Raw genomic sequence first — 56320 nt, forward strand, 5'->3', positions numbered from 1 at the left:
CAGTCGGCAACCCCCACTCTCGCGACGACCCCAGCTTACGCCCGGAGGATCATGAAGACCGCCTGCCCCTTCCCGAGTATCTGACCGCCCCGCAGCGGGCACCTACCCAGGAAGAAATAGCGCAATACGGCCAGAGGACAGCCGAGTTGCTGGCCCCGCGTACGGTCGAACCCACCGAACAGGCCCAGAGAATCGAAGCCGAGCATAGCCAGCGGCGAAACCGGCGCCGGGGTGGCGTATTTGAAACGCGCATCGCCAGCGGGAATTTCTCCCGCTCGGAGGCCAAGAGCAGAGCCAGGGAAATGTTCCTGCGCGTAGCCATCCTGCACGGACTGGACGACAAGGACATGATGACACCCGAAGGACAGACCGACCGCGCCAAACACGAACTCGGACAGGAAGGACTCTAAACCCGAAGGCGACCTCTCGACCCCTACGTTCACCCGCCCCGACGAAACAATGTGGTATGACGCGCCGCCAGGGTAATCACGGCCGGCCAGAGGATCGTATTCCAGATATCGTGCCAGTTCGCCGCAAGATCGAACTTCCGATGGAGGACATAGACGTCGCGCATGTCCCATAGTTCGCCGGCCAGGGCGGCCACCGCAACGACGGTCAGCGGAATCCAGTCGCCCACTCTCCGCCTGAGCAGTTGCGCCGCGACGAGCAGGATCAGCAACCCGATATAGACGTGGAGCGCATCCTTCGAGAGACCGGTATGAGTGGTCAGCCAGAGCTTGCCGGTCTGAAAGACGCTGAGATGATCAAACACGCGCTTTGAACGGCGTGAAATCGGTGCCGTCGTCGAACACGTCGACGCCTTCGCGGCGTTTCAGGAAATTGACGACGAGATAGGTGAGCGGCGTCAGCAGCACCTCCCACGACACCTTCAGCACCCATTGGGTAACCAGCACTTTCAGCACCAGATCGTTGGTCCAGCCGACCGCGCCGATAAAGGCGAGCGGGTAGAAGATGAGGCTGTCCACCCCTTCCCCCGCAATCGTCGAGCCGATCGTCCGCGTCCAGAGATGCCTGCCCTGAGTCCAGATCTTCATGCGCGCCAGGACATAGGAATTGACGAACTCGCCCGCCCAGAAGGCGATCATCGACGCTAGCACGATGCGCGGCACCTGGCCGAAGATCGTCTCGTACGCAGTCTGGTTCTTCCAGTCGGGCGATGGCGGCAGCGCGACGACGACCCAGGACATGAACGCCATGAACGCGACCGCGACGAAGCCCGCCCAGATCACGCGACGGGCACGGGCATAGCCATAGACCTCGGTCAGCACATCGCCGATCACATAGCTGATCGGGAAGAACAGGATGCCGGCGCCGAACGGCCACAGGCCGATGCCGGGCAGGTTCACCACCGCGACCTTGCCCGCACCAAGTACATTGGACAGCAGGATGATCGCGACGAACGCGGCCATCACGAAATCATAATAGCGGAACTGCCCGCCGGCGACATCAGCCGCGCTGACGGCCCTCACCCCGTTTCCTTCCGCCATGCCGGTCCCCCAAGGTTCGTACGAGTATTTTATGAAGCCGGTTTCGTCCCCGCGCAATCCGCGCTAATCCCCGCGCCATCGCGCGCCCGTAGCTCAGTTGGATAGAGCACGAGACTTCTAATCTTGAGGCCGCAGGTTCGACTCCTGCCGGGCGCGCCATTTCGGTTCAAAGGCACGAACGCCTAGCACCGCCGCCTCTACGCCAGAGGCGGCGGTCAGGGTCCGCAGCAACTCACTGCGCAGCCCGCGAATGCGGACCTCATTCCGGCTTACGACTTCCACCCGCTGCGCGACCGCGCGCACATGGTCGCGGGCGAACGTGCCACCACCGTGGCGGAGCTTCTTGCGGGCCGCCAGCGCGAAGGCGCGCAGGCTTTCGGCTGTGATCGCCGGACCGACCTTCTCAATATGCGACACTGCGCGGTCGGCATCGCCCTTGGCCTGGTCGCGAGTCGCGGTCAGCTCCGCTATACGGTCCTTGAGCGACGGGTCGCTCACGTCGATGACGCCGTTCTCGATTGCCTCGTAAAGCCGCTTGAGCTTTGCTTCAGCTTCGGTCGCCCGTCGCCCGAGGTCGGCGACATGCTGGCGGCGCTGGTTCACCCACTCGTCGCGGCGTTCGAGGATCTGATCCATCAGAGCTTCGAGCCGCGACGGGTCAAGCAGCCGGGCCTCGATATGATCGACCACGGCCTCATTCAGCCGATCCATCGGCACGGTGATGCCGGGGCAGCCCTTGGCGCCCTGCCGGGCCTTGGTCGAGCAGGTGTAATAGCGATACTCGCGGCCCATGCTGCTCGTGCCGGTGCGCAAGGTCATCGCCCCGCCGCAGCACGCGCAGAAGCAGATGCCGGTAAGTAGCGTCGGGCCGCCCACCGCCATCGGCGGCATCATCTTCGGGTTGCGCGCCTTGAGCGAGCGCTGCACCGCTTCGAACTCGACCTCCGAGACGATCACCGGCACCTCCATGATGGCGTGCTCGCCCTCGGGCTTAGGCGTTCTGGTCTTGTGGTCGCGCGTGTTGAAGCGGTGCTGGCCGATATACGTCGTGCGGGTGAGCACCTGATGCACTGCCCCCAACCCCCAGCGCCCGCCGTCGCGGGTGCGGATGTTGTTCTCGTTGAGCCAGCACGCGATGGACTTGAGGCCCATCGGCCCGCGACCCTCGACGCCGTTCAGCGCCATCCGATAGATGCGGCGCACCGTCTCGGCCTGGATCGGGTCGATCTCCAGCTTCTTCTTGATCTTCGCACCCCGCTGCCCGGCTTCGACCACGCGATAGCCGATCGGTGCCCGCGCGCCGTTCCAGAAGCCCTGACGGGCATTCTTGCGCATGGCGCGCAGCGTGTGCTTGCCGTTTTCCTTCGACTGATACTCGTCGAACAGCGTCATGATCTGGCGCATCATCACGCTCATCGGATCATCGCCCAGGTCTTGCGTGATCGAGATCAACCGGACGCCGTTCTTCGCGAGCTTGCGGACATAGAATTCGAACTGGAACTGGTCGCGGAAGAACCGCGAGAAGCTGTGGACGAGGATGACGGTGAACGTCGGCGGCTTGACCATCGCGGCGTCGATCATCGCCTGGAAAGCAGGTTGACGGTCATCGGTCGCGGTGTTGCCCGGCTCGACGAACTCGGCCGCCACCTCCCAGGCGCGCGACAGGCAATAGCCTTCGATCTGGCGGCGCTGGTCGGGGATGGACAGGTCGCTATCGGCCTGGCGGCCGTCGAGACGCGCAGGTAGAGCGCGGCGCGGGCTGTCGCCACGACCGGCGCCTCCTCCAGCTTGGCAGCGGCACTGGTCATGGCGTTTCACTCCTTAATTCACGGCATGGGACCGAACAGCTTGTCCAATTCCTTTCGCATATGACCTTCGATGGCGCGCAGTTCGGCATCGCCGATCGGGACATGCTCGGGCCAATCGTCCGTGACGCGCATCGGGCCGTCTTCCGCGCGCGGTGACGCCTGGCGCTGCGGCGAGGGATCGGCATAGTCGTGCAGATTGTCCGGGCACTCGGCCCAGCGGCGAGGTGTGCGAAGTCGGAGCTTGCGAGGCTGGGCCATGCCGCCACGCTGCCGTCATAGGGCTCCCGGCGCAAAGGTCGCAGCGCAGCGTAGCGTAGCGTAGCGTAGCGCAGCGTAGCGCAGATAGGGGTGGACTGCGGCAGGGTTCATGATGGGGCCGGCGTCAGCCATGTCCATACGTGGCATCGCCCTACTCCTCCGACTTGAAGCTGCGGTTCTCGCGAGCGTGCCAGAGACGCAGGATGAAGATCGTGGCGTCGGCTATCTCATACCGCAGCTCGTAATTGCCCACGATGATCCGCCGGACCTCGCGCGGCTCATAGGCTTCCAGCTTCTCGCCGATCCGCGGATAGTCGAGGAGCCGGTCGGGCGCGCGCGCAAGCTGCTGGACGACCCGTGCCGCCGCATCGGGCGCGACCGGCTGCAGATGCTCGTGCAGGCGCACAAGGTCCGACGACGCCTTGCTGGTCCACTTGATCCTCATGCGGTTGGCGGCGGAAGCGGCTTGTCGGTTCCGAGGCTGTCCGCCCATGCTTGGACGGCGTGATGGTCGATCACCCGCCCGGCATCCACATCGTCCAGCGCTTCGAGCGTCATCTGGTGACGCTCCTCCTCTTGATCGACCCAGGCGGCCAGCGCTTGCTTCATCACCCAGCCGCGCGAGCGTTCGAGCCGCGCCGCCATCGCTTCGACCTTTTCAGCAAGTCCGAGTGGCACATGGGCGGTCAGCACTTTGGTATCAGTGGCCATGTCTATCACCTGTTATCGTTCTGATTAAAATATAATCGAAAATGTAGAAGATAGCAAGGTTGGCGCCTCCCTGTGGGATCGCCGCTCTATCTCCGCTGCGCTTCGACCGAGCCCCTCAAAGGGTCTCGGCCCTTCCGGTTGACGATCAGCATGGCGGGTGGCGCTGGCGCGCCGAGCAGCACGCGGGGTCCAGCGGAGCGCACTCTGACGCCTTCTGGCGAAGCCGACAGGTGCGCGCGTCTCAATGCCCGCGTTGCTCTCTTGCTCTGCCCGGAGGGCGCGGCGATGGCTGGCCCTCAGGCCCGCGCGCACGCCGCCGCGCCGGTCGGTCGCCGCAAGGGTGCTTCGTTGGTGGCACCGCCAAGGCGGCGCGTCGATTTAGGGCTTCGCCCTGGCGGCGGACCCGTGCGGGTCCGGCATTTTTCCCCGCTGCGGAGATCGGGCCAGGGCTGCGCCGGCTCGATCGCATTATTGGTCGTTGCACTCCCGCGATGGGGTGGGCGTCGCTTCCCTTTAGGCCCGCCGCGCCGGGCCGCAACGCGCGTGCCGCGCTTACCTCCTCTGCGTTCCGGCCCTGCGGGTGCTGCCCGGCTCCGTCGGCGGGCCTGCCGGTCGCTCTTTCGCCGCCCACCCCATTCCGGGGTGTGTGTGGTTTTGAAGGAGAAGTGTGATGAACGCTGTTACCGAAACCGTAGCCGCCGAGCCTGTGTCGGGCGTCGAAATGTTCGTGCCGCTGGCCAAGCTCAAGAAGTCCCCGCGAAATGCCCGCAATGTGCCGCATGGGGAAGCCGCTATCGAGGCGCTGGCCGCTTCGATCCAGCACAAGGGGCTGATCCAGAACCTTGTCGTGGAGCCGGAGATCACGGAGGACGGGACGCCGACCGGCTATTATCTCGTCACCGCTGGCGAGGGCCGCAGGCTAGCGATGCTGCTGTGTGCCAAGCGCAAGCAGATCAAGAAGTCCGAGCCGGTGCGCTGCTGGCTCGCTGGAGCGCCAGAACCACTTGGAGAAGACGAGCCATAGCGCGATCAGGAGCGTTGAGGCAGACCGGTCGGGTGACTTCTTGGCGACCCTCGCCAGCGGTGCTGTAGTCCGCGGCAGTCGGCGTTGTCGGACCGCCCTGCAGCCATGGCTGTTACCGATAGAACGTGACGCGTAAGCCGTGTGGCTGGCGAGGTACTGCGGTGAAATGTGGACGACAGCGCTATTCGTCGAAACTCATTCCCGCGGAACGGAGCTGCGCGAGGACGTTAGCCTAGGTAAGTCGGGCCTAGGCTTCGAAACCTCGCGGCGAACTGCCGTCAGCGTCCATGGGCGTCTGGCCGCTGATAAATAGCAGCCGCGTCGCGCCCTCAATCAGCCAGGACTGGGCGTAGCTCGTCGCGCTGGGCTCGATCGGGCGACCGCGCTTGAGGGGGGTCGTCGCCCCTGCCAGTGTCATCATTGCGGCTGTCGCCGCACCACGCCGTGTCATCTCAACGACGGTCGCCCGTCGCTCCGCAAGCAATCGGCCATTTTGCCGACACGCTGTCTTTCAGTTGAAAATGAAAGATTTCCCCCGATCGCGCCCCGTCGGCCTGCGCGAAGAGAACCGCGCTAGCGTCCGGAGCGAGCAACGGCCCAACTTGGAACACGTTGGCGAATGCCGGAACCTTTCCGACCTCTCTCCAGCCGGACTCGGTGGCCTCGAAGCGGTACAGATGCGAACGATCCCCGCGGTCTGCGACCAAGATCATCGTCTTGCCGTCGTGCGATATCTCCGCCTCATATTCATTCGCTGGGGTGCTGACCGGAGCGCCGACATTACGTACTTTCCAGCCGCCGTCGCGCCGCCGCTCGGCCAGATAAATATCACTCTCGCCGTGACCGCCCGGCCGGCTCGAACCGAAGTAGAGGCGGCCCGACGCGTCCGCGCGCGGCAGCAGTTCGGATTGAGCCGAGTTGACCGGCGCTGGCAAACGCTCGGGTTCACCCCATCCTCCGTCCGCGCTTCGCGCAACGTACCAAATGTCGAAATCCTCGTTGGCCGGGTCGTCGCGCGCCGACACGAAGTAGAGGCCGTTGCCATCGGGCGTGTAACCTGGATCGGCTTCTATGACCGGGGCAGGCGCGGCGAAGCTTGGGGGAACGGGCCTGGTCCACTTCTCGCCGTCACAGCGCGAGCTTAGAAGCCGCCACTTCGTGAAATTCTTGTCGGCCGACATGTATACCAGCTCACGCCCGTCCGGTGAGAGGGTCGGGCTCGATTCATACCCCTCTGTAGATAGCTGATCCGGTGTCCAGAGTTTCGCGACTGGTTCCTCGGTCCCATGTGCCAGACTGGCGACGGTTGCCGCGACGCCCGCGACGAGCGTCGTCAATAGTAGCGTCCTCATTTTGGATTCCGAAGGTTGGCAAACCCGCGGCCGAGGCACGCGACGATGCCGCGTGCGTGGTGGCCGCTCGGATCGAGCTCGGGATCGAAGATCGCAATGTCAGCCCCGATCACCCGCCGGGACGCGAGAAGCGCGCTGATCAGGTCCGAGAGCAGCGCGAAGGTCAAACCGGGCGAGCCCGGCGAGTCCACCGCCGGCATCACGCGTTCGTCGAGAACGTCGAGGTCGATGTGCAGCCACATCTTGCGGCGCTCGCTGTTTACGGGTTCGAGTGCCTCGCGGACGATCTCGGCGAGGCCGAGCTTCAACAACCGCCGGACCGTTAATCGTCGGATCTGCGTCTGGATTACATCGCCATACCCCACGCCCGCTCGGAGCTTTTCACTCTCGCCGATCTGAACCACGAACGGATCGTCGACGAGCGCCTTGCCGTTCCAGCGCGCGAGCAGCGGCTCGCCGCGGCCCGTAGCCAAGGCCAAGTCCATGCCCGCGGCGCTACCCAACCGCTTCGCGCTGTCGTAGTTGCCGGGATGATAGAAATCGCTGTGGGCGTCGACGTGGAGCAGGCCGATCTCGCCGGCGGCGCGGCCGCCGAGCAGACAACCGAGCAGCACGCTGCAATCGCCGCCGATCACCAGTGGAAAGCCGCCCGACCGCAGGGCGGTGGCTACCTGAACTCCCAGCGCCTCACTAAATTTCCGGATCGCGTTGCCGTTGCGGATGCGAGTGCCGGCCTCGGCGTCGAAGCGATACGGCGGCCGATCAAGCTCGACCAGATGGTCCGCGCCGACGGCTGCCGCCAGTCCAGCGTACCGTAGTGCCTGCGGCGCCCGCCACGCGCCGGGCTGATGGTTCGCCTTGAGCGGTCGCAGCCCAAGATTGCTTGGCGCGGATATGAGGTGGAGCGGCATAGCCGGCGGAGATGACACCGATCCAAGCGCTGATGCCGTAACGCTGAGCGCGGGAACGGCCGCGAGCATCGTGCGCCGCGTTAAGATGAGGGATCGAGCATTCATCGCCTACGGACTTAGTCGTGAGGGACGGTCCATCATAACGATCATGTTGTCGTCAATTTCAATCTGCGCTTAAGATGCCGAATGAAGCTTCGACCTTCCTCGCTGGAGACGCTGCGTATTTTCGAGGCTTGCGCGCGCAACGAAAGCTTCACGCGCGCAGCCGTCGAAATCGGGATCAGCCCAGCGGCAGTCAGCCAGCGGATGCGTAGCCTTCGAACCGAACTCGGAACGTTGGTGTTCGAGCGCAACGGGCCGCGTATCACTCTGACGGACGCGGGACGACGTCTGGCGGATAAGGTCGGCGATGCGATGGCGCAGCTTGCCGGCGCCGTAGAGGAGTGCGCCAATGCCGACATCATGCGTGTGAGCGCCGCGCCCTCGTTCGCATCTCGCTGGCTGGCCCCGCGCCTGGCGAGCTTCACCGACCGTCATAATATTGCCGTCACTCTCGATCCAGCAATCGATATCCGTGCCCCTGGCCGCTTCGACGTCTCGGTCCGCAGCGGGCGAGGAAACTGGAAGGGTTACGAAGCAACCGCTCTTTTTCCCGTTGAACGGACGCCGCTTTACAATCCGCAATGTTACCGACCGGCGCGGATCGCACGCCCGGCCGATCTTTTGGCCTGCCGCCTGATCGACAGCGACGATTGGCCGAATTGGTTCGCCCTGGCTGGGCTATCCCCTCCACCCGGTCGGCTATCGTCTTCTGCGGCGCGTTATCCGACGCAGGATTTGGCCGGGGCAGCGGTGATCGAAGGCGGGGGTGTTGCTTTACTGTCGCCACGGCTATTTGACAGCGCCATCGCCGAAGGGCGCCTCGTTCAGCCGTTCGATGTCGTCTTGAGCGGGCCTGAGGCTTATTGGGCGCTGATCAGCGACCGCGAGAGTAGGGTGTCGGTTGTAGCGTTCCGCGATTGGCTGGTCGCTATATGTCGAAATCCAAATGGAAGCTGACCAGATCAGACGGCTGACACGTTTGTCCGGGCATCATAGGAACGTTGATGATCCTCAATCGCATCACCGGCGGCGATGAGAAGGCGCAGCAAGAGATGGTCAAGTAGGAGCCGATCGGCCGCTTGGGCAAGCCCAAGGAGATCGCCGCTGCGGTGCTCTACATGTGCTTCGATGCCGCTCAGTTCATGGGTTGGCCAAGCTCGTAATCGACGGTCAGACCGCCGGCTCAACGACCGAGGCACCTGCGACCGAAGCCGGCACCTTGCACGCCACACCAGCGCCCTTAGGTGTGCATCTCCGGCCAGGCGGTCACCTCATCCTCAACGGCTGCCGCGCGTCATAGTGGCGGCGGCGTGATCCGGCCTCGGTCGGCACGGCCCGGCGTCGGCAGTCGGCGCTATAGTAGTAGTAGTAGTAGTAGTAGTAGTAGTAGTACAAAGGGCGAAACATATTCGTTATGTTTATCCGGTGCGGGGCGCCAGATACCCCCCTTTCCCTGCCGCTTTTCGTCCCGGCGGCAAAGCGGCCGACCTCCATATCCTGGAACTCCGGTTTCCTCCTGCTGGATCAGGGATGACTCGCAGGGGCATGGAGATCGACCGAAAGGCTTAGCGAATACGCCTGAAGTGAAAGTTGCGCACGAAAGGCGCGCCCATATTGTCGACGTTGGCGGCGGATTCGGTCATTTCCTTGCCATCGGCCGAAATGGCGTAGACTCGCACCGCCCCCAGGGTCTTGTTCTTGGACAGGCCCATGACGAGCACATTGGGGGCCGGCGAGTTCATCGCGGCGCTGTCAGCTTCACTCGTATCGCCTTCGCCCGGCGCCATCTTGCCGTCGCGTCGATACTGCACCGCCATATGCCTGACGCTGTCGTCCGGCGCGGTGATGTCGATCTTCGTCCGCCATTGGCCCGAGCCGACATCGTCGAATGTATAGATCACTCGCTTCGGGGGCGGGCCATAGCTGTCGGGCATCCGCGTCAGGTCCAGTTCCCATTCACCAAGGAAGGGCGACCGCTCGGCCGCCGAAGGAGCCGACTGCGCACTGGCAGGCCCGCCGACGAACAAGGCGGCCGTGGCAGCGTGGAGGAACCATGGTCCGAAGCGTGGATATGAGTACGGCATGTGACGTCTCCATTGTTTCGAGGCGTGGCCCCGGCGTTGACTTTCCCGCGATAAGACGCGTCGCGTCGCGGCACCGCTTGCAAGCACACGGCCCCGATCTCCGGAGCGGTGCTCCCGAAGTTCCGGCAAACAAAAGCAGCTTGAATATCTACCCGGGCTGTTCGGTACCGGCCGTGGGAAATAGCTGGGCGTGCCACCGCGCCACCATCGTGACGGTTGCAAGCTCGATCGTCAGCACGGCCCCCTGCAGCAGCGCCTGGGTACCGTTCAGGAAGAGCACGCTCATGAACAGGATGAGGGTCGCCGCAGCGGCCGCCATGAACATTGCCAGGCGCGTGACGCCGCTCCAGTCGCGTTCAAGCATCAGCCACGCGATGCGAAGGTGCCCGAGGCCAATCAACAACTGAAGAAACGCAAGCGAGGGGATGGCGGCCTGATAGACCCCACGCAGAAGGGCTTCATGCGCGCCGCCTTCAAGCAGCGCGCCGGAAAGCCCGCGCTGCCCCGGATAGAGATAGGGCAGCCCGAGCAGCGCGCATCCGATCTGAAGCGCGGCCATCGGGATCATCAGGCCGAGTACCAGCGCGTAGCTCGTCAGGACAAAGCGGCCTTGTTCCCGCGTCAGCAACTCGCGCCAGGCCGCCACCAGGCAGCCGCTCGCGAACAGCAGCGGTTTTCCTTCCACGATCGCTGTCTCGAACTCGATGCGCATCGCCGCCGACCATTCGCGCCGGCTCTCGTCAAGGCAACAGGCGGCCAGGGCCATCACCGCGCGCGCTACTGCGGTCTTCATGCGAGCGCCCCTCCCGATGGAAGAGTCTCGCGGTCATCGGGCATCTCCAGCGCGAGCGCCAAGCCCACGGCGGTCAATCGATAGGCGTGCCGGGCAGGCCGGCCAGGCTGCGCCGGCTCGCGCCATTCGGCCTCGACGAGCCCCTGATCGGTCATCCGCATCAACAAGGGATAGAGCGTTCCGGACAAGAGGCCGGTCTCCTTCATGAGATCATATCCATGCCGCCATTGCTCTCGCTGCACTGACAGCGAATCGAGGAGAATGCGCATCTGCTTCGACGGTTGTCGCTTTCGGGCCATGGCTCAATACAACATATGTAGATTTAAGAGTCAAACCGGGTTGCGCCATGAGACCCGAACGACCCTGGCCACGCCAACAGCTATGGCGCGCAACACGTCCTTTCCGCATTCTTCGCCGAGAGCGTGGAGCGTGGCAGCGGCACCCTGTCCGCGCCGCGGCCCGAAAGCCGGTAGTCAATAAAGCAGCTTGCGGATGCTCGTATCGGTACCGAACTGACGATAGACCAGTTCGTCGAACATATATTTGAACGGCGGGCACTGCTTGCCGTGAAAATTGCGGTTGAGGTCGCGCACTTTAGGACAGCTGCCCATGCAGGTCGGCAGCAACGCGCAGGCACGACACTCGCTGTCGTCGAGCGGATCGCGCTCGCTGAGCGGGCTTTTCGAGAGCCTCGGCCAGCCCGCCGGATCGTCGAGCCGGCCGATGCAACGCCCGTCATTCTCGAGCTCGGCCCAGCATTTGTAGAGCTCGCCTTTCGCTGACACCACGAACGCATTGATCGAATCCACCTGGCATACGCCGGTGAGGCTCGGCGTCGGGGCCGCGTGCGCGATCGGCCAGCCGTTTCGCGCGCAGACCGCGATGGCATGGGACTTGAACTGCGCGAACTCGCGCGCGGTGAGCACCGTCGCGGCTGTCGGCTGCCGGGAGAAATTCTCGACATGGGCAAGATCGACCTGGATACGGTCGAGCAGCCCCTCGGCATCCAGTTCGCGATACAGGTCCTCGAACTGGTCCTGATTCGAACGATCGACATTCATTCGCACCAGCACCGCCATCGACGCGGGAATATGGCGGATGTTGGCAACGATCTTGGCGAAGGTGCCGCCCCGGCTCCGTTTGAGGAAACGACGCGAATCGTGCACCTCGGCAGGCCCGTCGAGCGTGATCTGCACGTGCGAGACACCGCAATGATCGAGCATGGAGCAGGTCTTGACGCTCAGCCCATAGCCGTTCGTGATGATGTTGGCCTTGTAGGCGCCGATCGCGCCACTGCGCTCGCGTTCCTGGAACATCGCGCTCAATCGCTCGATCACCGCGAGCCCCATCAGCGGCTCGCCGCCAAACCAGGTCACGCTGAGCGCCGGGGACGGCCCGACCGACTCGCAAAGACCATCAGCGAACGCGACCAGGCGATCCTGGACAGCGACGCTCATCATCCCTTTGACGTGCGTTTCGAAACAATAGTCGCAACCGAAATTGCAATCCATCGTCGGGGTGATGGTCAGGTGCGGCGCGTATTTGTTTTGCCGGGCGGTGTTGAAGGCGATGCCGACGGATTCGACCTCGTCGATCTGGCGGTCGACAGCGAAACCTGCCTGGTGGAGAATGTCGCCATCCTCCGCCAGCACATCGCCTGAGCGGATAGCGCCGTAGAGAGCGCGCAACCGATCGTCGAGGACCAGGTAATTTCCCGTCGCCGTATTATAAATGGCCTCGAACGCGTCGCCATCCCGCTTCACCGCAACGTTGAACACAGACGCGGCGAGCGTAGCGGAGGTCATTCAATTGGACTGTTTTTCAAGCGGCGAGCATCCCGGAGAGCTGAAATCCATGCATTGCGACACGGGATCGCAGCTCAGCATCTTCGGCTTGCAAGTGATCGTGTAGGCGTCGCACTCATCACTCGAAGCGACCACGTTCTCGATCAGGCGACGCGCATGCTCGTTATTGTACGAATCCGCATTTTCCGCATCACTCATTGTTTATCTCCAGGCGAGTCGAGTACCGAGTGAAGATGCATCGACTCTCATACGACCGCAATTCAATTGTTTTGCAGTCGCTGCACGATCCTTTCCCGAATACGTAAATGACGAAGGGGATTCTCATCGGAAGAACGCCCCGGCTACGTCTCGATGAACAGGGGCGCTATGGTTTTTGATCCGATTCTGAGCTTTCGATAGGCACGTAATTCCAACCCCGGCTCCCGGAACAAGAACGCGGTCCATCATCGCAACCTGATTGGGATCAGCATTTCTCCGCTGAGTTGATCAAGTCGGTGAGCCCGACGCCGCCAATTCGGCCCAGTCCCGCCTTGCTCCCGCATCAGCCAAAGCGCTCGCTCCTGCACGCGACGACTCGCGCCCGGGAAATACCGCCCATGTCCAATCTCTTTGAATAATGAGATTTTTGATGAGTCTGTTCGGCGGCCGGAAGCGCCACAGCTCACAGCGGGTCGTGTCGAGCGAGCAAGCCCTCAGGCATCCGCTGGAAAGTACCGCGCGCGCGGCGATCAAGCGCGGTCGATATCGAATCTACGGTTCGGATGAGAACCGCGCGACACTTCTTGTCGTGGGGACGCCAAGCCTCATCGTGACGGTATTTCGTTATCCCGCCGATGATGGCCCGCAAGAGACGCTATCAATCCAAACCATTGAAACGACTTACCTGACGGGGTTCGACCTTCACGAACAACTCGATCCACTTTGGGGGTGACCGTCCGGCGCGATCCCGGCGATCTCGGTGACCACATGTGACCTTCATTCGCCCTTCCGGCGCCGAGCGGGGCGACCGGTCGACATGTTGAGCGCCACCGCCGCGCGAACGAGCGTCTTCAGCGCCTCTTCGTCGACCTTGTCGCCCTCGTGGAAATCGATCGCGCGCCTGACATTGCCGTCGAGGCTCGAATTTAACAGGCCCGACGGGTCCTCCAGCGCGGCCCCCTTGGCGAAGGTCAGCTTCACGACATTTTTGTACGTCTCGCCAGTGCAGATCATGCCTTCGCGCTCCCACACCGGAACGCCGCGCCACTTCCACTCCTCGACCATATCGGGTTCGGCCTGCCTGATCAGGCCGCGGAGCCGGCCAAGCAACTCGCCCCGCCAGTCGCCCAGTTCCCTGATCCGCGCATCGATCAGTTGGGAGACGGAGTCCCCGCCTTCTTCCTTCGAACTGGTCATCCTCTTCTCCATGATCGTTGTCGCCCGAGAGCCCCCGGGTTGCTCACATCCGTTCGAGTGCAAAGGTTGCTCACATCCGTTCGCGGGCAAAAGTTGCTCACATCCGTTCGCGGGCAAAAGTTGCTCACATCCGTTCGCCGGGCAATTGACTGGCCTGCCTCACCCAGTCGGCGAGTTGCTGCTCATCAAGGTCGTCACCCTCGTGGATATTAAAATAGCGCGTGTCGTTGCTTCTGGATTCGCTGGGCGGCACCGGGTCCAGCGACGTGCCGCGGAAGAAAGCCAGCTTCACATATCGCTTGAAGCAATGGATTCCGAGGAACCAGCCCTCACCTTCACCCCCGTATAACGGCGAGTTCCATTTAACCGCCTTGCGCACGCCGGGAACAGTTCGCTCGATCAGCACGTCGAGGCGGCGCCCGACCTCGCTTTTCCAGTCAGGCATGGCCGCGATATAGGCTTGCACCGGAGCATCCCCCTCGCCCTTCGCGATCTGGGGGTTGCCCCCGGCGAGGAGAGACGGCGCGGCGGCGGCCCCCTTCGATTTGTCGGCCATTCCGCCACTACCCGACGGCGCGCCGCCAGCCGCGCCATCTGGCGGCGTAGGGCAGCACGAACATGTACAGGCCGCTGAACAGCAGCAGGAAGAGCGGGAGCAGCGGCGAATAGACGATCCAGGGCGGCGGTGTCCCCAGCGCCATGGCGACGAAATTGGCGATGACGGTCGCCGTGAAGACGATGGACAGCCAGCGATGGCCTTGCCGAATCCATGCGTTCAACATGTACGGAATCTCCGTCGAAGGATGGCGCCGAAACGCCGGGGCATCAGTCCATCCGCGCCAGGAGCTGTTCGAGATTGCCCAGGAACCGGGGCCACCCCGCCTTCGCACCGAAATAAGCCTGTTGCTGATCCGACTTGAAGCCCGACTGCTCCATGCGCAGGCGCGTCCCCGTGTCGGTCGGGCTGAGAGTCCAGGTGACGACGCTCTCAAGGCCAAGACCACCCCAGCTATAGGACAGAATCCTGTTCGGCTCGACCTCAAGGACTTGGCAATCGACGCCGCCCCAGTCGGCGCTGAAATGGAAACGATGGTCCACGACAGGCTTGATGTCGCCCTTCATCAGCCATTCCCCGATCAGGTGCGGCTGCGTAAGCGCGCGCCAGATCTTTTCCGGCGGCCACGCTATCTCGCGTTCGACGGTGACGGTGCGCGTTTCGGTCGCGGTATCGTTCATTGATCCATCCTTCTGAGCAAATCCTCGAGATCGTCGAACCGGCTCTGCCAGAAGCCGGCCATCTGGCTCGTCCAGTCGATCAGAGGGGCCAGGGCGCCGAGCTGCGCGCTGTAATGCGTCTGGCGACCGTCCGGCCGGTCGCGCACCAGCCCAGCCTGTTTCAGGACCCCGAGATGCTTGGAGACGGCAGGCTGCGAAACGCCGGCACGCGCCGTCAACGCTCCGACCGTCTGCTCGCCGTCACGGCACAGCCGCTCGAAAATGGCCCGTCGCGTCGGATCGGCAAGCGTCCGGAAGAGTATGTCCTGAGTGTCGGGCATCCGGTATCGATAACTTCCTGGCTATTGATAAATCCATAACCATCGAGATATGAATGAGTCAAGTGGCAACAATTATCACTGCCACGGAAAGCGAACGCTTGCGCACCACGGACGGCCAGTTACATAACCAGTAGTGAATAGGTCTAGGGCGCCCTCGGGCTCCTGCTATTTGGCCGTACGCCCCAGCGACCAGCGGGAAGCCTTGCCGGGACTGACATCGGCCCTGGCCAGGGTATCCTGACGCGCACGGCTGCCGTCATGCAACTCGCGTTCGCCCGCCAGATAGTCGCTCCGCTGCCCCTGCAGGCTCGACGCCGTCATCTGCAACGCACCCCGGACCATCTTGATCGTGGCGAAATGGCGGTCGGCGTAATCGTCGTCGAACCTCGACCAGTCGACATCGCCCCACAGGCGGTCATGGTCGAGGAATTCGGTGAGCTCCTGCTCCGGCAGCCGCCCGAAAGCGTCATGATATTCCTGGAAGGATTCGATCAGGGCCAGGGCCTGAACGCCGACGTTCCGCGCCTTGCCGGCGCCGCGCGACACAAGAATGAGGTTCGCCGTCAGTTCTCGAACCGCGGAGGCGACTGCCATCGCTGCCGCCTCCTGCGCGATGACTGTTTCGGAGCGTTCACTGACCAGCTTCATGTAGCGCCCTTCACCCGGCCGGGCTGTCCCGCCGCGATTTCAGGATGATGATAGCGCAGGCGTCCTGGCCACTCCAAGGGCGGGCATGGGCCGTCGGCATCCCAAAGCGGCACGATCCTGTCCACAATGGTGCAAGCGAACATTGTCGCACGGCTCTCACGCGAGGGCCACGGCGCGTCCCGCGAAGTCGTCGGCCAGGACCTGCTCGATCGGCCTGGCGATGCCACGCGTGAGCGCTTCGGGCACGGTCACGCTGAAGCCGCGGTCGACAAGGCCGTCGATCGCCCAGCGCACGCAATAGTCCGCCGCCACGCCGATCACGATCGCGTCCCCGACACCCGATGCCTTCAGGTCACGGAAAAAGGCGTCGCGATCGACCTGCGCGCCACCACCGATCGGCTCCACCATCAGCCCGTCCTCCTCCCACATCGCGAACACGCCCTTTTCCAGCCGCCAGGCCGGGATGGCCGGATCGACCCGGCCAGCGTCGAGGACATTGCGCCACCCCGCAGTCTCCCGGATGCAGTGGATCGGGAATTCGGCCGCCTCCGGCGACGACGGGTAGGTGTCGGCGAAATGCGTATCGAAGGTGAACAGCACCGCGGCGGTCTCGTCGGGACTCAACGCCCCGAGCCAGGCGTTCATCGGCGCGACCAGCGCATCGGCTCCGCCGACCGCCAGCGCGCCATCGGGATTCATGAAGTCCGCCTGGGTGTCGACGACGATCACGATCTTCTTCATCTCAAGCTCCGGCGGCATTTGTGGGGGTAGACGCTCGCGGCATTTGCCGGGAGAAGGTTGCCATGGTTCTGACCGACATCGCGACACGCTCCTATAATCACGGCTGGCGCCTCGACCCGATCGTGCGCAGCCTGCTCGACACCGACTTCTACAAGCTGCTCATGCTGCAGATGATCCGGCATCTCCATCCGGATGTCGAGGTGACCTTCTCGGTTCTCAATCGCACCAGGACGGTCAGGCTCGCTGAGTTCATTGACGAGGCGGAATTGCGCGCCCAGCTCGATCATGCGCGCACGGTACGGTTCGGCAAGAAGGAGCTGATCTGGCTCGCCGGCAACAGCTTCTACGGCAAGGAGCGGATGTTCGCGCCCGACTTCATCGCCTGGCTCGCCGATTTTCAGCTGCCGCCCTATGAGCTGAGGACTGTCGACGGCCAATATGAGCTGCGCTTCGCCGGCCCCTGGACCCACACAATGATGTGGGAGATTCCGGCCCTCTGCATCATCAACGAGCTACGCTCGCGTACTGCCCTGCGCAATCACGACCGCTTCGAGCTCGACGTCACCTATGCTCGCGCCAAGGCACGCCTGTGGGACAAGGTCGAACGGCTGAAGCAGTTGCCCGATCTTGTCCTCTCCGATTTCGGGACGCGGCGGCGCCACGGCCATTTGTGGCAACGCTGGTGCGTCGAGGCGCTCAAGGAAGGGCTCGGCGACCGCTTCATCGGCACATCCAACGTGCTGCTGGCAATGGACGCCGATCTCGAGGCGATCGGCACGAACGCGCATGAATTGCCGATGGTGGCGGCCGCCCTCTCTCGCGACGATGCCGAACTCGCCACCGCGCCGTACCGCGTGCTGGAGGAATGGCGCCAGCATTATGCCGGCAACCTGCTGATCGTGCTGCCAGACGCTTTCGGTACGACCGCCTTCCTGGCCGGCGCGCCCGACTGGGTCGCCGACTGGACCGGTTTCCGCCCGGACAGCGCGCCGCCGATCGAGGGCGGCGAGCAGATCATCGCCTGGTGGGAACAGCATGGTGTCGATCCCCGCACCAAGCTGCTGATCTTCTCCGACGGCATGGATGTCGACTCGATCGAGCGCACCTATCGGCATTTCAACGGCCGCGTGCGCATGAGCTTCGGCTGGGGGACCAATCTCACCAACGATTTCCGCGGCTGCGATCCGCACGGCGGCGCCGGGCTCGAGCCGATCTCGCTCGTGTGCAAAGTGACGAGCGCCAACGGGCACCCGGCGGTCAAGCTCTCCGACAACCCGGCCAAGGCAACCGGCGATCCAGCCGAGATCCAGCGCTATCTGCGGGTCTTTGGCGAAGCTGGCCGCGTTGCGAGCGAGGTGGTTGTTTAGGACCGGATCGACTTTCACAACCGGCGGCCCAGGATGATGATTCGCGCAGAGGCGCGAAGGACGCTGAGAAGCTCCGGCCTGCGGCTCGGGCGGTTTGCGATTACAAGCACGTGATGATCGAGTTCGCATCAGCTCCGCGTCCTCCGCGCGCCCCCTTCTCTTTGCTGCAACTGTGCCATCGTGAACGTCGATCCGACTTAGATATCGCAATGATCCACGACATTTCCGTCGCCGCAGAACCGCGTTCCCGCCACTTTACGGGCCTTTAATCCCCCATCGGCTACTCGCTCCCCGAACGAGCGAGCGGCATGGATCGAAATGCGCTCGGCTATACGCAGTCGATCCGGTGGGGAAATATCGTGCCACAACCACTATCGATCCGCCTGTTCGCGCTGCTGTTCGGCTTCTCCGTCATCCTCTCCGTCACGCTCGCGCTGTACACTGCGCGATCGATGGCCTTCGGCTTTCCGATCACACCCGAAGCAAGCGCGATTCTGGCGGGCAGGATCCTGGCGATCAGGATGGTCGGTGCCGCCTTCGCCTTGTCGCTGATGCTACTCGTCTTCTTCTTCAAATCGCGCTCGGCGCGCGGCACGCTGGTCGCGCGCTGGGTGCTGGGCGTGGTGACGAGCGTCGCCTTCCTGCGCGGCATCGGGATCGTCGATCCCGTCAATGATGGCGGCATGGCGACGCTGGCAATTTCGCTCATCCAGTTGACCATGGAAGCGTTTGCCATCCTCCTGCTCTACGGCGAGGACGCGGCCGACTGGTTCGATATGCGGGTCTGGCGCTAGCCCTCGATCAGATCAAGATACGCCACCACATCATTGTCCGTCGCCAGGAACAGTCCCGCCTGAACCTCTTCCGGCTGCGCCGCGGCGATGGCCATGGCCTCGCCAAGCGGGCCGTAGAACAGGGTCGAGGCCCCTCCCCCGTCATCGCCATCGGACAAATGATAGAGGCGCACGGACACGCTGTCGGCGGTGGTTCGCATCGCTGCTAGATGCGACGCGCGCCGATCGGCTGCAACCCCGTCAGCAGGGAATGCAGAGTGGAATATTATCGCCGGCGGTATCCAGCGGACATTCATCGGTACCGGGGATCGCACCGCCGACCGGCGGACAGGGATAATATTGAGTCGTGAGCTGTACCTGCTTGGCCACCTCGGTTCCCTTCAGCAGTTCGATCAGCCGCAACGACTCGTCGAGGCCGGAGGAGATGCCGCCCCCCGTCAGCCGGTCGCGGTCGAGGTGGTAGCGCGGATAGCCCTCGACCACCTTCACCCCCTGGTAGTGCTTGAGGCACGGGATGAAGGCCCAGTGAGTCGTCGCCTCATAGCCGTCGAGCAGACCCGCCGCGGCCAGCAGCATCGCCCCTTCGCACACGGAAGCGACCAGAGGCGTGACCGCCGCCTTGTCGCGCAGGAAGCCAAGATAGGTGTCGTCCTTCATCAGCACGTTAAGCGCCGCCGGGTCGCCGCCCGGCACCCACAGAGCCGCATAGTCCGGGCTCGCTTCAGCGAAGGTCTTGAGCACCTCGAAACGGAAACCTTCGCGAAAGCAGTGCATGCGGCTCTCCGCCGCAACCAGTTCGACCTCGAACCCCGCCCAGGTGAACATCTCATACGGACCCGTGACGTCCAGCATGTCGACTGAATCATACACCGGCATGCCGATGATCGGCTTGCTGCTGTCTTTCCCTTCCCCATGTCCTTCCATCGCCGCGTCCTCCACCCTGCCCGGATTCAGCATAGCGCGTGGCCCCGCGGAACCGATGCTGTGATGACGCCATATCGGGGCTTTTTGCCGTCGCCGAAGGCCGCAAAGCGCTCCATGATGCCGCCGACAGCCGCTGACTGGCTGCGGATCGCTGCCGCTTGAGGAAAGGGCGTTGCGTGCCGGGGGAAGAGAGCCATTGCGACGAGGATGTAGCCGGCCCGCGCCGCCGCCTGTCCGGCGAGCGGCCGGGCCTGCTGCTGGTCGGGCCAGCCCTGTTCGTCCTGTCGGCATCGCCGGTCCAGGCTGCTGGCCCCGGCCAGCATCTCGTCGAACTCTGCACGGCCGAGGGTATCTCCTGGATCGCTCTTCCCGACACCGGCCGGTTTCCGCCGGAAGACCCCGCCAAGGCGAACGGCCACGCCGCCTGCGCCCATGTCCTCCGCCCCCGCGCCGTGCTGCGCCCTCACCGGAACCGCGCCGAAACTTGATTCATGCCTGCACGCTGGCGAATCGATTCAACATTCGAGAGAAGTGGCGCAGCGTGGAGTCGACTGAACGCTACCGTCCACGCTCTTTCTCATGGTGATTGAAATCGAATTTCCCTGTTCCGTCAGGAAATTTTCCCTGTTCCTGTTTCGAAATTCCCTGTTCTTCGATAACAGGGAATTTCGACATAAGTTGTTATTACAGAATGGAAATAATGAGATAGAGCAAACCAGAAAGGCCAAAGAAAAACAAAATTCCCTGTTGATTGACGATAACAGGGAATTTGCCCTTCGAGCCTTGGTCGCCCAACTTCGGGAAGGGTCATTATGAAGCAATGTCCTGCCCCACGGCGAAAGCCGGGGTAGGCGGCGGGACCGGCCGGCTAGCTCTCGGTATCGTAAAGGTGCGGAATTGGTGTAGGCCCGTTGAGAACTGAGGAATCTGCATGGCAGCTTGGATCGCCTACAATGTCCTGGCGGGTGTGGTCGCCTATATATGCGGCTCGATTCCTACAGGCTATTGGCTGGGTAAGCTGCTTCGCGGCATCGATATTCGAGAGCATGGTTCCAGATCGACTGGTGCCACGAATGTCTTGCGAACTCTGGGCAAAGCGCCGGCCCTGGCCGCATTGTTGATTGATCTGCTCAAGGGCTTCGCGGCCGTGGCCTTTGCGTACTGGCTCTATTCGTTACCGGCAGTCATTTTCGTCAGGCCGCCCTCTATCGAGATGAGCATCTGGCTACCTTGGGCGATCATGGTCGTGGCACTGCTGGCCATTCTGGGACACAGCCGATCAATCTTTATCCGGTTCACTGGCGGAAAATCGGCGGCAACTGGCCTGGGCGTACTGCTGGCGATATCATGGCAAGTCGGGCTTGGCGCGGCGATCGTCTTCGCTGCCGTACTCGCAATATCACGCGTCGTCTCGCTGAGCTCGATCTCAGCAGCCTTTGCCGCACTCGTCTTCATGTGGCTGTTTCGTCAGCCGACGCCCTTCCTTCTGCTGACGGCGATCGGCGCTGTCTATGTCATCTTCCGTCACCGGGCGAATATCGGTCGGCTTTTGGCGGGCACGGAGGCGCGATTGGGCAGCCGGGAACCGGCCTGAAAAGGCGACGCGGTTATCGGCTGCTAGCGCCGATGTCCGAAGCTGCTGCTTTCCAACGACACGGTGGCCCAAGCATTTTCGCCAAGCGAAATATCCGGAGCACCATACGCCCTCGGTTCCGATCACAATGCCGATCTCGCCATGGATACCCGGCTTCGCGATTCCCGAATCCGCCAGTCCGCCGCGCGGCGGCAGCGCTTTTCCATGGTATTGTTGTTCAGAATATAGCCCCTGCCACAGCATGAACGAACGGGCGTCCACTGGCGGTCAATCGTGGTTCACGACCATCCGCACGCATTATCGCCGCCGGCGTAGCACCACCTCGGCCACATGCCGGCGCCCACCCGCGCGGGCGAGCTGGACGAACACATCGACCGTGCTGCGGACATAGTGGAGCACATCGTCCCGGTTCAGCCGCGTGCCGGTCTGCAACACCAGCAACGCGATCTGCTCGACCGCCCGTTCGGCGCTGTCGGCATGGACGGTGGTCATCGATCCGGGATGGCCGGTATTGACCGCGCGCAGGAACGCATACGCCTCCTCGCCGCGCAGTTCGCCCAGGATGATCCGGTCGGGCCGCATGCGCAGCGACGCACCGAGCAGATCGTCAGCGCTCACCCGCGCCTCGCCCAGCGCGCTCCGCGCGGCAAGCAGACCAACGGCATTGTCATGGCGCAGATGAAGCTCGGGGGTATCCTCGATCAGGATCAGCCGCTCCTCAGCCGGGATCTCGCGGATCAGCGCGTTGAGGAAGGTGGTCTTGCCCGTTGAGGTACCGCCGGAGACGAGGATATTCTTGCGCGCCTTGACCGCCATGGCCAGCATGCCGGCGATATCGCCTGCGTCGAGCATCGACGTCAGCGCACGATCCACGTCGGTCGTGTCTTCTTCGCCGTGCCGCGTTTCAGCAAAGGCCCCGCTCGCGACATAGTCGCTTAGTGCGAGGTCGGGAGAGACATGCTTGCGGATCGCAAGGGCGAGCGGCCCGCGCGTCGCGGGCGGCCCGACCACCTGCACGCGCGCGCCGTCGGGCAAGGTAGCGGAGAGCAACGGATGCTCGCGACTGATGCCCTGGTGCGAGAGCGCCGCGATCTGGCGCGCGAGTCGCGAGAGCGTCGCCTCGTCGAGCCCGGGCGTTTCGTGCCGCTCGATCGTGCCACTAGTCGTCTCGACCCAGACCTCGCCGGGACGATTGACATAGATGTCGGTCACGTCCGTCCGTTCGAGCACGCCCGCGAGCGGCGAGAGATAGCTGCGCAGATAGACCGGGCGGTCGTCCCGCGCCGCCGCGCTCACCGTTTGGTCTCGACGCTGGTGAAATCCAGGTCGCGCGCCACGAACACGCTGATCGCGGTGCCCTGCTTCACTTTCAGGGTCGGCTGGATCTGCTGGGCCTGGGTCAATCCCCCGGTCGCGTTCTGCAAGGTGTTCGGCAGCGCGACGATCACCGGCGAGTTCGAATTGCCGATGCGCGAAGCGAGATTGACCCCGACATCGAGCGCCGATTGCAGGATCGCCGAGCTGAAACGCTCGAAGAAATGGGTATTGACCTTGCCCTTGATCCCGACGCGTCCGAGCGGGTCGGCGGCGGGCGATCCCAGCGCGATGGTCACGCCGTCCGGGCGGACGAGGCGGGTCCACATCACTGTCGCGCGATTCTGGCCGGGCTGGAGATCGGCGCGATACTCGCCGATCAGCCGGCTGCCGCGCTGGATCAATACCCTGCTGCCATCAAAGCCGCGCACGTCGCGCTGGATAAGCGCCCGGGCGAGACCGGGCCTGGTCGAATCAAGCGCCGTCTCCAGCACGGCGGGGATCAGCGTGCCCTGCGGCACGGTGGTCGGGCGATGCCGCATCACGCTCGCACGGGCACGCGTGGCAAGTGCGGTGCCGCCGCCGTCTCCGGCAGCAGCCGGCGCGCCATCGCCGGCAGCGACAGCCCCGGCATCGCCGGTCGTCGTATCAAGGACCAGCGCCGGATCTGCGGTGGCACGCGCCCGTGCCGGTGGCTCCATATTGACCGGTGGCTGCGCCATGGGTTGCGGCACGTAGACGATCTGCGGCGGCTGCATGCGCGGCGGTGGTGGAGGCGGCGGCGGGGGCGGTGCCGGCGTCTCGACCACAACCGGTGCGGGCGGCGCGAGTGGTATGTAGAGCGGCGCTGGCTGCGGGGCGGCGCCGCCGAGATTGTCGTCGAAGCGCGGCTTGATGATCGGCGCCGTCAGCGACCGCCGCCGCATGTCGAGAGCGCTGAACAGGATAACCGCGACAAGGCCGAGACCGATCGCGAATATCCACCAGGGCATGCCCGACGATGGCAGCGCGACCACCGGTCGGACGCTGGATTCCCCATCGGGGCCGATCCGGGGATCGCCGCCATTGGCGGAGGGCGAGATTCCCATCAGCGCTTCGCCCTTGGGATCACGCGCACCGCGCTCGCCAGATCCTTGTCGAGACGGAACAACAGCTTCGGCTTGATGCTGTCGATCACATACTGGCCGTCGCGCATCGCGCCGTCGACCAGCATCTCCCGCCCCTTCTCGTCGATCGCGAAGATCGCCGGCAGCGGCCTGTCCGGCGGCCAGACGATATAGGTCTTCTCGCCATCGTCGTCGATTTCGGTCGGACGGATCGCGCGCGACCCGCCAAGCTTGTAGCGGCCAGGCTGCTTAGCCGGCACCGCCGTCGCGATACTCGCCACGGCGGGCGCTGGATAGGTAAAGCGTACCGTATAAGCCATGTCCGGCAACGGTCCGTACAAGGGCAGCAGATCGAACACATAGGTGCGGGCGTCGGTCACCACGGTCAGGTTGGTGGTGACGCCTGATTGCACCGCCTTGATGAACAGGTGATCGCCGCGCTTGTTGGGCGTGACCTGCCACGCGCCGCTGTCGCCGATCGCGACATTCTCGACCCGCTCGTCCGGCGCGAATTCCACACTGAGCTGATAGCCCGTCGCGACCTGCAATTGCACGACCTGATTGGTGTCGTAGAGCACCGACTGGACTCGCGGATCGCCCGGCCCCGGTGTAGGCCGTATCTGGGCCGTGGCCGCCACCGGCAGGAGCAGGGCAAGCAGGAACGCCACAAACCTCAAAGCTCGACCTCCGGCCGCGCTGGACGGTTCGGCGCGCGCTGGGGAACCGGAAAGGCGGGCGGAGCCGCCGCCGGGACACCGTTCTGCACCGGCGCCTGCGTGGTGGTCGTCGTCGTTGTCGTCGTGGACGAATCGGTCGCTGCGGCCGGCGCCGGCTCCGGCGGCGACACATCCTCGGCATCGCGGCGATAGCCGGTGACCTGGAAGCCAAGCGGGTTCACGAAACGATCCTCGCGCGTCATCGGCTCGCCCGAGAAGCGGTAACGGACCACCGCTACCCATGACTGGACCGGCTGGGGATGGCCGCCGGCATCCTGGCGCTGCGTGTCGAACCGGACGAGGGTCGAATTGCCGCCCAGCGGCGACACGCTCTTCACCCGGGTGCTCACGACGGTCGTCCGCGGATAACGGGCGAGCGGGCTGGCCGGGTTGGACACCTGGACGCTCGATACATAGTCGGCCTTGGCGGGATCGGCCGACCACAGGGTGGTCTTGCGGTAATTGGCCTGAAGCTCCGCGATGTCGAAGCTTTCGCGCGCAATGACATATTGCACCAGGAAGGACTGGGTCAGCGCCTTGTCCGGCGTGATCCGATTGGCATCGAGCGGTTTCAGTGCTTCGACGAAGCCGGTGTGGCGATCGACCAGCAACGTATAGGGCTCGACCGTCTTGAGCGGCATCAGCACGATCAGCGCGATCGCCTCGCACACCGCGATCGTGCCGACGGCAGCGGCGACGATCCACGCGGTACGACGCGAGGCACGCAGCAGATCCTGCCGGTCGCTCGCCCAGCTTTCCGCCTCACGATAATAGGCGTCGAGCGATTCTCGTGAAGTCTTCTTCATGCGTTCCTGTCCCGCCGGGACGCGCCGGCCGATACGCGTCCGCGCGTGCGGCGCCGATAGCTTTGGCCCAGCGGCACCGGTGCCGCCACCGGAATATCACGCGACACGGCCTGGGTCGTCCCCTGATGAGAAAGCTGCGCGGGCGGCGGCGGCGCCACGCCGGCCTCGCGCCGCTGGCTGGCGGCGACCGCATCGGCCACCGAATGTGCGCGGGTGCGCGGGTCGGCGATCTCGTGCTGCTGGGTGCCGGCATGCGCAGGCCGTGGAGCCTGATCGCGCACTATCTCGGCCCGGCGCGACACCGTGCCGCGCCACGCCACGGGCATGCGGAACCCCTGCGCAACGCGCGCGGTTGCGATCAGCGCCGCGAGCAGGGTCAGCGCGAACACCAGGGTCAGCGCGAGCAGTTCGGTCGGCACCGATGGCGTCGGGATGTTCTGGCGGCGCAGTTCCAGGATCTGGAGGAGCCATGGCTCCATCAGCGCCAGTTCGACGCCCAGCACGATCGCCGTCGACAATGCGCCCAGCGCCGCCCCGGCGATTCCGCGCACCCAGCCCTCGAACAGGCCCCGTGTCGCATCGAACAGCAGGAACAAAGCAAACAGTGGCCCGAGCGCGAGCAGCAGCCCGGCGACCACCCGCACCGACGCGAACGACGCGATCGCGCCGGTCAGGTACAGGGTCCGAGCCTGGCTGAGCATGGTCGCGTCGCGGGTCGGGTCCCAGCGCGGCTTTTGCTGCAATTGCTGCAGCCGCTGATATTGCTGCTGCTGTTGCTGCGGCGTCAGCGGCTGGGTCGGCCCGACGATCTCCTCGGCGTCGGCCGGCTTGCCGGTGCCGATCCGCTGAAGCTCCGACAGGCCATTGTCGATCCCCTGGAGTCGCCCGACCAGACCGCCGCCCGAGCCGGGCAGCCCGGCTGAACCGCCAATGCTCGCCGCCAGTTCGGCCGGCCCGTGCATCGCGACATTATAGGCAAGCGTGCGGAAAGCGGGCCAGCTCGTCGCCAGCGCCAGCACCACGCCGATCTTGACCAGCGCCAGCACGCCGTCGCGCGCACCGGGCACCTGCCCCAGGATCATGCGATAGCCGAACAGCGCGACGAAGATGGTCAGCAGCGCGGTCAGCAGCACCGCGACGGTAGAGCCCGGCGCGGTCAGCGCCTGATAGCCATTCTCCCCGATCGCCTGGGCCTGGCAATCGACATAGTTCAGCACGCCGGCAAGGAAGGCGCCGCCGGGAGAGATCGACGGGCATGCCATCAGACACGCTCCAGCAGGCGCGGGATCCAGCTCTGCGGATCGTCCCCGCTCTCGGCGCGGATTTCATCGAGCAGCCGTACGGTACGCTCGCGGCCCGACAGGATCGTCAGGATATCGCGCTCGCCGGACAGGTTGAGCCGCGCCACGACACTATCGGTGCCATGCTTGATCAGGAAACAGTGCGCGTCGTCGGGCAAAGTCCGCACGATCTCATACTCGTGCGGCGTCAGGCCGAAGCCGTCGACATAGTCGGCCGCCCGCGCCTTCGGATTGGTCATGAAGATCTGGGTCGCGGCCTGCTCGATGATCGCGCTGGCGATCTTGCTTTCCAGCGCGTCCTGCGCGCTCTGGGTCGCGAAGCCGACGATGCCGTTCCGTTTCCGGATCGTCTTCTCCCAATCCTTGATGCGGCGGACGAAAACCTCGTCGTCGAGCGCTTTCCATCCCTCGTCGACCACGATGATCGCCGCCGTCCCGTCGAGCCGTTCCTCGACGCGATGGAACAGGTACATCATCGCCGGGGTGCGCACCGCCGGATCGTCGAGAATCGCGGTCATGTCGAACCCGACTGCCTCGGCGGAGAGATCGGTCAGATCCTCGTCATTGTCGAACAGCCAGGCCCGCTCACCCTCGCCCCACCATGGCCGCAGCCGCGCCCACAGGTCGGCCGAATGCGGGCGGTGCCCCCCGCGAAACAGCTCGGCGAAATGGCGCAGCCGGCGATGCTCGCGCGGCTGGGCGAAGTTCGCGTCGACAGCATCCCTGATCTTCGCCATGTCGTCGATGTCGGCGCCGCCGGCGAGCTGCGCGACCCAGTCGATCAGAAACTGGCGGTTGCCTGGATTGTCCTCGATCTGAAGCGGATTGAGGCCGGACGCCTCGCCCGGTCGCAACAGATCATACCGTCCGCCGATCGCGCGGATGAACAGTTCCGCGCCGCGATCCTTGTCGAAGAAGATCACTCGCGGGTGGAACTTCCGCGCCTGGGCAAGCAGGAAGTTGAGCACGACCGTCTTGCCCGAGCCCGACGGCCCGATCACGGTAAAATTGCCCAGATCGCCCTGGTGAAAGTTGAAATAATAGGGTCCGGCCGCCGTCGTCTCGAGCAGCGTCACCGCATCGCCCCAGTGATTGCCCTCCGCACGCCCGAGCGGGAAATTATGGCTGCTGGCGAATCCCGCGAAATTGCCGGTCGAGATCAGCCCGCGCCGCGCGATATATTTGAAGTTGCCCGGAAACTGGGCCCAGAAGGCCGGCTCCAGCGCAATTTCCTCGCGCACGGCGATGATGCCGAGATCCGCCAGCGATGCCTGTACCTCGGCCACGCCGGCATCGACCGCCGCGGGCGTGTCGCCGCGCACCGCGATCGTCATGTGATGTTCGCCGAACCCGGCACGGCCGGCGGCGACCTCATCCTTCGCGCTCGACAGTTCGCCACGCAGGCTCACCGCCTCGTCCTCGGCGGAACGCATGCGCCGGAGCGCAAGGTTCATCTTGCCAAGCGCCGCCTGCCGGTCGACGAAACCGAACGACTGCGACACGGTCAGTTCGAAGGGCAACCGCAGCAATTCGTCGAGCATGCCCGGCGCGGTCTGCGCCGGATAATCCTTGATCGAGACCAGCCCGACAAAGCCGCGCGCGGTGTTGCCCGCCGGACCAAGCTCAACCGTCTCCTCGCCGAAACTGACTCGGCGATAGGGGATATAGCTGCCGGCATCCTGCATCGGCATCAGCACCGGCCGCATCTCGCCATTGTAGAGCGCTGACAGGAATTCGAGCGGCTCCGAACACATGCCCTGCCTGGTCTCATAGGCACCAAGCAGTCGCGGCGCGTAGCTGCCGAGCTGCGCCAGCAACGCATCGCGCGCACCGTCGAGCTGGCGCAGCTCATTGGCCGACGCCGCCTCCGACGTGGTGGTCGCGCGTCCGAATACGCCGCGCACCCGATCGGCAATGCCCACACGCCCCTGCAACGGCCGCCGGATCAGCGTCACGAACAGGTCGTTGACGTAAAGCTGCTTGCTCGCCAGCCGTGCCCGCCACGCGGCATCGAGCTGCCCGGAGAATTCATCCGGGAATTTTGCCGGCAGCTCCACCTCCGCCTGGCGACGGATGACATGGTGATACAGCGCGAAGCGCGACGATCCGATCGCCTGCAGCATCGCGTCCCGGAGCACCTTGCGATAGTTGATCTCGTCGGTGTCGGCCGTCTCGAACAGCAGGCCGCGCAGATGGATGAACTGCATGAGCAGTCCGTCGCGCGTCTCGATCGTATGATCGTCGACGTGCCGCGCGTATGGAAGATGGGATCCCGCGAATTTTTCGCGGGCGACCGCCCGCCGGTCGGATGTCAGGGGCGGTAGGAGTTGCATCGCCAGATCTTATGGTTGCGCACGCGCGGGCAGCGACCAAGGCGCGTCAGCCACAAGTCGAAGATGCGCGGCTCCCGCACACACAGCACCACGCCGACGAGATGGACGATCAGCGCGACGCCCAGCACCCAGAAGGCGTGGAAGATCAGGAACAGTTCGGTCGCGATGACCGCGTTGAACACGAAATAGCTGTAGGTGACGCCGGCGAACATCTGCGGCCGGGTGAGCGCGACGAACAGCGGGTCCCGCTCCAGCCCGTTCATGCGTCAGTATCCGGCGCTGGCGGTGGACTGGATGCCGGCCACGATGCTTGCCGCCCCGAACAGGATGAAGCACCCAAGGATCACCGTCGCGCCGTAGCGCCAGTTGATCCGGCCGGTCAGCATCAGGAAGCCGACCGAGGCAACCGCGATCACTGCGACGACCGTCGCGACCGTACCGAGCAAGGTGCCCTGAAGCCACCGCACGGCAGAGACGATCGCACCCGAACCTTGCGGATCGGCAAGTGTATCCTGCGCGAGGGCAGCACTGGACTGGATCGTCGCCCATGCAGCAGCCAACCAGCCACCGCCGCGTATTTTCTTGCCGTTCAACCCGTACATCCCCGCGTAACAGTCTGATTCGCCCGATCTCGACTTTGCGCGCTGGCTCGGCACTTGCCAACAGCTTTCGGCGACGGGTTTCCAGCAGCGGGACGAAGCGCGCGATTGCCAATCGCCCTTTTTCCAGCGGGATGCTACGCTGTACCGGCCCCCATTCCACGATCAGGCAGCAGCACCATTCGCCTCAAAGCATCCCCTGAATTCGCGCTCGTCTGCGCCAGTATCGCCCGACCGCATTCGGACGAGCGCACCGCGCGGATCGTCGCCCTGGCCGCCGCCGGCATGGATTGGGGATGCGTCGAACGGATCGCCGCCCGGCACCGCGTGGCGGGGCTTGTCCGCGAGGGATTGACCCGCGCCGGGCTCCCGGTGCCACGCGGCATCGCCAACCGCGCTCATCACACCACCCTATCCGCGCTCAAGAATGCGGGAGAGGCGCTTCGCCTTCAAAACCTGCTGGAGGAAACAGGGATCGAGCCGCTTTTCCTGAAGGGCTCGGCGCTTGCCATCCGGGCTTATGGGTCGATCGCGGTGCGCGATTCGATCGATATCGATATGGTCGTGGCACCCGCCGACGTCGCCCGGGCATGGACGGTGCTCAATCAGGCCGGCTACAGCATGACCGCACCGTCGCGACCTCTCCCACCTGGCGCGCTCAGAACCTATCAAACGATCTCCAAGGACAGCGTGCACGTCCATTCCGAACGCCGGGTAAGGGTGGAATTGCACTGGCGGCTTTCCGATGCCGCGGGCGAAGCGGGCATGCCGCCTGTGAGCGACCATCGGATGGTTGAGGTTCCCGGTTCCGGCGCGCTTCGGACCCTCGCCGATCCGGCACTGTTCACCTATCTGTGCGTGCACGGTTCAGGCCATGCCTGGGCCCGACTGAAATGGCTGGCCGACATCGCCGCCCTGCTGGGCACCAGCGAGGATGGCGGTGCCGGCCTCTGGGCAGCGGCGCAGGCCGGCGGCGCGGCGCGGCCCGCCGCATCGGCGATCATGCTCGCCAATGCGGCGTTCGGAACCCCCTTCCCTCCCGGCTTCGTCCCGCCGCGATCACTCCGGCTAGCACTACTCAACCGGCTGGCGCTACGGGTGATGGCTGCCGGCGGTGGCGCCCGGGAATTGGCTGACACGCCGTGGAATTCGGTGGTCGAACCAAGCGCGACGCTGCTGACCCTGTCGCGCTGGCGCGATGCCTGGTCGCACGTCCGGCGGGTGGCGATCCCGGCTGAAGACGTGGTGCTGCTTCGCCTGCCCGCCGGATTGAGCGGACTCTACCCTCTGCTGCGCCTGCCGCTCTGGATCTGGAAGCGATCGCCCTGGTCGCCGCGAAAACGGACTGCCTGAGCCAAGCCAGCGAGAGATCGTCCCGTTCGCATCGACAAGCTCGGCCTTGCTCGACACGAACGGTGATTTTCAGTTCGATGGACAAGCGCGCTCGACTTCACTTCACGCGGGCGAGCCTCGGCGACAACAGGTGCACCACGCCGACGGCGACCAGATAGACGCTGCCGGCCACCGCGAAGATCAGCGTATAACTGCCCGTGGTCTGCAGGATATACCCGGTGAACCAGGCCATCCCCATGCCCCCGACAGCGCCGACCGTGCCGCCGATCCCGACGACCGACCCTACCGCCCCGCGCGGGAACATGTCCGAGGGGATGGTGTAGAGGTTCGCCGAAAAAGCCTGATGCGCTGCGGTGGCAAGCCCGACGATGCCGACCGCAAGCCACAGATTGTCGACATATTGAGCAAAGAAGATCGGCATCACCAGGAAGGCGCAGGCAAGCATGGTCAGCTTGCGCGCGACGTTCGCGGAAACGCCGCGCTTCATCATCGTCGAGGATGACCAGCCGCCGGCGACGCTGCCGAGGTCGGAGATGAGATAGATCACGATCAACGGCGGACCGAAGCTCTTGAGATCGAGATGATAGGTCTTGGCAAGGAAATCCGGCGTCCAGAACAGGAAGAGCCACCAGATCGGGTCGATCAGGAATTTGCCCAGCGCATAGGCCCAGGTCTCGCGGTAGCGTATCAGGCGCAGCCAGCCGATCTTCTCGACCGGATCAGCCGGGTCGCTCTCGATATGGGCAAGTTCCGCCGCCGACACGCGCGGCTGCTCGCGCGGGCGGCGATAGATCGCGATCCACGCGACCAGCCAGACCAGGCTTGCCGCGCCAGTGATGATGAAGGCCATCCGCCAGCCGAGCCCGAGCGTTACCACGATGAACGGCACGACCACCGGCGTCACGATCGCACCGATGTTTGCACCGGCATTGAAGATGCCGGTGGCAAGCGCCCGCTCCCTGGCGGGAAACCATTCCGACACTGCCTTGATTCCGGCGGGAAAATTCCCCGATTCGCCGACACCGAGGACGAAGCGCGCCGCGGAGAAATGCGCGGCGGTACCGGCGAAGCCGCAAAGAGTATGGCCGAGCGTCCAGATGATGAAGGCGACCGAATAGCCGATGCGCGCGCCGATCCTGTCGATGAACCAACCGAATGTGACATATCCGAGCGCATACGCTGCCTGGAACCAGATGATCACGGTAGCGAAATCTGTCTCGTCCCACCCGAGATCGTGGGAAATCGGCGCTTTGAGCACACCGATCATCTGACGGTCGACATAGTTGATCGCGGTGGCGGCAAAGAGCAGTCCGCAGATCACCCAGCGATACCGGCCCACCCGGCTCGCCGCCGCGTCGGCGATCTCCGGCATCGTCGATTCAGCCATCATTCCCTCCCGAAGAGCCCCTTTATGAGGCCTTTATCATGCACTCCACGATCAGGGCCGCGCCGAAGCGCGCCTCGATCCGTTCCCCGATCCTGACAGCGTGTACCCCGGTTACCGCGCCACTGGAAATCCATTGTCCGGGCCTGAGCGCGATGCCCCGCTCCGCCATCAGCTCGAACAGGAAGCGCGCCGCCCCGATCGGTCCGTCGAGCATGTCCGCGGCCTTGCCGCTGCCGATGACCGCGCCGTCGATCGCGACCGAGAGCGGCCAGGCATCGATGTCCGCCCTCCGCCAGTCAGGAATGGCGGCCCCGATGACGAGGCCGTTATTGTTGCCGAAATCGGAAATCGTCACCGCCGCACCGAGATCGTTGATCGCCGCCAGCGGCGAACTCGCGATCTCGATCCCGACATGCACCGCGTCGATCAGCGCCGCGGCTTCCGCATGGGTGAATTGGATCTTCCCGGCCGGGGGCGTGGCACCGACACGCAACAGGAATTCGGCCTCCGCGGCGGCGAAGCCGCCGAGGAACACAGACATTGCAACAGGCTCCGCGCTAGCTGCGATGATCTGGCGCGTGAAGATCGGCCCGGCGAGCCGGTCGACGCCGTCGATCGGCGGGTTGATCCGGCCGACCTTCCAGCCGCCGATCTCCGCCTCGTTCAGCGCAATCGCAGCATCCTGCACCGCATAAGCATCGGCAAGCGCGACCGGCACGGTTCCCGGATAGTCCGGCAAGGACCGCCCGGCGCGGCGCGCATCGACGAAAGATTGCGCAATGTGCCCCACTTCATGGGCGAAATCAGTGGAATCCACCCTGGTAACCCTCCCGCACGCTCTACTGGCGCTGCGTTGTTGGACCCTAAGGTAAACCGGTGTCAATGAGAAAGCCCGACTGACAGCGTTCGGGAAGTCGGTGAAAGCCGGCACGCGTTTGGCGATTTGACGCGATACGCGCTATGCCGTCTGATGATGCGTAAAACGGGCCTTCCCACGATCAACGATGTCGCGCGTATCGCTGGCGTTTCCAAAAAGACGGTTAGCCGCGTCATCAACCGCTCGTCGCTGCTCAGCGACGACACGCGCAAGCATGTCGAGGGAGTGATAAGCAATCTCGGCTATGTCCCCAACCCGCAGGCGCGCGCGCTTGCGCTGCGGCGCAACTTCCTGATCGGGCTGATCCACGACAATCCGAATGCGCAGATGGTGATGAACGTCCAGCAGGGCATTCTGGAATCGCTGCACGGTACCGAATTCGAACTGGTCGTCAGGCCGATCGACCGCGGCTCAGCCACGATGCTCGACGATGTGCGCAATTTCCTCGAGCGGCAGCGGCTGTTCGGCGTCGTCCTGCTGCCCCCCGTCAGCGAGAACAACCAGCTAGCCCAGCTCTGCGACGATATCGGGTGCCGCTATGTCCGCATGGGCTCGGCCGAGCTTGACGATTCTGCGCATATGGTCGCCTCCAACGACTGCGAGGCGGTGGCGGCGGCGGTCGATTATCTGATCGACCAGGGGCACAAACGCATCGGGCTCGTGCTCGGCCCGCACGGCTTCCGTTCTGCGCGCGAACGTCGACAGGGCTTCGAACAGGCATTGAACAGTGCCGGGATCACCCTGCCCCGCTCGATGATCGCCGAGGGCAACTACACCTTCGAATCCGGGGTGATGGCGGCCGATCGCCTACTCGACCTGATGCCGCGCCCGACCGCGATCTTCGCCTGCAACGACGAGATGGCCGCCGGCGTGCTCCATGCCGCGCGCCAACGCGGGATCGACGTGCCCCGCGACCTGTCGATCGTCGGCTTCGATGATACGCCGATCGCCGCGCATATCTGGCCTCCGCTCACGACGGTGCGCTGGCCGATCATTTCCATGGCCCGGTCCGCCGCGTTGAAACTCACCGCGGATGGGGACGAGATAGTCGAGGAGCCATCGATGTTTCGCTCGACGCTCATTCGACGTGGCTCCGTCGCGCCTCCTCGCGATTGATCGCTGGGGATATTGCGAAAGCGCGTGACACCGGTTACCCAGCGTCGCGAAGAATCATGCGCGACAAGGGCGCAGCAGGAGGGACCCTGATGTTCGACCGGACCTATTACGCGACGCATCCTGACATGATGGATTGCGTGTCGAACGACGAGTTGCGGGACCGGTATCTGATCGAGGGATTGTTCCGGGCAGGGGAATGCGTGCTGAACTACACCCATGCCGACCGGTTCGTGATCGGCGGGGTCGAGGTGGCCGATGCGCCTGTGAGGCTGCCCGACCAGACCGAGCCGGCTTCCGCCATGGGACATCCGTTCCTTGAGCGGCGCGAGCTGGCGATCGTCAATGTCGGCAGGGCGGACGGCGTGGTGGTGGTCGACGGTGAGAGCTTCGCGCTCGGCAACAAGGACTGCCTCTATGTCACCATGGGGGCGAAGGACGTTACCTTCTCCGGCACGGGTGCGCGCTTCTACCTCGCCTCCTGCCCGGCGCATAAGGGCTTCACCACACGCAAGCTCTCGATCGCCGATGCCAATGCGCTTGAACGCGGCAGCCTCGAGGAATCCAACGAGCGCACCATCTTCCAGCTCGTTATCCCCGGCGTGTGCGACTCGGCCCAGCTCGTCATGGGCCTCACCGTGCTCAAGCCGGGCAGCGTGTGGAACACCATGCCGCCCCATGTCCACGAACGCCGCAGCGAGATCTATTTCTACTTCGACCTCGACGGCCCCAATGACCGCGTCATGCACTTCATGGGCGAAGGCGACGCCATGCGCCACATCGTCGTCGCCAACGAACAATCGGTGATCAGCCCGCCATGGTCGATCCATATGGGATCAGGCACCAAAGCCTATGCCTTCATCTGGGCCATGGCCGGCGAAAACCAGGATTATACCGACATGAACATCCTCGATATCTGCCAGCTGGCCTGACGCTGGAGGGAACGCCTTCTCCGTTCGTGTCGAGCGAAGTCGAGACACCGTGACGGCGCGCCAGAACATGTTTCTCGACTTCGCTCGAAACGAACGGATTTAGAATGCCAGTCAACCCCTTCGACCTCACCGGCAAGGTCGCCATGGTCACCGGCGCCAATACCGGCATCGGCCAGGCGATCGCGCTGGCCCTTGCCGCGGCCGGTGCCGATATCGCGGCGGTGGGTCGCACCCCGGCCGAGGACACCGTCGCGAAAGTGCGTGGGCTCGGCCGCCGCGCGGAAATCGTCTCGGCCGATCTTTCCACCATCGAGCCGGTCCAGCGAGTCGTCGACGAAACGCTCGAGAAGCTCGGCGGGCTCGACATCCTGGTCAACAATGCCGGCATCATCCGCCGCGCCGATGCGGTCGACTTCACCGAGGAGGACTGGGATGCGGTGGTCGACACCAACCTGAAATCCGTGTTTTTCCTGTGCCAGGCAGCCGGTCGCCACATGATCGCGAAAGGCAATGGCAAGATCATCAACATCGCCTCGATGCTGACCTTCCAGGGCGGCATCCGCGTGCCGAGCTACACCGCCTCCAAGGCCGGCATCGGCGGACTAACGAAGCTGCTCGCCAACGAATGGGCGGCCAGGGGCGTCAACGTCAACGCCATCGCCCCGGGATATATCGCCACCAACAATACCGCCGCGCTCCAGGCCGACGAGACGCGCAACCGATCGATCCTCGAACGCATTCCCACAGGTCGCTGGGGCGACGCATCCGACCTCGGCGGCGCCGCCGTCTTCCTTGCCTCCGCCGCCGCCGACTATGTCCAGGGCCATATCCTCGCCGTCGATGGCGGATGGCTCGCTCGATGAATCTCCCGATTTCCTTTCCGGCTGACCTTGTCGAAGCCCGGTTCTTTCCTTCACAGGAAGCACCGACCTTCGATCACGCGAAGGCGAGCGGAGAAGCGGGAATCCCATGAGCAAATTTGTCGCCTTCGGTGAAATCATGCTGCGCCTCTCGCCTCCGGGGCGGGAATTGCTGCTTCAGACGCCAAAGCTCGACGTATGGATCGCCGGTGCCGAAGCCAATGTGGCGAGCGGCCTTGCTCGCCTGGGCCATGATGTCGGCATGGTCACCGTAGTGCCCGACAATGATCTCGGCCGCGCCGCCATCTCCGGCATGCGTGCCAATGGTGTCGACTGCTCGGGCATCAGCTTCAGCGGCAATCGCATGGGGTTGTATTTCGTCACCAGCGGTGCCGGCATGCGCGCAACCGATGTGGTCTATGATCGTGCCGGCTCCTCCTTCGCCGAAGCGCCGGCCAGCGCGTGGGACTGGGACCGGCTGCTGGCGGGGGCCGACCGTCTCCATCTTTCAGGCATCACCCCTGCCCTCGGCCCCGTTCCTGCCGAAGCCGCCATCGCCGCCGCCGAGGCAGCGAGCGCCCGCGGCATAGCCGTCTCGTTCGACGGCAATTATCGCGCGCGGCTCTGGGAAAGCTGGGACAGCGATCCGCGAAGCGTGCTGACCAGGCTCGTCCAGCATGCCGACATCATGTTCGGCAACCACCGCGACGTCGCTCTGCTCCTCGGCAAGGATTTCGGCGGCGACGGCGAGGATCGTCGCCTTGCTTCATCCGAGGCCGCCTTCGCCGCCTTTCCCAAGCTGAAGCTGATCGCGTCCACCGCGCGGCATGTCGAAGATGCCGACAGGCACCGCCTATCGGCGCGGATCGACGGCCGCGGCGAGCATGCCCAGACCGAGGAGGTGCTGCTCGCGGGAATCGTCGACCGGATCGGCGCAGGCGATGCCTTTGCGGTCGGTGTGCTCCACGCGCTCCGCTCGGGCGGCGATATCGCCGAGGCAGCGCGCACCGGCCTCGCCCTCACCGCGTTGAAACACTCGCTCCCGGGCGATGCCAGCCTGTTCCGCCAAGCCGATATCGACGCCTATCTCGCGGGCGGACTCGATGTCCGCCGGTGACGGCATCTCGCGACGTAACCTGATCGGCGCCGGCGCGGCGCTGATCCTCGCCGGTTCAGCACAGGCAGCGCGATCCGACAGCGTTCGGACATCGTCAGGCGTCTTCGCCGGATCGAACGAAGGGGGCGTCCTCGCCTTTCGCGGCATTCGCTACGGTACCGCCGAGCGGTTCCAGCCGCCCCGGCCAGTATCCCGCGCCGGCGAGACAATCAGCGTCCGCGCGTTCGGACCGGTCGCGCCACAGAAGGACGATCGCTACGGCGCGCAGAGCGAAGATTGCCTGTTCATCAATATCTGGACCGCTGAAGCCAATCCGGCCGCGAAGAAGCCGGTCATGCTCTACATCCATGGCGGCGCCTATTCGAACGGCAGCAGCACTGACGCGCTCAATGATGGACAGGCGCTGGCGGCACGGGGCGATGTGGTGGTCGTCACCGTCAACCATCGGCTCAATGCGTTCGGCTATCTCTACCTGGCGCGGCTCGATCCGCGGTTCCCCGACAGTGGCAACAACGGCCAGCTCGATCTGATCCTCGCCCTCAAATGGGTGCGCGACAATATCGGCGCATTCGGCGGCGATCCGTCGCGCGTGATGGTATTCGGCCAGTCGGGCGGCGGTGCCAAGATCGCGACGATGATGGGCATGCCCGCCGCCAAGGGCCTGTTCCACCGTGCCGCGACGATGAGTGGCCAGCAGGTTACCGCCTCGGGCCCGCTCAACGCCACCCGCCGCGCGCGGGCCTATCTGGCCACGCTCGGCGCCAGCGAAAAGGACCTGTCGGCCCTGCTGACCATGCCGGCCGAAAAGCTGGTCGCCGCGCTCGACACGACCGATCCGATCCTTGGCGGCGGCGTGTATTTCGGACCGGTGCTCGACATGAAATGGCTGGTCCGCCACCCCTTCTGGCCGGACGCCAACCCGCAATCCAACGCGATCCCGATGATCCTCGGCAATACGCATGACGAGACCCGCGCTTTCGTATCGCCGGATTCGCCGCGGGTGCAGGACCTCAACTGGGACAATCTCGCCGGGCGCATCGCGCCGGAACTGCGCATCGACGCGCTGCCGGAATGGGTGGTCGCCGAATATCGAGGCCGGTTTCCCGAATGGTCGCCAGCCGATATCTTCTACCAGGCGACCACCGCCGGCCGAAGCTGGCGCGGCCAGGTGATCGAGGCGGAGGCAAGGGCCCAGGCCAAGACCAATGCATGGGTCTATCAGCTCGATTTCACCTCGCGCACCGATCCCCGGCGCGGGGCCTATCATTCGCTCGATATCCCGCTGGTTTTTGGCACGCTCGGCGCGAAGGGATCGCAGACCGGCATCGCCGCCGATGCGCGAGCAGCCTCGGCCGCGATGCAGGAAAGCTTCATCGCCTTCGCCGGAACCGGCGATCCGAACCATGTCGGGCTACCCGAATGGCCGGTTTACGACCTGATCCACCGCCCGACGATGATCTTCGACGCGCGCAGCCATATCGAGAACGATCCGCGCAAGTGGCAGCGAGAATTGTTCGCCCGGATTCCCTACATCCAGCCCGGAAGCTGAGCGCCCACCACGCGATTGCGCGCGATCCATCGACAGCGCCGCCTTCAAAAAGACCGGCAAGGATCATTGTCCATAAGCATTGACACCGGTTACCAAAGACGACAAGTTGCAGCTGAGGAAGATCAGCCGAGATTGGTCACCAAAGGAGAGGGCGAATCGCTGGCCGCGTCGTGGCCCCCTCTTCAAATGTATCGACGGCCCTGATGGGCGGCCTTGGCCGCCCTGTTCGGCCACCGGTGTCAGCAACGTCGCAAAGCGGCGCAGGAAGGGGTGTGGGGAAATGGGGAATTCAGCTCGAGCGTCGCGGGGCGCAATCTCTCGGAAAGCCGCGAGCGCCTCCATCGGGGCGCTGGCGATCGGCCTGTTGATGCCGGCGACCGCGACGGCGGCCGAGGTCAAGCCAGCGGAGACGCCGACCGCCCCAGCCCCTGTCCAACCGTCCGTTGACGTGCAGGAAAGCAGGGCTCCCGGCGCGCCGGTGGAGGAACAGGTCCCGGCCGATGAGCAGGATATCGTCGTCACCGGTTTCCGGCGCTCGCTCGAACAGGCTTTGACCATGAAGCGCGATTCCGTTTCAGCCGTCGATGCCATCGTCGCGGAGGATATCGCGAAGTTCCCCGACCAGAATCTTGCCGAATCGCTGCAGCGTATCCCGGGCATCACCATCCAGCGCGACGGCGGCGAAGGCCGCGCGATCACCGTTCGCGGCCTCGGCGCTCAGTTCACCCGTGTCCGGGTCAACGGCATGGAAACGGTCGCGACCTCGACCGACGGCGCCAGCGCCAACCGCGACCGCGCCTTCGATTTCAATGTCTTCGCCTCCGAGTTGTTCAGTTCGATCGTCGTCCACAAGACGGCCGAGGCATCGCTCGACGAAGGCTCGCTCGGCGCGGTGGTCGATTTGAACACGGGGAATCCGCTTGGCGGCAAGGCCGGTTTCACCGGTGCGCTCTCGGCCCAGGCATCGTACAACGATCTCAGCAAGAAAGTCGGCCCGCGTGTCGCGGGACTGCTGTCGTGGCGGAACGACGCCGGGACTTTCGGCGCGTCGGTTTCAGCCGCCTATTCAAAGATCAACACGCTAGAACTCGGCAATAATTCGGTCCGCTGGGCGCAGGCGCGCTTCGACTCCGTCGACGGAACGCCCTGCTTCTACAATACGGCCACAGGTGCCCCGAACGTCCCGACGACACCCCGCGCCAACACGGGTGGCACCTATTTCCAGAATGCCGCCTGCGACAAGGCGGCGCTGGCCTTCCATCCGCGTATACCACGCTATGGCGTGATCGATCATCGGCGCGAACGGCTCGGCATCACCGCCAGCATCCAGTTCGCGCCGACGGATTCCACCAAGGTTTCGATCGACGGCCTCTATTCGCGTTTCAAGGAAGAGCGTGAGGAGAAATGGGCCGAGGTCCTGCTGCGCAGCAACGAGCGCTCGATCGATGTGCTGAACCCAGTCTACGACAGCAACAACAACCTGATCGCAGCAACCTTGAACGATGCCTGGGTCCGCACCGAGCATTATCTGCGCAAGTCGCAGACCGAATTCTACCAGCTCGGCGGCACCTGGGATCAGGACGTAACCGACAGCTTCCGGTTCACCCTGCTCGGCGGATTCTCCAAATCCAGCGCTGATATCCCCGTGGAGACGACCTTCGTCTATGACGACCGCGACGCCGCCGGCTACAAATACGACTATCGCAACGCGGCCAGCCCGGTGCTGACCTTCGGCACGAGCGTGACTGACCCGGCGAACTTCCAGCTCGCCGAAATTCGCGATCGTCCGTCAAACACCACCAACAAGTTCCGCACTGCCCAACTCCGCACCGAATGGGATGTCGTCGACGGCTTCAAGCTCAAGGCCGGCGCGGTATATCGCCGCTTCAGCTTCAATACGGTCGGCTTCCTGCGCGACACCGCTGTATGCGGCAATGGTGGCAAGGATCTCGTGCTGGGCACGATCGACTGCTCGACGAACACCGTGTTCGGCCCCTCGGCCATCTACGGCTTTCAGGCAACGTCGGCCATGTCCGACACGATCAATCTGGGCAATGCCGGCCAGCCGACCGGCACGACCACTCAGTGGCTTGTCCCGAACATCGATGCTGCGGCGGCGCTTACCAAGCTCTACAGCCGCACTCCGCTGGTCGATGCCGGCAATACCCGCAGCGTGACCGAGACGGTCAAGGGCGGCTATTTCCAGGTCGATGTAAAGGGCGATCTCTTCGGCCTTCGTTACGCGGCCAATGCCGGCGTTCGCTACGCCCATACGGACCAGTCATCGACCGGCCTGAACAGCGGCACGGCGGTGTCAGTCACGCGCGACTATGACGATTGGCTTCCGTCGCTGAACGTCGCCCTGTTCCCGATAGAGGGTGTCGTGGTGCGCGGCGCGATTTCGCGGGTCATCACGCGGCCGACCCTGGGCAATCTCACGCCTGGCGGATCGGTGGACGGCTTCAACTATCGCATCACTTTCGGCAACCCGCTCCTCAATCCGTTCCGGGCCACCGCATACGACCTTGCGCTCGAATGGTATTTCGCGCCGCAGTCGATCGCCTCGGTCGCGGTGTTCAAGAAGAACGTGGAAAGCTTCCCGGTCGCCCAGACCTATAGCGGCACCTTCGCCTCAACCGGCCTGCCGAAGTCAGTGCTCCCGACCAGCTCGCCGGCCTATATCAACTTCGATCCCAACCAGATCTACACGATCACCGGCAACGTGAACGGCACGGGCGCAAGCCTGAAGGGCATAGAGCTCTCGATCCAGGCCCCCTTCAAGTTCCTGCCCGGCTTCCTGTCGAACTTGGGCGGCATCGCCAACGCAACCTTCATCGATTCAAGCGCATCCTATACGTTGGCCGGCCCGACGACAGTGGTGAAAACCTCGACCGGCGCGTTCGGGCCGAACGTCGCGACTACACGCACGTCGACCCTGTACGGCCTTTCGAAGACGGCGATCAACGGCACGCTCTATTATGAAGACAAGAAGTTCAGCGCCCGAGGCTCGATCAGCTATCGCGGTCCCTATGTCGACCAGGGCAGCGCCAATGGCAACCTGTTCGAAGGCTATGGCTCGACGATCAACATTGATGCCTCGGTGCGCTATCGCTTCACCGAATGGCTCGAAATGTCAGTCGAGGGCGTGAACCTGACCGACGAATATCGCTATCGTTACAACGACATCGACGCAAACCGGAGTTACGAGAACAATCATTTCGGGCGCACGATCCTGGTTGGCGCACGCGTGAAGATGTAAGTCCGTCCCCCCTTGGACTATCCTGACGGACGCGCGCTCACCTGGCGGCGTCCGTTTCTTTTTTCCGGAGGTTCCATGTTCGTTCGCCGCGACCTGATCCTTGGAACTCTGGCGGCAAGCGTTGCGACGAGCGCATGGCCGCAGACTCCACCTCCGGCCAAAGCCGGCGAAGCGCCAGTGCCCGACCTTCCCGATCCGGTGGAGACAATCGATCTCTGGCCTGAAGGCGCGCCGGGCATGCCGGACGCCCCGCCAGTCGAGACGGTCGATCAACGCGGCACCGACCCCGACCTGCCCGATCGAGCGGTGCGGGGCATCACCCGCCCGCGCCTCGTCGTATTCCGGCCCCGTATCCCCAATGGCGCCGCCGTTCTCGCGATGCCCGGTGGCGGTTATCTCCGCATCGTCATCGACAAGGAGGGCTATGAGATCGCCCGGTGGCTCAGCGCCCGCGGCTACACGGTGTTCGTGTTGTTCTACCGCCTGCCGGGCGACGGCTGGCGGGCCGGACCGGATGTCGCCCTGTCGGACGCGCAGCGCGCGATGCGGCTGATCCGCTACCGCGCGCGAGATTTCGCGATCGACCCCGACCGCGTGGCGGCAATGGGTTTTTCCGCCGGTGGTCATCTCTGCGGCGATCTCGCCACCCGGTTCGCGGCGAAAACCTATGATTCGGTCGATGCCGCCGACAAGCTCAGCGCACGCCCGTTCGTCGCTGCGCCAATCTATGCGGTGCAGTCGATGACCTTGCCGGTGGCGCATGCCGGCTCGCGCGAGCAACTGATCGGCAAGGATGCGAGCCCGACACTGGAACGGGCGCACACCCCCGCGAGCAACGTCACGAAGCAGACCCCGCCCTGCTTCCTCCTCCATGCCGAGGACGACGCGACCGTGCCGGTCGAGAACAGCCTGCTGTTCCGCGCGGCGCTGAAGGCGCAGGGCATCACGGTCGAGACTCACTTGTTCGCCAATGGCGGCCACGGCTTCGGCCTGCGCAGGACGATCGGCAAACCGGTCGGGGCATGGCCCGACCTGTTCGTCGAATGGGCGAAGACCCAGAGCCTTGCCTGATCGAGGCTATAGCGCCCGATAGGTGAAATTGGAGAACCGCGCTTCTCCGGCGCCGGCCGAATACAGCCCCGGCCGCAACATCAGGAAACCGCCACGGACATTATGGTGGTATCCGGAAACCTCCATCCCGCGATCGAAGCGCCCCCAGGTCAGTCCGCCATCCCCGCTGGTATGTATTGCGACGATATGGCGCTTGTTGGCAATCCGCATCCGCATCTTTCGTCCATGTGGATTGGCGGGCCTGCCGCGCTCGATGCCATATTGGTGCGTGACGAAGCGATCCTGGTCGAAGCCAAGCCCGCAATAGAGCTTCTCGTCATAGAACAGCACGAGCCCTGCCGTACCGCCCGGCGCGATCTCGATATCGCATTCGACCTGATAGCCAAGATCGCCGGCGATCAGCAGCAGCGGCGATGAATCGACCGGCGCGGCACCACTTGCGGTGAGGATCAGAGCGCCTTTCTCGACGCGTGCTCGCGCGCCTTCCCGCGGGCCCGGCTTGAAGAAATTCCATTTGCGGCCGAGCGCCAACGTCTTGAAATCATCGGACAGTGGCTGGCCATGGGACAGCGCCTGACCGCCTTTGGGTTTCGCAATCGGCACCGAGAGATCCCCGCCCTTCATACGGAACCAGCCATCGGCGGTCCATTCGACCGGATCGAGCAGCGCCTGACGGCCGAGCGTCCAGAACCCGTTCTCGAACCCGTGATAGACCGACCACCAGCTACCGTCCGGCGCCTCCACCAGCGAAGCGTGGCCTCGCGACCACCATTTCTCATGATTGTCGACGGTGCGGACCAAGGGATTGTGCGGGCAATTTTCCCACGGACCGTGAAGGGACCGGGACCGCGCCGCGATCACCATATGACCGGTGGGCGGCCCCGCGGTACCGCCCACGGCAGTGATCATGTAGAACCAGCCGCCGCGCCGGACCAACTTCGGCCCCTCGGGGGAAAATCCCTCCACATCCCAATCGTCGGGATAGTGCCAGGGATCATAGACGTGCTCGACCTCGCCGACCGTGGACAATCCGTCCTCGCTCAGCCGGATGCGGTCGCCGCCCGACAGGAACAGCCAGCGCGATCCGTCTTCCCCCACGGCATGGCACGGATCGATATGACGGTGCAGGCCCAGGTCGACCGGCTCGCTCCAGGGGCCGTCGATATGATCGGCCCAGATAACCCAGATCGAATTGGGCGACGCCTTGGTTGGGATATAAATGAAATAGCGCCCGCCATGCTTCTCCAGCGAGACAGCCCAGACCGACCCTATGTTCCTGGTCAGCGCAGCGCCACGCGGCTGCCAGTTCACGAGATCGCGGGAATGCCAGATCGGAATCCCCGGATAGGAATCGAAGTTGGAGAAGGTCATGTAATAGTCGCTGCCGTCCTTCAGGATCGCGGGATCCGGATGGTCGCCCGCCAGCAGCGGATTGAGGAAGTGCCCATCGCCCAGATCGGCGATACGCTGATTGTCGTGACCGCGGCGCCAATCGGGTATGGCAGGCGCTCGCGCGGCCGCCGCATGCACCTCGCCGGAACCGACCAGCGCCGCCGCGGTGCCGAAAAGCGCCGTACCGAACATATCGCGGCGATTGATCATGCCGTTACCGTTATCCACCATCAGCCGGCTCCTGCCTTGAAATCAGCGCCCGCGGCGCGGTTAGGTCTCCGCGCCACGCCCTGCTATTCCCACCGATATTGGGGGCAGTGCGGGATCGGCATATCGTGGAACTGGCGTGGCTGAAGGATTTCGTAGCGCTTGCCGAGAGCGGCAGCTTTTCCCGCGCCGCCGAAGCGCGCCGGATCGCGCAGCCCGCCTTCGGTCGCCGAATCCGGGCGCTGGAGAGTTGGGTCGGCGCCGCCCTATTCATCCGGTCGTCCAGTGGTGCGACGCTGACGCCGGCCGGCGTTCAATTCAACCATGGCGCGGCCGGGCTTATCGAGACGATCGAGCTTTTGCGCCGCGATACGCGGGAAGCGGCGGAAACGAGCGACAGCGACGCGATCACGCTCCGTTTCGCCGCGACACACGCGCTTGCCTTCACCTTCTTTCCCGGCTGGATCCGCCAAGTAGAACAACACGGCCCGATCGGCCCCACGCGGCTGTTCTCCGATACCATGGCCGGGTGCGAGGATTTGATGTTGCAGGGCCAAGCGCAATTCCTGCTCTGTCATCGCCACGCGCTGGCGGCGAGCAGGTTCGAACCGAGCCGGTTCAGATCGATCGCCGTGGGAATGGACTCGCTCGTACCACTCACCGCGCCGGACGCCGACGGAGGCCCGCGGTGGTCGCTCAACCAGACCGGCGCCTCCCTGCCCCTGCTCTCCTACACCGAAGAATCCGGCCTCGGCCGAATCTTTGCCGCGCATGATATCGCGGACCGGATACCGGCACTTGAAAGCGTGTTCTCCGCACAGCTCGCGGCCACGCTGCTCGGCAAGGTGCGCGAGGGCCATGGCATCGCCTGGCTGCCGGCGGGGCTTGCCGCGAAGGACATGGCGGCCGGCACACTGGTTCGCGCGGGAGGAGCCGAGTGGGACGTCCCGATCGAGATCGGCCTGTTCCGCCCGCTTGAGCCGCAAAGTGCCGCGGCGGAACGCTTCTGGGCCAGCCTCACCTCCCTCCCCGCACGGCCAGCGTGACGGGTCCAGCGATCCGGGAAAACAACGGACCTGCAAAGCCAACCGCCTTACGCCGGGACTAGCTGGCAGGAAGCGCAACGACATTGTTCAGCAAGGTCGTCTCAGGCGCATTGCCTATCAGCGCGACCCGAACCCGCACCGCGCCTGCCGGCACGGTCAGCGTCACCTTCGCCGTCTTCGGCTGAAGATCGAGCGGCGCCCCCAACGGAGGCACCGGTGCTGTAGCGAGCACCCTGCCGGCAGCATCCTCAAGCGACAGCGTTCCGCCGGACGCATCGATTGCGCCCAGGCTGTGTACCGTTACCGTCATCGCCCGCTTCGTCATCGCGATATCGTCGATGCCAATCCCAAGGTCCGCCCGCTGATCCGTCGGCACGCCAGGCGCGACCAGCGCGAATTCGAACACATTCTCCCCCGGCGCGAAAACCAGCGGGATCGACGCGCTACGTTCAAGCGTGATCTCGCTAGTGCCGGAAGACCCCGTCATCTTCCACCGCCCCGCGGTCACGTTCCATGCCGTCATGTCCGCCCTTTGCGGCCTGCCGCTGGTGTTCCAGGCGATCACCTTGAACGTGCCCATGGTCGCGCCGGGCACCAGAATGGCCACCTGCTCCGCCGCGCCCGCCTCGGCGAACCGCCAGCTTACGCTGTTGCCTGGCCAGGTCTGGTTCCGGCGCAGGGCGATTCCGCCCAGCCGTTCGCGCTGCAGAATCTCGTTGGGCTGATCGACCCGGTCGGACCACCAATGCCCTTCGGTGTACATATATCGATGCTGCGCCTTGTCGGCGATCGCATCGGCGTGCAGCGCGTCGAGCCATTTGGTGTCGCCGGTCGCGTTCCATGCCGCATAGCGTTCGAATGCGCCGCCGCCCGTCGCCTTCGCGATCAGGGCCGCCCCCCAATCCTTCCGACGATCGAGTGCATCGACCGCATTCTCGTTGATATCGGCGAGGGACGCGGGCCCGCTCTTCGCCGTGCGCCCCAGCACCGGGCGGAGATATTTCTCTTCGCCGGTAAAGCGCCACGCCGCCCAGGCCGATTGAAGCGGCGTCGACACGCCTCCGCCATCGCCCGCGCGCTCCGCGTCGGTACGCCAGTTGATTTCGTTCGGGTATGTCCAGTTCCCGTCCTTGTCCTGGCGGCCATGTGCCATCCAGCCGTCCATCGTGCCGGTCACAAGTCCGCGAGCAGCGGGGTTCCCGTTATAGAGACCAATCAGGATCGGCGCGTGCATCACCGTAAAGCTGTAGGGCTTCTCCCATTCCCACGGTCCCTCGCGGTACATCTTCGTGCCGCCGTACCAGTTGCTGGCGAAGTGCATGTGACCGGCTGGATTCTTCTGGACCACGCCGGACAGCGCTCGAGCGGTCGCCATCAGTCGTTCTACCGCCCTTGGCTCGCCCCAGTTGAGGTAGAGCCGTTCGGCGTCGCTGTTGAGCCCTTCCTCATAGGCGTGCAGTTCATCGGTGGTGATCGTGCCGAGCCCATTGGTGATCATGCGGTTGGCATATGCAGCGTCGGACAGCGCGCGGACCGATGCATTGATCTTGTCCGGTTCCACTCCCATCAGCGCAAGGCCCGGCCATTGCTGCACCAGATCGGTATCATCCGAGATGCCGCCGCCGAAATCGCCATAGGGCACCTGCCGGTTGTCGATCCACCAGGTTACGAACTGGCGGACGAGCTTCAGGTCTTCAAGCTGCCGGAACGCCCAGAGCGGTACGCCAGCCGGCGCCTGGGGCTGGGTAAAGGCCGGAAAATTATGCTCGCCATAGCTGATGTCGGCCCAATAGCGCCGAGCCTCGGCGTTGTCGGGGTCGACCCGCAACAGGTCGGAGACATCGGTATAGAGGCGAAGATAGAGCCCGGCGCGCTTTGACGAGGTATGTTCCTCGACCAGGAAACCCCAATTGTCCTTCACCTGGTTGAACCGGTCGGCGATATGCTCCGGCAGCGCGGCCGCGCGATCCTTGAACACCAGCCGCACTTTCATCCCATCAAGCGACTGCGCCCCAAAATCGGGCGCGGCGGAGGCCATGGTCAGAAACAGGCTGTCGTCAGTCAGAATACGATCGCGCAGGTCAAGCCAGACGGTCCGTTTCTCCCCCGGCCGCACCGAGACCGACACGTCGATCATGTCGCGGCCTGGCCAGATCGGGTCCTTCACCCGGATATTGAGCGGGATCAGCCCATCCGCACCGGGGGTCGCCTTTAGCCCGGGGATATCGAGCGCGATGCCGTCGAGCCCGTCATGCACATTCTCCCAGCCATAGTTCCATGAGCGTGCGGAGGGGCGCCCGGGAAACGCATCGCCAAAGCCCGACGGGACCAGGATATGGACGATCGGCGCGCTACCCTCGACATGCACGGCCGCGGTCGTGGCAGCCGCGTTGCCGGCACCCGCCGCCGCGCGCGCACCGGCGGGCAGCGCCACCACCGTCGTGCGCTCGTCCGGGGCATAGCGACCGGCGATATAGTCGTTGAGCGCGGAGAGCGCGGCAAAGGCCGGCGCTGCATTGGCCTGCACGGTGTAGCTCAGCATGAAGCTGCCCTCGGGCTCGGCCGCGTCGGTCACGTCATAGGCCCAGATTTCCTGGATCGGTGTTTCCTGCGCGGTGTTCGCGAAGCGCAGCTTCCCGCCCGCCCTGCGCCCGAAGCTGTCGATGCTGCGCACCACCCCCTGCGGGCGCCGTCCCAGCGTGGCGTACGACACACCGTCCTCCGACCAACTGAGCGAGCCATGGGCAGCACCCCGGATCTCGACCCGGTTGAAGTGCACGCCCGCCGGCACCGTCAGGTCATAAGCCTTGCCGCCCTCGACATAGGTGTTCCAGTCAGGCAGCTGGAAATAATCGTTGCGTCCGGGCAGGCGCGAGCGGTTATACACGCCCGGCCAGGTCGTCTCCGCAATCCCGTCGATCCCCTTCCAGTTCCACTGCTTCAGGTCCCTCGCATCGGCAAACTCGACCTTGCGGATGCTGGTGGTATTGCTCGTCAGCGCGGGCGGCGATGCCGTGTCCCAGCCGAAGCGATGGAGCCAGGCGGTGCGCCGCGCCGCTTCGGTGACAACGGGAGCCACGGCCGGCTCGCGATTGTCGGCCAGCGCCGCGACATCGGCGGCGGCGAGCATATGATCATAGACAAGGATTTCATCGACGTCGCTGCCACGCATGAAGTGGTAGCGGCTCTGCACCTGATGCGGCGAGATGATCCGCCCGGCCAGGCCGAACTGATCGAGCCCGGAATCGAGATCGGCCTTGCCGTCCTTGCGTGCCACTTCCTTGCCGTCGACGAACAGCCGAACGCCGACACCCTCGTCCCACGAAAAGGCAATGTGCTTCCACTGGTCTGCGGCGGGCAACTGGTCGATCCGGAACGACACGCGACTCCGTGCGAGATTGGCGTCGGTGACGAAGGCATCGAAGCCGTGGCCGTTCCAGTCGATGCGCAGGAACGCCATGTCCCAACTGGAATGATCGGCAAAGCCCACGCGGAAGATCGCGAAGGGCGCCTCGCCCACCGGCGTGCGCGGCCGCCAGAAGAAGGAAAGCGTGCCGCGCTGGGCATAGATATTACCCGGCGCGCGCCAGGCGACATAGCCATCGTCTTCCCACCGGATCGCCCCGCCCGACTTGCCGCCGGGCACGATCGCTACATTGCTCTGGAAATTGGGTTCAGCCTCGCCCCCGGCGCGCTCGGCGATCAGGCCCTGGTCGGCGGAGACGCGGAACAGCGAGCCGGCAGGATCGGGCGCTGACCGGGCATGGGCGCCGCTGGCAGCCAGTGCGATCCCCAACGCGATCCAGGACGTGCGAAGGGCCAATGTCACGCGCTCTCTCCCTTACAGGAGACGGTTACATCTCGCCTCCCTCCCCTGACTATGCCAGCACATGACACCGGTATCAATCCACGTTTCGGGCTAAGCACTTCGGAGATCGGCCGATACGGTAAAGAAGGCGGCGGGCCTTGCCCGCCGCCCTGCGTTCTCAGAACTTCGCGCCCGCCCTCACGCCGATCGTGCGCGGCGTGACCGGAACGATATAAGGCCGCTGCGAGCAACTTCCGCATTCCTGGAACCGCGAAAGCTGGCCGCGCTCGTCGAAGGCGTTCTGCACGAAGAACTCGAGCGAATAGCTGCCCAGATCCGTACCGATCGCGAAATTGGCGATGGTATAGGCCGGCAAGCGCCCCTGCAGCGCGGCCGGGTTGACCACTGCCCCTGTCCCGGTCTGGATGACCGCGGTGCGGATATCCGATGCTGCCGAACTCTGATGCGCCACGATGCCCTGGATATAGGGCTTTATCGAACCGAGGTCGAAGGTGTAGCGCGCCGTGCCATTCACCTTGACGCGCGGCGTGACCGGCAGCCTCGTACCCGCCGGAGCCGAGATGAGGTTGGCCTCGCCTCCCGGTCCCGGCAGGGTGCAGGAGAAGCTCGGGTCGTCGAACAGGCACAGATTCTTCCTGGTCTTCGCGTCGGTGTACGACCCCGCCGCCGTCAGCACGAGCGCGCCGAGATTGAGATTGGCATCCATCTCGATACCGCGAATCCGCGCATCCGGACCGTTATGGATTTCGGTGAAGCTGTTCTGGCCGAGGAAGGAGAATTGGAACTTCTTCCATTCCTGCTGATAGATGGCACCGTTGAAACGAAGCTTGCCGCCGGCAAGCGTGGTCTTCCAGCCGATCTCGTAATTGGTCAGATAATCCGCTGCATAGGGCGGGATAGTACCGCGCCGATTGATGCCGCCCGGCCGGAAACCGCGCGACCATGTGGCATAGAGCAGCACATCCTGAACGGGTTTCCATGTGAGGTTCAGCTTGTGGGTGAACCCCTGGCCCTGCGTGTTGACCGGTTGCAGCCCCCGACCGGCCGCGTAGACGGCCAGGTTGGTGCACGGGCTGCCCGCCACCGCCGGCGGAAGCAGGGTGAGCGAGCTGCTATAGGTATCGGTATCGCGATCATAGAGCCGCTGGCCCGAGGTCGTGAAACATTGCGCGACGCCGGTGCGGTTGCTGCCGGCGGCGTTGGGCGGCGAATCCGAGAAGCCGTTGCCCGGATTGCGCCCGAAGCCGAAGAAACCGATCAGCGAATTGTCATAGATGAAGGCGCGACCGCCCGCCGTGAAGGTCAGGTTCGGCAGGATGTCGAAGGCAGCCTCCCCGAACATCGCGTAATCCTTGTCGACGCGGTGCTGCTGAGTCAGCCACAAGGTCCCGGGAGAGCCGTTCACCGACAGTGCCGGCGCGAGACCCGGCACCTGATAATCCTGATGAATGTCGTTGCTCTGGCGCTGATAGAAGGCGCCGGCCACCACGCGGAACCGTTCGCCCTGCGGCGAGGCGACGCGGAATTCCTGGCTCATCTTCTTGAAGTGATCGCTGCCGAGCACGTTCTGGCGCGGGTCGATCGTCGCACCGGCTGCATTCTTGAAGTAGAAATAGTTGCTGATGCCGCCGACCGACGCATAGAGATGGTCATATTGCTCGGCATAATCGGTATAGTCGGTCGAGGAAAAATCCTTCCGGTCGAGATAGGCGCCGGCATAAGTCAGATCCCAATTGCCGAGCTTGCCCTCGATCGTCAGGGCTGCCTGGATGAAGCGATCCCGCCGATATTCGGGATAGAAATGCTGGACCTTGAGGTCACCGACCCGGGGATCGTAGCCGTAGCTGCCGTGCGAGCGGGTATCCTGATAGATCGCCGCCGGCGTGACCGTCCAGTTGTCGTCCAGGTCAATCTTCAGCGCGGCGCGGCCACCCCAGATCTCCGTGTCGTTATAGTCCTTCTTCACGAATTTGGCGTTGTTGACCGAGATGCCGCCATTCGTTGCGGTGCATCCGAGCGGATTGGTTTCAGGCAGGAAGCTGCGGCAGCCGGGTACATTGTCGATATAGCCAGCATCCTTCTGGTAGAAGCCGACCGCGCGGAACGCGATGTCCTGCGAAATGGGCACGTTGATCATGCCCTCCAGCTTGCCGCCTACGCCGCCCTTGTTGACGCTGTTCACCTCCCCGTCGACGCGGCCGTACAAACCACTCGTATCGGGTTTGTTGGTGATGATGCGCACCGTACCGGCCTCGGACGATGCACCGTACAGCGTGCCCTGCGGCCCCGCGAGGCTCTCGATGCGGGCGATATCATAGACATGGACGTCAAGGTTGCCGCCGATCGTGGTGACCGGCTGTTCATCGAGATAGACGCCGACCGACGGCAGAGACCCGGAATGGTTGCCGTCGCCGCCCGAGGCGACGCCGCGCATGTAGACGACGTTGGTGCCCGGGGTGCCACCCAGCGCCTGAAAGGATACCGACGGCAACAACTGGGAATATTCGGCGAAGTTGGTGATGTTCAGCTGGTCGAGCTTCTTCGTGCCGATCGCCTGGATGCTGATCGGCACGTTCTGGATATTCTCCTCGCGCTTCTGCGCGGTGACGATGATATCGTCCTGTCCGCTGGGAGCGGCCTCCTGCGTATCGGCGGACGTCGATTGGGCGAATGCCGGGGTTGCCAGGCTCGTGCAGGCGAGCAGAGCGGTGACGGCGAGTTTACGCTTGGTGACATGCATCGTGGGCCCCCCGATGAAATTATCTGTCAGGATGCTGTTCGCGGCCGCAACATCCGTCAATCGCAACGGTCGCCTGAAATCATTTCGCGGCCGCATCGTGACAGTTTTGCAACGTTCAGACGAAGGCGGGGACACCCGGATAGCTGTCCAGCACGTCGCCCAGCGCTGCCTTCAGCGGGTCGAGCCACAGCTCGAACGGTTTCCAGCTTTCGGTGCCTTCGCGAAAGATCGGCCGGCGCACCTGTTCAGAACTCGCGGTGCGAACCGCACGCTCGGTCTTGTGGAAATCGAGACAGGCCGGATCGAATTCCAGCCCGCACGCCGCCAGCAACGCCCGCACTTCGGCCTCGGTATCGTCCACCATCCGCTCATAGATCACGCGGTGGACGAGGCCGGGCAGCACCCTGTCGACATGCGCCAGCAGCCGCACATAGTCGCGATAATATCGCCCCATATCCTCAAGCGCGTAGGTGAACGCCTGTCCCCGCGCGAAATGTTGCTTGAAATTGGAGAAGCAGCAGCCGAGCGGATGGCGCCGCGCATCGACGATCTTCGCCCCGGGCAGGATCAGGTGGATGAACGGCAGATGCGCCCAGTTGTTGGGCAGCTTGTCGATGAAGAACGGGCGGTCGGTGCGCCGCTGAACGCTCGCCCGGCGCAGATATTCCTCGCCGATCTCACGAAGGCGCGACGGCGCAAGGGCATCCATGCCCTGAGGATAATCAGCGATCTGCCGGGCAAGGAAGGGAATATCGGGAAGCTCGGACGTCCCCTCGACCAGCGGGTGGCTCGACAGGATCTGCTCGACCAGCGTCGATCCGGCGCGGGGCATGCCCAGAATGAAGATCGGATCGGGCGAGTCGCACCCCTGCCCTGCCCGTGCGGCCAAGAAACCTGGCGTGAAAAGTGCCACGCTCCGGTCGACGAACGCCTCGGTCTCGTCCGCATCATAGACGATCTTCGTCCGCCGCAGCGCATTGCCCGTCGCATAGTGACCGAACGCGGCATCCGCCTCTCTGCGATCCTCGAATGCCTTGCCGAGCGCGAAATCGAGATGGAAACGGTCCTCGTCCGAGATATCGCCGCGGCCAAGGGCAGACCGCATCGCCGCGATATCGGCTTCGTCGAAGCGCACGGTCTTCAGGTTCGCGAGACTCCACCACGCCTCGCCCAGTCCGGGCGTCAGCGCGAGCGCACGACGATAGGCCGCGACGCCGTCAGCCTGTCGGCCGACCGTCTTGAGCATATGGCCATAGCTCATCCAGACGCGCGGCTGGTGCGGCGCGCCCTTCAGCACCGCTTCGTACAGTTCGATCGCCTCGTCGAAACCACCGATCCGTCCAAGCGCCGCGGCCTTCAGATTGGCATGGCCCGGATTATCCGGCTCGTCGTCGAGCACGAGGTCGAGTTCGGCGATCGCCTCGGCCGAGCGGTTCTGCCGGTAAAGGGCAATGGCGAGGTTCGCGCGCGCCGCGGTGAATTCAGGTGACAAGTCCAACGCGCGGCGCAGCAGGGTCTCGGCGTCCTTGTAGCGGCCGATCCGCCCGGCCAGTTCCGCCAGCATGCGGATCGCGGCGACGTCGAACGGATCCTCCTTGAGGTGCGCCCGCAGCAGCGGCTCCGCGACCGACAGCGCGTTGTCGTGCAGCGCCAGCGCGGCGTCGATCAGCCGTGGCGGCCAGCGGCTGCTCTCCAGATGCCATGTCGATTGCGAGGGGGGGATGCTTGCCATGTCGTGCCACCAAGAAACATGGTGCGCGCCGCCGATCAAGCCGTAGAGTGCGCGATAGGGGAGATCGTCCGAATGTCAGTACCGCCCTCACGTGCCGCCCTGGGCTTCTGGACCTGCCTTGCGCTGGTCGTCGGCAACATGATCGGCTCCGGCGTCTACATGCTGCCCGCGACACTCGCCCCGCTCGGCTGGAATGGCATGATCGGCTGGTTCGTCACGATCGGGGGCGCCCTGTGCCTCGCCTTCGTCTTCGCCCGGCTCGGCGCGAAACTGCCGCTTGCTGGCGGACCTTATGCCTTCACCCAGGCAGCGTTCGGCCCAGGCGTCGGCTTCGCGGTCGCCTGGAGCTATTGGGTGCTGATCTGGGCCGGCAACGCCGCGATCGCTGTTGCCGTGGTCAGTGCCCTCAGCCTGATCGTGCCCGCACTCGGTTCGACACCGGGCCTGCCAGCGATCGCAGCGCTCGCGGTCATCTGGATATTGATCGCGGTCAACATCCGCGGAGTAGCGCTCGCCGGCCAGGTTCAGTTCGTGACGACGGTGCTCAAACTGGTGCCGCTCGCGGGTGTCATCATCCTCGCGGCGTGGCTGTTGCTGCGGGACGGCAGCGGCGCGATCGCCCCCAGCACGCCGGTACCGCTCGGCGCCGGCGCGATCGCCGGCGCGGCGGCGATCACCTTCTGGGGCTTTCTCGGCGTCGAATCTGCGACCGTCCCGGCCGACAAGGTGGAGAACGCGGCCCGCGTCGTGCCGCGCGTCACCCTGATCGGCACCGTGCTGACCGGGCTCGTCTACGTGCTTGTCTCCGGCGCCGCCATGTTCATGATGCCTGCGGCGATCACCGCAGCCTCCCCCGCCCCCATCGCTGAATTCCTCGGTCGCAGCTTCGGGCCACGCACGGCCGAGATCGTCGCCCTGTTCGCCGCGATCAGCGCCTTCGGCACGCTCAACGGCTTCATCCTGCTTCAGGGTGAGATGCCCTGGGCGATGGCGCGCGGCGGGGTGTTTCCGGCCTGGTTCGGCAAGGAGAGCCGCTTCGGCACGCCGGCCCGCGCCCATCTCGTCTCGGGATTGCTCGTCACCGTGGTGACGCTGATGAACTATGCCAGTTCGATGGGACAGCTCTTCCAGGACATCGCGTCGATCTCGCTCGCCGCCGGCATGCTCGCCTATCTGGCGTGCGCGCTCGCTGCGATCCGCCTGCTGCCCCGGGATTTGCCGCTGAAGATCGCGGCCGCGACCGCCGCCGCCTTCGTCGTGTGGATGGTCTATGGCCTTGGCCTGAAGGCCGATCTCTGGGGTCTCGCGCTGCTGCTGCTCGGCCTGCCGGTCTATTGGTCCGTCAGGCGCGGCCGAATCACTTCCAGCGGCGCCACCGCCCCATGATCCCGCGATCGGCGATGATCTCGTGCGCCGCATTATGCCCCGGCGCGCCAGTCACACCACCGCCCGGATGGGTCCCTGCGCCGCACATATAGAGACCCCTGATCGGCGACCGATAGTCGCCGTGCCCAAGCACCGGCCGCGACGCCCAGAGCTGGTCGAGCGACATGTGACCGTGCATGATGTCGCCGTCGATCAGCCCGAACTTGCGCTCCAGGTCGAGCGGTGAATGAATCTGCCGTGCGATCACCGCGTCCTTGAAGTTCGGCGCATGCGTCGTGACCGTATCGATGATCACGTCGGCCGCCACCTCGCGCTCGTCGTCCCATGAACGGCCGTCGGGCAGAACCGGCGCGAATTGCTGGCAGAACAGGCTGGCGATGTGCATGCCCGGCGGCGCGAGGCTGTCGTCGATCGAGGTCGGCAGCTTCATCTCGACGATTGGCTCGTCGGACCACCCCTTCACCTTCGCGTCGGTGAACGCCTTGTCCATATAATCGAGCGTCGGCGAGATGATGATGCCGCACGTGTGATGCTCCCCCACATCCTTGCCTGGCAACACCGAGAAATCAGGCAATTCGGACAGCGCAACGTTCATCCGGAACGTGCCGGAGCCAGTCTTGAAATTGTCCATCCGTCGCGCGAATTCCGGCGTCATGTCGGCGCGGTCGACCAACTGGCGGTAAAGCAAGGCCGGGCCGACATTCGCGGCGACGATGTCGGCCGCGATCTCTTCCCCACTCTCGAGCTTCACGCCGGTGACTCGGTTGCCGTCGACCAGCACCCTGGCGACCGGCGTCTCCAGGCTGATCTCGACGCCCATATCGGCGCACGCCTCGGCCATGAACTGGGTGATCGCCCCCATGCCACCGACACTGTGGCCCCAAGCGCCCTTCTTGCCATTCACTTCGCCGAACACGTGG

56 protein-coding genes, 1 tRNA gene and 1 pseudogene (2 of these 58 running past the window's edge) are annotated in these 56320 nt (G+C 64.4%); 19 read left to right on the forward strand and 39 right to left on the reverse strand.

All coding sequences use genetic code 11. The annotated features are described in order from the left end of the window. Nucleotides 1-410 carry the 3' portion of an eCIS core domain-containing protein gene (locus NDN01_RS11125; protein WP_272627442.1) on the forward strand. The gene continues 1711 nt to the left of window position 1, outside the view, so the window shows 410 of its 2121 coding nt (coding positions 1712-2121); its start codon lies off the left edge, out of view; it ends in the stop codon at nt 408-410. Nucleotides 411-439: 29 nt separating this feature from the next. Here NDN01_RS11125 and NDN01_RS11130 read toward each other — a convergent pair whose 3' ends face one another. Further along, complete coding sequence (locus NDN01_RS11130; protein ID WP_272627443.1) at nt 440-772, reverse strand: hypothetical protein; 333 nt, start codon at nt 770-772, stop codon at nt 440-442. Then, nucleotides 765-1508, reverse strand: coding sequence for a queuosine precursor transporter (locus NDN01_RS11135; RefSeq protein WP_272627444.1), 744 nt, complete (start codon nt 1506-1508; stop codon nt 765-767). The genes NDN01_RS11130 and NDN01_RS11135 overlap by 8 nt, the downstream gene beginning before the upstream one ends. A gap of 82 nt (nt 1509-1590) precedes the next feature. Between NDN01_RS11135 and NDN01_RS11140 the strand changes: the two genes are divergently transcribed. Further along, nucleotides 1591-1667: transfer RNA gene (locus NDN01_RS11140), tRNA-Arg, on the forward strand. Here the strand turns inward: NDN01_RS11140 and NDN01_RS11145 are convergent. The 5 genes from NDN01_RS11145 to NDN01_RS11165 are packed head-to-tail and all read right to left on the reverse strand — an operon-like array spanning nt 1626 to nt 4285. Beyond that, complete coding sequence (locus NDN01_RS11145; RefSeq protein ID WP_272628167.1) at nt 1626-3326, reverse strand: recombinase family protein; 1701 nt, start codon at nt 3324-3326, stop codon at nt 1626-1628. The genes NDN01_RS11140 and NDN01_RS11145 overlap by 42 nt on opposite strands. Nucleotides 3327-3334: 8 nt before the next feature. Further along, complete coding sequence (locus NDN01_RS11150) at nt 3335-3574, reverse strand: hypothetical protein (protein WP_272627445.1); 240 nt, start codon at nt 3572-3574, stop codon at nt 3335-3337. 15 nt (nt 3575-3589) lie between these two features. Next, nucleotides 3590-3721, reverse strand: coding sequence for a hypothetical protein (locus NDN01_RS11155; protein ID WP_272627446.1), 132 nt, complete (start codon nt 3719-3721; stop codon nt 3590-3592). 4 nt (nt 3722-3725) lie between these two features. Continuing rightward, complete coding sequence (locus NDN01_RS11160; protein ID WP_272627447.1) at nt 3726-4019, reverse strand: type II toxin-antitoxin system RelE/ParE family toxin; 294 nt, start codon at nt 4017-4019, stop codon at nt 3726-3728. Then, complete coding sequence (locus tag NDN01_RS11165; RefSeq protein WP_272627448.1) at nt 4016-4285, reverse strand: CopG family ribbon-helix-helix protein; 270 nt, start codon at nt 4283-4285, stop codon at nt 4016-4018. The genes NDN01_RS11160 and NDN01_RS11165 overlap by 4 nt, the downstream gene beginning before the upstream one ends. A gap of 670 nt (nt 4286-4955) precedes the next feature. Here NDN01_RS11165 and NDN01_RS11170 point away from each other — a divergent pair. Further along, nucleotides 4956-5288, forward strand: a pseudogene (locus NDN01_RS11170) (ParB/Srx family N-terminal domain-containing protein); the annotation flags it as partial. Between the two features lie 268 nt (nt 5289-5556). On the opposite strand, the gene NDN01_RS11175 reads toward NDN01_RS11170, so the two are convergent. From NDN01_RS11175 to NDN01_RS11185, 3 genes are read right to left on the reverse strand one after another with little or no spacing between them, the layout of a single operon-like run. Continuing rightward, nucleotides 5557-5730: a hypothetical protein gene (locus NDN01_RS11175; RefSeq protein ID WP_272627449.1), complete on the reverse strand. Its 174-nt coding sequence runs from the start codon at nt 5728-5730 to the stop codon at nt 5557-5559. A 31-nt stretch (nt 5731-5761) separates the two neighbouring features. Then, nucleotides 5762-6646 carry a TolB family protein gene (locus tag NDN01_RS11180; protein ID WP_272627450.1) on the reverse strand — a complete coding sequence of 295 codons (885 nt, stop codon included), beginning with the start codon at nt 6644-6646 and terminating at the stop codon, nt 5762-5764. An 11-nt stretch (nt 6647-6657) separates the two neighbouring features. Next, nucleotides 6658-7572, reverse strand: coding sequence for an arginase family protein (locus tag NDN01_RS11185; protein ID WP_272627451.1), 915 nt, complete (start codon nt 7570-7572; stop codon nt 6658-6660). Between the two features lie 186 nt (nt 7573-7758). Here NDN01_RS11185 and NDN01_RS11190 point away from each other — a divergent pair, with 186 nt between their 5' ends. After that, nucleotides 7759-8631, forward strand: a complete 873-nt coding sequence (locus NDN01_RS11190) for a LysR family transcriptional regulator (protein WP_272627452.1) — start codon at nt 7759-7761, stop codon at nt 8629-8631. 608 nt (nt 8632-9239) lie between these two features. On the opposite strand, the gene NDN01_RS11195 is transcribed toward NDN01_RS11190, so the two are convergent. The 5 genes from NDN01_RS11195 to NDN01_RS11215 form a co-directional block, all read right to left on the reverse strand. Beyond that, nucleotides 9240-9758 (reverse strand): hypothetical protein, encoded by a 519-nt coding sequence (locus tag NDN01_RS11195; protein WP_272627453.1) that lies wholly within the window; start codon nt 9756-9758, stop codon nt 9240-9242. Between the two features lie 148 nt (nt 9759-9906). Next, nucleotides 9907-10551 (reverse strand): hypothetical protein, encoded by a 645-nt coding sequence (locus tag NDN01_RS11200; protein WP_272627454.1) that lies wholly within the window; start codon nt 10549-10551, stop codon nt 9907-9909. Next, the gene (locus tag NDN01_RS11205; RefSeq protein ID WP_272627455.1) at nt 10548-10820 is read right to left on the reverse strand and encodes a PadR family transcriptional regulator; all 273 of its coding nucleotides are present in this window, start codon (nt 10818-10820) and stop codon (nt 10548-10550) included. The genes NDN01_RS11200 and NDN01_RS11205 overlap by 4 nt, the downstream gene beginning before the upstream one ends. Nucleotides 10821-11024: 204 nt before the next feature. Further along, the gene (locus tag NDN01_RS11210; RefSeq protein ID WP_272627456.1) at nt 11025-12356 is read right to left on the reverse strand and encodes a radical SAM/SPASM domain-containing protein; all 1332 of its coding nucleotides are present in this window, start codon (nt 12354-12356) and stop codon (nt 11025-11027) included. Continuing rightward, nucleotides 12357-12554 carry a hypothetical protein gene (locus tag NDN01_RS11215; protein ID WP_272627457.1) on the reverse strand — a complete coding sequence of 66 codons (198 nt, stop codon included), beginning with the start codon at nt 12552-12554 and terminating at the stop codon, nt 12357-12359. Between the two features lie 430 nt (nt 12555-12984). On the opposite strand from NDN01_RS11215, the gene NDN01_RS11220 reads away from it, so the two are divergent. Further along, nucleotides 12985-13287, forward strand: a complete 303-nt coding sequence (locus NDN01_RS11220) for a hypothetical protein (protein WP_272627458.1) — start codon at nt 12985-12987, stop codon at nt 13285-13287. A 44-nt stretch (nt 13288-13331) separates the two neighbouring features. On the opposite strand, the gene NDN01_RS11225 is transcribed toward NDN01_RS11220, so the two are convergent. From NDN01_RS11225 to NDN01_RS11255, 7 genes are all read right to left on the reverse strand, one after another. Beyond that, entirely contained in the window at nt 13332-13751 is a 420-nt protein-coding gene (locus tag NDN01_RS11225) for a DUF1801 domain-containing protein (RefSeq protein WP_272627459.1), read from the reverse strand. A 124-nt stretch (nt 13752-13875) separates the two neighbouring features. Further along, entirely contained in the window at nt 13876-14307 is a 432-nt protein-coding gene (locus NDN01_RS11230) for a DUF1801 domain-containing protein (protein ID WP_272627460.1), read from the reverse strand. Nucleotides 14308-14314: 7 nt separating this feature from the next. Next, nucleotides 14315-14533 (reverse strand): hypothetical protein, encoded by a 219-nt coding sequence (locus tag NDN01_RS11235; protein WP_272627461.1) that lies wholly within the window; start codon nt 14531-14533, stop codon nt 14315-14317. A 43-nt stretch (nt 14534-14576) separates the two neighbouring features. Continuing rightward, a complete protein-coding gene (locus NDN01_RS11240) occupies nt 14577-14987 on the reverse strand; it encodes an SRPBCC family protein (RefSeq protein ID WP_272627462.1) in 411 nt (136 codons plus the stop codon). Next, nucleotides 14984-15307 carry an ArsR/SmtB family transcription factor gene (locus tag NDN01_RS11245; RefSeq protein ID WP_272627463.1) on the reverse strand — a complete coding sequence of 108 codons (324 nt, stop codon included), beginning with the start codon at nt 15305-15307 and terminating at the stop codon, nt 14984-14986. Before NDN01_RS11245 ends, NDN01_RS11240 begins: the two co-directional genes overlap by 4 nt. Nucleotides 15308-15472: 165 nt before the next feature. Further along, nucleotides 15473-15955, reverse strand: coding sequence for a hypothetical protein (locus NDN01_RS11250; RefSeq protein WP_272627464.1), 483 nt, complete (start codon nt 15953-15955; stop codon nt 15473-15475). Between the two features lie 156 nt (nt 15956-16111). Beyond that, nucleotides 16112-16696: an isochorismatase family protein gene (locus NDN01_RS11255; RefSeq protein ID WP_272627465.1), complete on the reverse strand. Its 585-nt coding sequence runs from the start codon at nt 16694-16696 to the stop codon at nt 16112-16114. 62 nt (nt 16697-16758) lie between these two features. On the opposite strand from NDN01_RS11255, the gene pncB reads away from it, so the two are divergent. Both pncB and NDN01_RS11265 read left to right on the forward strand, forming a co-directional pair. Then, entirely contained in the window at nt 16759-18063 is a 1305-nt protein-coding gene (gene pncB / locus NDN01_RS11260; protein WP_272627466.1) for a nicotinate phosphoribosyltransferase, read from the forward strand. A 308-nt stretch (nt 18064-18371) separates the two neighbouring features. Then, on the forward strand, nt 18372-18857 hold the full coding sequence (locus tag NDN01_RS11265) for a hypothetical protein (protein WP_272627467.1): 486 nt from the start codon (nt 18372-18374) through the stop codon (nt 18855-18857). On the opposite strand, the gene NDN01_RS11270 is transcribed toward NDN01_RS11265, so the two are convergent. Both NDN01_RS11270 and NDN01_RS11275 read right to left on the reverse strand, forming a co-directional pair. After that, nucleotides 18854-19057: a hypothetical protein gene (locus NDN01_RS11270; RefSeq protein ID WP_272627468.1), complete on the reverse strand. Its 204-nt coding sequence runs from the start codon at nt 19055-19057 to the stop codon at nt 18854-18856. The two genes, NDN01_RS11265 and NDN01_RS11270, sit on opposite strands and share 4 nt — an antisense overlap. 40 nt (nt 19058-19097) lie before the next feature. Next, complete coding sequence (locus tag NDN01_RS11275; protein WP_272627469.1) at nt 19098-19814, reverse strand: DJ-1/PfpI family protein; 717 nt, start codon at nt 19812-19814, stop codon at nt 19098-19100. Between the two features lie 143 nt (nt 19815-19957). Here NDN01_RS11275 and NDN01_RS11280 point away from each other — a divergent pair, with 143 nt between their 5' ends. Together NDN01_RS11280 and plsY are read left to right on the forward strand one after the other, a co-directional pair. Beyond that, the gene (locus tag NDN01_RS11280) at nt 19958-20269 is read left to right on the forward strand and encodes a hypothetical protein (RefSeq protein ID WP_272627470.1); all 312 of its coding nucleotides are present in this window, start codon (nt 19958-19960) and stop codon (nt 20267-20269) included. A gap of 443 nt (nt 20270-20712) precedes the next feature. Continuing rightward, a complete protein-coding gene (gene plsY / locus NDN01_RS11285) occupies nt 20713-21375 on the forward strand; it encodes a glycerol-3-phosphate 1-O-acyltransferase PlsY (RefSeq protein WP_272627471.1) in 663 nt (220 codons plus the stop codon). A 297-nt stretch (nt 21376-21672) separates the two neighbouring features. Here plsY and virB11 read toward each other — a convergent pair whose 3' ends face one another. From virB11 to NDN01_RS11325, 8 genes are read right to left on the reverse strand one after another with little or no spacing between them, the layout of a single operon-like run. Then, the gene (gene virB11, locus NDN01_RS11290) at nt 21673-22671 is read right to left on the reverse strand and encodes a P-type DNA transfer ATPase VirB11 (RefSeq protein ID WP_272627472.1); all 999 of its coding nucleotides are present in this window, start codon (nt 22669-22671) and stop codon (nt 21673-21675) included. Beyond that, complete coding sequence (locus NDN01_RS11295; RefSeq protein WP_272627473.1) at nt 22668-23777, reverse strand: TrbI/VirB10 family protein; 1110 nt, start codon at nt 23775-23777, stop codon at nt 22668-22670. Before NDN01_RS11295 ends, virB11 begins: the two co-directional genes overlap by 4 nt. Next, complete coding sequence (locus NDN01_RS11300; RefSeq protein ID WP_272628168.1) at nt 23777-24463, reverse strand: TrbG/VirB9 family P-type conjugative transfer protein; 687 nt, start codon at nt 24461-24463, stop codon at nt 23777-23779. Before NDN01_RS11300 ends, NDN01_RS11295 begins: the two co-directional genes overlap by 1 nt. Before the next feature lie 5 nt (nt 24464-24468). Further along, on the reverse strand, nt 24469-25317 hold the full coding sequence (locus tag NDN01_RS11305; protein WP_272627474.1) for a virB8 family protein: 849 nt from the start codon (nt 25315-25317) through the stop codon (nt 24469-24471). After that, the gene (locus NDN01_RS11310) at nt 25314-26579 is read right to left on the reverse strand and encodes a type IV secretion system protein (RefSeq protein WP_272627475.1); all 1266 of its coding nucleotides are present in this window, start codon (nt 26577-26579) and stop codon (nt 25314-25316) included. The genes NDN01_RS11305 and NDN01_RS11310 overlap by 4 nt, the downstream gene beginning before the upstream one ends. Continuing rightward, the gene (locus tag NDN01_RS11315; RefSeq protein ID WP_272627476.1) at nt 26579-28951 is read right to left on the reverse strand and encodes a VirB4 family type IV secretion/conjugal transfer ATPase; all 2373 of its coding nucleotides are present in this window, start codon (nt 28949-28951) and stop codon (nt 26579-26581) included. Before NDN01_RS11315 ends, NDN01_RS11310 begins: the two co-directional genes overlap by 1 nt. After that, nucleotides 28930-29214, reverse strand: a complete 285-nt coding sequence (locus NDN01_RS11320) for a type IV secretion system protein VirB3 (RefSeq protein WP_272627477.1) — start codon at nt 29212-29214, stop codon at nt 28930-28932. The genes NDN01_RS11315 and NDN01_RS11320 overlap by 22 nt, the downstream gene beginning before the upstream one ends. Nucleotides 29215-29217: 3 nt before the next feature. Continuing rightward, entirely contained in the window at nt 29218-29511 is a 294-nt protein-coding gene (locus NDN01_RS11325; RefSeq protein WP_272628169.1) for a TrbC/VirB2 family protein, read from the reverse strand. Between the two features lie 147 nt (nt 29512-29658). Between NDN01_RS11325 and NDN01_RS11330 the strand changes: the two genes are divergently transcribed. Then, nucleotides 29659-30903, forward strand: a complete 1245-nt coding sequence (locus NDN01_RS11330; RefSeq protein WP_272627478.1) for a nucleotidyltransferase domain-containing protein — start codon at nt 29659-29661, stop codon at nt 30901-30903. Nucleotides 30904-31000: 97 nt separating this feature from the next. Here NDN01_RS11330 and NDN01_RS11335 read toward each other — a convergent pair whose 3' ends face one another. Both NDN01_RS11335 and NDN01_RS11340 read right to left on the reverse strand, forming a co-directional pair. Next, entirely contained in the window at nt 31001-32290 is a 1290-nt protein-coding gene (locus NDN01_RS11335) for an MFS transporter (protein ID WP_272628171.1), read from the reverse strand. 22 nt (nt 32291-32312) lie between these two features. Further along, on the reverse strand, nt 32313-33107 hold the full coding sequence (locus tag NDN01_RS11340) for a 2-keto-4-pentenoate hydratase (RefSeq protein ID WP_272627479.1): 795 nt from the start codon (nt 33105-33107) through the stop codon (nt 32313-32315). Between the two features lie 156 nt (nt 33108-33263). Between NDN01_RS11340 and NDN01_RS11345 the strand changes: the two genes are divergently transcribed. From NDN01_RS11345 to NDN01_RS11375, 7 genes are all read left to right on the forward strand, one after another. Beyond that, nucleotides 33264-34283, forward strand: coding sequence for a LacI family DNA-binding transcriptional regulator (locus tag NDN01_RS11345; RefSeq protein ID WP_272628172.1), 1020 nt, complete (start codon nt 33264-33266; stop codon nt 34281-34283). An 89-nt stretch (nt 34284-34372) separates the two neighbouring features. After that, a complete protein-coding gene (kduI, locus tag NDN01_RS11350; RefSeq protein ID WP_272627480.1) occupies nt 34373-35212 on the forward strand; it encodes a 5-dehydro-4-deoxy-D-glucuronate isomerase in 840 nt (279 codons plus the stop codon). Between the two features lie 104 nt (nt 35213-35316). Then, a complete protein-coding gene (gene kduD / locus NDN01_RS11355; protein ID WP_272627481.1) occupies nt 35317-36075 on the forward strand; it encodes a 2-dehydro-3-deoxy-D-gluconate 5-dehydrogenase KduD in 759 nt (252 codons plus the stop codon). Nucleotides 36076-36181: 106 nt separating this feature from the next. Further along, entirely contained in the window at nt 36182-37189 is a 1008-nt protein-coding gene (locus NDN01_RS11360) for a sugar kinase (protein ID WP_272627482.1), read from the forward strand. Further along, the gene (locus NDN01_RS11365; protein ID WP_272627483.1) at nt 37176-38738 is read left to right on the forward strand and encodes a carboxylesterase/lipase family protein; all 1563 of its coding nucleotides are present in this window, start codon (nt 37176-37178) and stop codon (nt 38736-38738) included. The genes NDN01_RS11360 and NDN01_RS11365 overlap by 14 nt, the downstream gene beginning before the upstream one ends. 367 nt (nt 38739-39105) lie before the next feature. Then, nucleotides 39106-41997 carry a TonB-dependent receptor gene (locus NDN01_RS11370; RefSeq protein WP_272627484.1) on the forward strand — a complete coding sequence of 964 codons (2892 nt, stop codon included), beginning with the start codon at nt 39106-39108 and terminating at the stop codon, nt 41995-41997. A gap of 75 nt (nt 41998-42072) precedes the next feature. Continuing rightward, nucleotides 42073-43068, forward strand: coding sequence for an alpha/beta hydrolase (locus NDN01_RS11375; RefSeq protein WP_272627485.1), 996 nt, complete (start codon nt 42073-42075; stop codon nt 43066-43068). Between the two features lie 6 nt (nt 43069-43074). Here the strand turns inward: NDN01_RS11375 and NDN01_RS11380 are convergent, their stop codons facing one another. Continuing rightward, nucleotides 43075-44691, reverse strand: coding sequence for a family 43 glycosylhydrolase (locus NDN01_RS11380; RefSeq protein WP_272627486.1), 1617 nt, complete (start codon nt 44689-44691; stop codon nt 43075-43077). An 86-nt stretch (nt 44692-44777) separates the two neighbouring features. Here NDN01_RS11380 and NDN01_RS11385 point away from each other — a divergent pair, with 86 nt between their 5' ends. Continuing rightward, nucleotides 44778-45713: a LysR substrate-binding domain-containing protein gene (locus NDN01_RS11385; protein ID WP_272627487.1), complete on the forward strand. Its 936-nt coding sequence runs from the start codon at nt 44778-44780 to the stop codon at nt 45711-45713. 58 nt (nt 45714-45771) lie between these two features. Here the strand turns inward: NDN01_RS11385 and NDN01_RS11390 are convergent, their stop codons facing one another. The 3 genes from NDN01_RS11390 to NDN01_RS11400 all read right to left on the reverse strand — a co-directional run bounded on the left by NDN01_RS11390 (nt 45772) and on the right by NDN01_RS11400 (nt 54014). Further along, nucleotides 45772-49542 (reverse strand): LamG-like jellyroll fold domain-containing protein, encoded by a 3771-nt coding sequence (locus tag NDN01_RS11390; protein ID WP_272627488.1) that lies wholly within the window; start codon nt 49540-49542, stop codon nt 45772-45774. 157 nt (nt 49543-49699) lie between these two features. Beyond that, complete coding sequence (locus tag NDN01_RS11395; protein WP_272627489.1) at nt 49700-52282, reverse strand: TonB-dependent receptor; 2583 nt, start codon at nt 52280-52282, stop codon at nt 49700-49702. Between the two features lie 115 nt (nt 52283-52397). Next, entirely contained in the window at nt 52398-54014 is a 1617-nt protein-coding gene (locus NDN01_RS11400) for a tetratricopeptide repeat-containing sulfotransferase family protein (RefSeq protein WP_272627490.1), read from the reverse strand. A gap of 72 nt (nt 54015-54086) precedes the next feature. Between NDN01_RS11400 and NDN01_RS11405 the strand changes: the two genes are divergently transcribed. Beyond that, on the forward strand, nt 54087-55400 hold the full coding sequence (locus tag NDN01_RS11405; protein ID WP_272627491.1) for an amino acid permease: 1314 nt from the start codon (nt 54087-54089) through the stop codon (nt 55398-55400). Here NDN01_RS11405 and NDN01_RS11410 read toward each other — a convergent pair. Next, nucleotides 55372-56320 carry the 3' portion of a phytoene desaturase family protein gene (locus NDN01_RS11410; protein WP_272627492.1) on the reverse strand. Its footprint extends 665 nt past the window's final position, so only the last 949 of its 1614 coding nucleotides appear in the window; the start codon falls outside the window, past its right edge; its stop codon occupies nt 55372-55374. The genes NDN01_RS11405 and NDN01_RS11410 overlap by 29 nt on opposite strands.

Origin of the sequence: Sphingomonas sp. QA11, from assembly GCF_028473665.1 — a bacterium.
GTDB lineage: Bacteria > Pseudomonadota > Alphaproteobacteria > Sphingomonadales > Sphingomonadaceae > Sphingomonas > Sphingomonas phytovorans.

Excerpts from the sequence above, each read along its gene's own strand:
- NDN01_RS11320 (WP_272627477.1), bottom strand. The coding sequence starts at position 29,214 with ATGAACGGGCTGGAGCGGGACCCGCTGTTCGTCGCGCTCACCCGGCCG.
- NDN01_RS11205 (WP_272627455.1), bottom strand. The coding sequence starts at position 10,820 with ATGCGCATTCTCCTCGATTCGCTGTCAGTGCAGCGAGAGCAATGGCGG.
- NDN01_RS11375 (WP_272627485.1), top strand. The coding sequence starts at position 42,073 with ATGTTCGTTCGCCGCGACCTGATCCTTGGAACTCTGGCGGCAAGCGTT.
- NDN01_RS11305 (WP_272627474.1), bottom strand. The coding sequence starts at position 25,317 with ATGAAGAAGACTTCACGAGAATCGCTCGACGCCTATTATCGTGAGGCG.
- NDN01_RS11165 (WP_272627448.1), bottom strand. The coding sequence starts at position 4,285 with ATGGCCACTGATACCAAAGTGCTGACCGCCCATGTGCCACTCGGACTT.
- NDN01_RS11135 (WP_272627444.1), bottom strand. The coding sequence starts at position 1,508 with ATGGCGGAAGGAAACGGGGTGAGGGCCGTCAGCGCGGCTGATGTCGCC.
- NDN01_RS11220 (WP_272627458.1), top strand. The coding sequence starts at position 12,985 with ATGAGTCTGTTCGGCGGCCGGAAGCGCCACAGCTCACAGCGGGTCGTG.
- NDN01_RS11400 (WP_272627490.1), bottom strand. The coding sequence starts at position 54,014 with ATGGCAAGCATCCCCCCCTCGCAATCGACATGGCATCTGGAGAGCAGC.
- NDN01_RS11405 (WP_272627491.1), top strand. The coding sequence starts at position 54,087 with ATGTCAGTACCGCCCTCACGTGCCGCCCTGGGCTTCTGGACCTGCCTT.
- NDN01_RS11235 (WP_272627461.1), bottom strand. The coding sequence starts at position 14,533 with ATGTTGAACGCATGGATTCGGCAAGGCCATCGCTGGCTGTCCATCGTC.
- NDN01_RS11210 (WP_272627456.1), bottom strand. The coding sequence starts at position 12,356 with ATGACCTCCGCTACGCTCGCCGCGTCTGTGTTCAACGTTGCGGTGAAG.
- NDN01_RS11360 (WP_272627482.1), top strand. The coding sequence starts at position 36,182 with ATGAGCAAATTTGTCGCCTTCGGTGAAATCATGCTGCGCCTCTCGCCT.
- NDN01_RS11365 (WP_272627483.1), top strand. The coding sequence starts at position 37,176 with ATGTCCGCCGGTGACGGCATCTCGCGACGTAACCTGATCGGCGCCGGC.
- NDN01_RS11215 (WP_272627457.1), bottom strand. The coding sequence starts at position 12,554 with ATGAGTGATGCGGAAAATGCGGATTCGTACAATAACGAGCATGCGCGT.
- plsY (WP_272627471.1), top strand. The coding sequence starts at position 20,713 with ATGGCAGCTTGGATCGCCTACAATGTCCTGGCGGGTGTGGTCGCCTAT.
- NDN01_RS11250 (WP_272627464.1), bottom strand. The coding sequence starts at position 15,955 with ATGAAGCTGGTCAGTGAACGCTCCGAAACAGTCATCGCGCAGGAGGCG.
- NDN01_RS11190 (WP_272627452.1), top strand. The coding sequence starts at position 7,759 with ATGAAGCTTCGACCTTCCTCGCTGGAGACGCTGCGTATTTTCGAGGCT.
- NDN01_RS11345 (WP_272628172.1), top strand. The coding sequence starts at position 33,264 with ATGCGTAAAACGGGCCTTCCCACGATCAACGATGTCGCGCGTATCGCT.
- kduI (WP_272627480.1), top strand. The coding sequence starts at position 34,373 with ATGTTCGACCGGACCTATTACGCGACGCATCCTGACATGATGGATTGC.
- NDN01_RS11245 (WP_272627463.1), bottom strand. The coding sequence starts at position 15,307 with ATGCCCGACACTCAGGACATACTCTTCCGGACGCTTGCCGATCCGACG.
- NDN01_RS11240 (WP_272627462.1), bottom strand. The coding sequence starts at position 14,987 with ATGAACGATACCGCGACCGAAACGCGCACCGTCACCGTCGAACGCGAG.
- pncB (WP_272627466.1), top strand. The coding sequence starts at position 16,759 with ATGGTTCTGACCGACATCGCGACACGCTCCTATAATCACGGCTGGCGC.
- NDN01_RS11265 (WP_272627467.1), top strand. The coding sequence starts at position 18,372 with ATGGATCGAAATGCGCTCGGCTATACGCAGTCGATCCGGTGGGGAAAT.
- NDN01_RS11270 (WP_272627468.1), bottom strand. The coding sequence starts at position 19,057 with ATGCGAACCACCGCCGACAGCGTGTCCGTGCGCCTCTATCATTTGTCC.
- NDN01_RS11275 (WP_272627469.1), bottom strand. The coding sequence starts at position 19,814 with ATGCTGAATCCGGGCAGGGTGGAGGACGCGGCGATGGAAGGACATGGG.
- NDN01_RS11175 (WP_272627449.1), bottom strand. The coding sequence starts at position 5,730 with ATGATGACACTGGCAGGGGCGACGACCCCCCTCAAGCGCGGTCGCCCG.
- NDN01_RS11230 (WP_272627460.1), bottom strand. The coding sequence starts at position 14,307 with ATGGCCGACAAATCGAAGGGGGCCGCCGCCGCGCCGTCTCTCCTCGCC.
- NDN01_RS11295 (WP_272627473.1), bottom strand. The coding sequence starts at position 23,777 with ATGGGAATCTCGCCCTCCGCCAATGGCGGCGATCCCCGGATCGGCCCC.
- NDN01_RS11380 (WP_272627486.1), bottom strand. The coding sequence starts at position 44,691 with ATGGTGGATAACGGTAACGGCATGATCAATCGCCGCGATATGTTCGGT.
- NDN01_RS11195 (WP_272627453.1), bottom strand. The coding sequence starts at position 9,758 with ATGCCGTACTCATATCCACGCTTCGGACCATGGTTCCTCCACGCTGCC.
- NDN01_RS11160 (WP_272627447.1), bottom strand. The coding sequence starts at position 4,019 with ATGAGGATCAAGTGGACCAGCAAGGCGTCGTCGGACCTTGTGCGCCTG.
- NDN01_RS11255 (WP_272627465.1), bottom strand. The coding sequence starts at position 16,696 with ATGAAGAAGATCGTGATCGTCGTCGACACCCAGGCGGACTTCATGAAT.
- NDN01_RS11395 (WP_272627489.1), bottom strand. The coding sequence starts at position 52,282 with ATGCATGTCACCAAGCGTAAACTCGCCGTCACCGCTCTGCTCGCCTGC.
- NDN01_RS11185 (WP_272627451.1), bottom strand. The coding sequence starts at position 7,572 with ATGCCGCTCCACCTCATATCCGCGCCAAGCAATCTTGGGCTGCGACCG.
- NDN01_RS11310 (WP_272627475.1), bottom strand. The coding sequence starts at position 26,579 with ATGGCATGCCCGTCGATCTCTCCCGGCGGCGCCTTCCTTGCCGGCGTG.
- NDN01_RS11315 (WP_272627476.1), bottom strand. The coding sequence starts at position 28,951 with ATGCAACTCCTACCGCCCCTGACATCCGACCGGCGGGCGGTCGCCCGC.
- NDN01_RS11150 (WP_272627445.1), bottom strand. The coding sequence starts at position 3,574 with ATGGCCCAGCCTCGCAAGCTCCGACTTCGCACACCTCGCCGCTGGGCC.
- NDN01_RS11155 (WP_272627446.1), bottom strand. The coding sequence starts at position 3,721 with ATGCCACGTATGGACATGGCTGACGCCGGCCCCATCATGAACCCTGCC.
- NDN01_RS11200 (WP_272627454.1), bottom strand. The coding sequence starts at position 10,551 with ATGAAGACCGCAGTAGCGCGCGCGGTGATGGCCCTGGCCGCCTGTTGC.
- NDN01_RS11370 (WP_272627484.1), top strand. The coding sequence starts at position 39,106 with ATGCCGGCGACCGCGACGGCGGCCGAGGTCAAGCCAGCGGAGACGCCG.
- kduD (WP_272627481.1), top strand. The coding sequence starts at position 35,317 with ATGCCAGTCAACCCCTTCGACCTCACCGGCAAGGTCGCCATGGTCACC.
- NDN01_RS11225 (WP_272627459.1), bottom strand. The coding sequence starts at position 13,751 with ATGACCAGTTCGAAGGAAGAAGGCGGGGACTCCGTCTCCCAACTGATC.
- NDN01_RS11335 (WP_272628171.1), bottom strand. The coding sequence starts at position 32,290 with ATGGCTGAATCGACGATGCCGGAGATCGCCGACGCGGCGGCGAGCCGG.